Raw genomic sequence first — 45,372 nt, forward strand, 5'->3', positions numbered from 1 at the left:
GCCGGCGAGGCTGCAAATGTTCTTACCTAAATCCACGCCCAAAACAGCAATATTAGTGTTGTTCATGACAATCTCCTCATTTTGTACCCCAGCCCATAATGACAGCTTCGCTTGAGGCGGGCCATTCCATAAGCATGATCGCCTGCAGCCTACCGACCCTGACATTGTTTCTACCATGGCTGATGCTCCGGTAGATACCGCTGATGCAGCATTGGATCAAATTGAGGTAGCACGGGCAATTCAGGCGGAACTCGCCAAGCTGCCGTTGGATCAGAAACAGATGCTGCATCTCGCGTTTTTTGAAGGTCTGTCGCACAGCCAGATCGCCGACCGTACCGGTTTAGCGCTGGGAACAGTAAAAAGCCGCATTCGCGTGTCGCTCAAGAAAATGAAATCAAAATTAGAAATTTATCGTGGAGTTGACCAATGAACAGTACATCGCCAACCTTTCATTCCGTTGATGAAGAATGGCTCGCATCCTATAGTGCTGGCGGTCTGTCGCAGGCTAAACGGCTGCTTATCGACTGCCAGACGGCCTTGAGACCGGAACTTACGGATCGCTTGGCCGCGATGGACAATGTTGGCGGTGCCTTGCTGGAATCAGCACAGGGCGAAGCCATCTCGGACAATTTTTTTGATCGCATGATGAGCAAGCTAGACGAATTGCCGAAACCTGCAGCGACGCCGATACAGCCCACAGCGCAGATAGACGGCAGAGCGCAAAAATCTTGGCTACCCGCTCCGCTTGCCAATTATCTGGAACGCTCAGGCAATAATTTGCGATGGAAAAAATTGGGCTTTGGTGTTGAACGGGCCTCGATCGCAAATGAAAACGGGGAAGAACTCTATCTACTGAAAGCCAAGCCGGGCATGAAAATTCCTCAGCACACCCATGACGGCGAAGAATGGGCACTGATCCTGCAAGGTGGGTATCACGTTGGCGAGACCGGTTATGTCCGGGGAGACCTGCACCGCGAAGATGAAACCTGTTTGCACACACCGATTATCGATGATGATAAGGAAGCGTGCATTACATTGGTCGCTATTGAAGGCGGGTTGAAATTCTCTAATCCTGTAATGCGGCTTCTCAAGCCCGTCATCGGCATATAGCGCTTTGTGAAGCAATATCTTTTCAGTTTTGGGCTTACTAGGAATTGATATGAAAAACCGTCGAGCATTGTCGGGCTTGATCGCTATTTCGGCGTCTGCGCTGCTTGCTGGCTGCGCCAGTTTCAGTGCGGGACCGGTTGGGAACTCAGCAATACCTGAACCCGCCAAAAGTGTCGATCTGAACCGTTATCTTGGACGTTGGTATGAGATCGGCCGCTACGAAGCTAAATTTCAGAAAGACTGTGAGGCCGTTTCAGCCGACTATAGTTTGAACGAAAACGGGACTATCAAGGTGATCAACACATGCCGTAAAAATTCGGTCGATGGCAAGTTGAGCACGGCGACGGGCAAAGCCAAAATTGTCAAAGACAGCCAGAATGCCAAATTGAAGGTTTCATTCTTTGGACCATTTTATGGTGATTACTGGATATTGGACCGGCATGAGAATTACGATTGGGCGATCGTTGGAGAGCCAAGCGGAAGATATCTTTGGATGCTCTCCAGGACAGCGAACCCAAGCCAGGAAACCAAATCCACTATTTTACAGCGTGTTGCAGAGCTAGGTTACAACCTTGACTTAATTCGCACCACGAAACAGCCTTGATATCATTAGATGATTGATCTTAGGTTTTATGATCAAAAACGAGTGGTTCGTCGTAAATCGGACTATGAGCAAACAGCGAAACCATCTGCAGGAGATTTCCGATGAACTTGAAACTGTTTTTCGCCATTTTTATTGCGCTTTTAGTAGCAGGTCTGGTTGGCATCGGCGGCAGCCAAGGCGGCACCCTGGTTGGTTCAATGCCTGTTTTCTTGCTTTGCGGAATATTAGCCTTCGCGATAAACTGGGCGGTATTCATTCCTGCAAATATATATAAAACCGAAAAATTCTATGATCTGACGGGTTCTCTAACCTATTTAACGCTAATAACCGTAGCCTGTATTTTCTCGGCCCCTCTCGATTTAAGATCCGGTTTGATAGCCAGCATGGTTGCGATATGGGCTTTGCGTCTGGGGCCTTTTCTATTCATGCGTGTTCGCGCCGACGGAGGGGATCGCCGGTTTGATTCCATCAAAACCTCGCCATCTCGTTTTTTCCTGACTTGGACCTTACAGGGCACTTGGGTGTATTTAACCATCGCGAGCGCGTTAGTGATCATTACCAATGAAAAGAGGTTGCCTTTCGATATTTTCGCCTTTGTTGGTATTGCGCTTTGGATTGCAGGATTTTTGATCGAAGTAATTGCCGATCAGCAAAAGTTGAAATTCCGTAGGTCTATCGAGAATAAGGATCGCTTCATTTCCTCCGGCATCTGGGCCTGGTCACGGCACCCTAATTATTTTGGCGAGATCGTCCTTTGGACCGGAATTTCAATAGCCTCTCTGCCCGTGCTCACAGGCTGGCAATGGGTCACGATTATCTCGCCAGTATTTGTGGCTTTTCTGCTTATTCGAATAAGCGGAATTCCGAAGCTGGAGGCTCATGCCAAAATGAAGTGGGGCCACGAGAAAGAATATGTCGAATATTGCGCTTCTGTGCCAATATTGATCCCTAAATGGCCAAAGCAGCGCTAAATACAGGTTGGACTGGTATGTTTTGAATTTTAGTGCAGTCTGACCAGACTAAGCATGAGAGCAACTTATCACTCCCTTATCCACCAAATGGTCTCTGATAACGGAATCGAAGGCATTACATCGTGTAAATGCCGCAATTCAGTAATATAAAGAAAAAAGGTGGTGCGCGGCGCAGTCTGTAGCGAACGGGTCTCATTGACGATTTCCCTGTTATTAGAAATTTACAGGGAAATCAGATCTTTTCCATGCGCACATTCGCGAAAACATCACACAGATCTCCCAGATTCCTAAGGCTATTATAGAATTTTCCTAAGAAATTTTCAGGGAATTTTCGTCGCTGAACAGGGAAACAGGATTAAACGGATCTCATTCCCGTACATTTGGCCTTCACTGCTTCAGTTTGTCATTTTCTAGATTTAGGCTTTTAATTCAGTATATTGAAGAGGTCGAAACTTCGATAATCCTGAAATATTGAAATCAACTGAGTGAAGCACTCCCTGTTCAGCAGTTTTCAATTCCGGGATATTTTTGAATTACGTGGGATATCGCGGTCCAGACATGGGATTTGCTATGCCTAATGCGGGATATCGCCAAGCTATACTGGGATACTTGCCATCAAACTTGGAACGCTCCGCTTCATTCACGGGATTGTAGCGCCGCATTGCGGGACCATCATTGCCATTATCCGGGATAATGTTCTGCCGTAACGAAATGAGGTCTGGCTGATTAATTTTCAGAGTACACCCCTGTTTATCCACGAGTTTATCCACCAGTTTATCCCCGAAAAATTACAAACAGTGGTTATCTTCACCTAACACCTCGAAAGTTTTCATGCTAATCAAGGAACATTACATGAACATACAGCTAGGAAGAAATATGAGTTTTCTTGCAGATTGAATGCTTTGTTTAATCCGGGTGCCAGATCATTAACTTTTTAGGGAGGATTTCATATGTCAAGCCAACCAGATAGCGCTCAGCCCATATCTGCTGAGAAAATAATACAGCGCAAAATTGCAGACTTGCCCCCGCAAAAAAACAACGCTCGTACGCACAGTAAAAAGCAAATCAAACAAATCGCCCAAAGCATTGAGAAGTTCGGATTTACCAATCCAGTTCTGCTCAATGACAAGTATGAAATACTTGCAGGGCATGGCCGCGTCGAAGGAGCCAGACTCTTGAACTGGACGTCTGTGCCTACCATTACGTTGTCACATCTCACTCCAATAGAACAGCGTGCTTATATTCTGGCGGATAATAAGCTCGCGTTAAACGCTGGTTGGGATGAGCAATTGCTTGGGATGGAGCTGAAGAGTTTAAGTGATCTTGATTTTGATGTCGAGATAACAGGTTTCAGCATTTCAGAAATTGATATGGCAATCGATGGAATTGAGCTAGGAAAAGACAACGAAGAAGACAAGGATGACGAAATCCCGGAGATCGGTGATCACGCTATCACAAAATTGGGCGATCTCTGGCAATTAGGAAATCATCGTCTGATTTGCGGCGACGCCCGCAGTAATAGTTCGTATGAAAAATTGCTCAGCGGCGAGACTGTGGATCTTATCTTCACCGATCCGCCCTATAATGTTCCCATCGATGGTCATGTCAGCGGTCTTGGCAAGCATCAGCACCGTGAATTTGCCTTTGCCAGCGGGGAAATGAGCAAAGACGATTTCACGCAATTTTTGATCGAAACGCTTAGACCTGCTACAGCAAGGGCTAAAGACGGCGCTATCGCGTTTGTCTGCATGGACTGGCGGCACATGAGTGAGATGCTCGATGCCGGACTTGCAGTATTTGACGAGATGAAAAACCTTGTCGTTTGGGCCAAAAATAATGGCGGCATGGGCAGTTTTTACCGCTCGCGGCATGAACTCATATTTGTATTCAAAAAAGGGACTGCGGCGCATACTAATAGCTTTGGGCTTGGAGAAACCGGTCGTTACCGCACCAATGTCTGGGAATATGCCGGTATGACTTCCAGAAGCAAAGAACGCGATGAAGCGCTCGCTATGCATCCCACCGTCAAGCCGGTGGCACTGGTTGCAGACGCGATCAAGGACTGCTCGCGCCGCAAGGAGATTGTTCTGGACCAGTTTGGTGGCTCCGGTTCGACGCTTATAGCTGCAGAGCGCACCGGAAGACATGCAAGACTCATCGAATATGATCCGCTCTATTGCGATACCATCATCCGGCGCTGGGAGAAAATGACAGGCCAGAACGCTTTGTTAGTCACAACTGGTGAGAGTTTTTCAGAGATCGAACAGAAACCGTCAGAGACACCGGAACTGGAGGTCCAGCTATGAGCAGGAAAACTGAAGCGTCAGACTATGACGTCGGCTACGCCAAACCTCCCAGGTCAGGACAATTTCAAAAGGGGCAGTCTGGAAACCCCAAGGGTCGGCCACGCAAGAAAAAGCCATCTGAACCAGTTTATCATCCAGCGAGACATCCAACGCGTGAGATTATACGAACGGAGGCTTTGCGGCCAGTTTCCATAAGAGAGGGAGAAAAGCAGACACAAGTCCCTTTCACGCAAGCTGTTATACGCGCATTGGGTTTAGCAGCCATTAAAGGTGGTCCGATGGCCATGCGTGTCTATCTTGATTATGTTAAAACAGAAGACGAGCAATATCGCGCGGAACAACAAGACAGATTTGATTTCTGGTCGGATTACCAGAACCGTAAACGGGCTGAAATAGCGCGGGCGAAGAAAGAAGGATTGCCAGAACCTAACCCCCTTCCGCATCCGGAAGATATAATTCTGAAATACACTGATCTGGAAGTTGAATTCACAGGGCCGATGGACAAGCAGGATCAGCATTGGTTCTACAAGAAAATGCAGCTGCGTGATCTATCATACGAGATGGCATATTACACCGGCGAAATAGAGGAAATGCTCGAGCGTGGGCCTCTTGATCATATAGGGCTGTATTTTGTTATTTATCTTCATATGAACCTCACGCTTCCTAAGCGCCTGAGAAAGGAGCCTGACGACTATGATGATCATATTTTATCATACGCAGTGGGTTCGCGAAAAAGATGGGAAGCACATTTGAATGAGCGCGCGGAAGAAATCGGACTGGCATTTAGCCCCATCGCAAAAAACAAATTAAAGCCAAAGATATTCTCGTTCGATGAGCTGGGATTTGAATGGTCTGATGGTCGCATTCAACCGAAGGCATAACGTTCGGATACATTTCTGCGTGTTCAGTAACCTGTTGCGCCCGCTGTCTCTGGCTCAGCTGATTCAGCTTTATGATGCTGGCAGGTTCACTTTCTTTGGCAGACTGGCGCAACTCGACGATTGCCGCGCCTTACTGCTCCATTTCACGCTGGTCAGGAAGAAACGATGTTGGTCTATGTAAAACTGCCGCTCACCGGACCCGAGGCCGTGTTGACCTTTCTGTTGCGCTACATACGCTTGGTCGCGGTCTCGAACAGTCGGCTTATATACTTCAATCAACGCGGGGCTACCCTCCGCTTCAAGGATTAGCTCAGATCCGACGCTGACCGCCAGCAAGTGATGAGGCTTTCCGCCGACGAGTTCCTTCGCTGCTTCACTTGCTGCCCACAGGCTTCCAGGGTATCCGGCCTTATTATCAGCGGCGACGTGACCATACTTGGGTCCGACAAAAGAAACGTGCGATGCAACCACGTACTTCGAGTGTATTCGCATCACGGAGACGTAATCTTCCGCTTGGGGCACTATCGCCTGTGTCAGGATCATAAAGCGGTCCGCCAGACCATTCGTCAGATTCGCCAGTAAAATTCTTGAGTACGACTAATCCTCTAACCGCACGGCTACGTAAAGATTTATCAGGGTTTTTGACATCTGTCTGCTTTGGATTTTTGCGAAGAACCGCAGCATCTACGACCCGTCCGCAAAAGGCATTGCCGCAGCGAAATATCTCCACCACCCCGCTACGCTTTTCAGTTTTCCAGAAGCCTGTGGGATCAAGCTCGCTGCTCGCTGCTGCTGCGGGGCTTAACAGAAGAGCACAAATTGCGGCAAAAACGATGGACTTGATAGTTGAACCGAAAGATCGGGTTATTCTCCTGCTTTTAAGTAAATGTAAGTCCTGCATATTGAACTGCGTGTTGCTTGATGAGCGTAGTTCTAGTGTCATACATTTTCTCACATTGGTCATAAACATCAGTACGTCTCAAGCCCATTCCCTAGCTTTAGGGAGCCGTGGCCTTGAATTTTTAGCTTTGTAATATGATAGACGTGGTCTTTTACTGATCGGGGGGATTGGAGTTTATATTGCCCAGAAAAGGTGAGTTTTATAGCTCTGAATCTCCATAACTTGCATCACTAATGGCTATTTTATTCAATATTTATTGAAGGAATTATTCGAATTTCTCTATATTTCTGGTAGCTGCCAAAATGATCTTTTCATCAGATTGCGAAACGATTTTTGCGGCTCCGTTCAGTTCAATTGCCTTTACAAATGCCTCCACATCACCGGTCTCAAATACCCCGACAATCCGCTGACTGGGAACAATGTCATTTTCAAATACCAGTTTGCGTTTGGAATAGCTGTTCATCTCTTTTACTGCCTCCACAAGAGGTTTATCCAGAAAAGTAAGTCGCCCTGTCATCCAGCTCGTTTCGCGTGGAGCGTCAACCTTGCGGATTTTCCATTGTGGTTCATCACCGACCACCAGCTCATGACCAACAGTAAGTTCCAGTTGCCGGGGCGCATGGGTGAGTGATTTCTTTTGCTCTACGTGAACCTTGCCTTCCAGTAGAACGATGGTCACTTCATCTTCGTTCATTCGGACAGAAAAAGATGTTCCGATAGCCTCAACTGTTTTGCTTCCAGCCTGCACGATAAAAGGTCGAGATGGATCTTTCGCTACATCAAAAAATGCGCGGCCTTTAACAAGTTGGAGAGTGCGTGTTTTCTCCATATCGAGAATATGAACCTCGGAATCTGTGTCGAGCGTGACCACTGATCCTTCAGCCAATGTCATCGCTACACGCTGCCCCACCTCGCTCCGGACAATCTGCGTCTTGTGATCGGAGAAACCGATGGTGCTTTCAAAAAAACCAGAGTTATGAATTGCCCAACCCGATATAACCATAAAAATCAATATTGCAGCAATCGCCGCCAGGTGACGCCATCTGGAGGGTGCACGAAAATTTTCCCGGTCATGCTTTCGCGTTTCCAAAACCCTGGGATCTTCTGCGACACTACCCATTATCGCCCACTGGCGTTCCAATTGTTTATACGCCCTGTAATTTTCGGGTTCGCGTGCCAGCCAAGCCTCGAACATGGCTTCATCAGCAGCACTTACTTCTTCCGCTTGGTGTATGTTAAACCAATGCGCAGCAGCAGCAAGCGGCGTGTCATCGTTTGAGGCATACGTCTCCGTCACTGATCTGATTCCATTTCTTTGGCGATATGCAAAAGAGCCCGGTGCATAAGCTCTTTCACTGACTCTTTCGAAATGCCCATATGCTGGGCAATCTGTTGATAAGTCATATGTTCGAACCTGTGCAATTGAAAAGCAGCTCGGGCGCGGGGAGGTAAATTTTGAATCGCTGAAATTGCCCGTTCATATTCTTGCTTACCGATAGCGATACGTTCGGGCGAAATATGATCCGGCAACTCAACAGTTTCATCAAGCGAATCATGAAATTTGCTGAACCGGACTTTGCTTCGACGATAGTGATTGATTAATATGTTGCGAGCTGCCGTGAACATATAACGCTCTGGATCTTCAATCCGGCTTTTTTCTTTTACCTTCTGCATGCAGACAAGGACTTCTTGAACCAGATCGTCCACTTCGTTGATATCCACTCGCCGCATGAAATAGCGTTTTAAGGCAGGGCCAAGCCGCACCGTCCAGACTGAAAGATCAAACTCGTCCATCTGCTTGTGAGCGATTGAAATTAAGCTCAAGGATCTGGCCACTATTCCGGCTCCTTCCAGAGAGGCCCCCGTCAGCATTTAAGGGCTGCTCTGATTGTATAGACGTTAACGGATCAAGGTCGGGGGGATTGATAAAGAGAACCCCATGAAACCGCAGCATGCCCATGGCGAATTTTCGGAATGAATTCATCGATTCCAGTTGTGCCATTTGACCTGTGTTTAGGATGCGTAGCGACAACGCTTAACTCCCCTGCCAAGAACTATTCAGACAGTCCGACGATATTATGCAGAGCACTGTAGGGCAGAAAACAAAAAATACAAAGACTATTGAATAAATATTCGATAAGAGTATAGCTATCGAACAACGATTCGATAGTAGTGAGGAGTGAGCCAATGAATGCTATTTCCAAGTCAATGGTTTTGGAGCCCCGAAATGAACATTTCCATTTTAAGACAGCAGAACGCGACTGGCATGGCGGTGACCCGGTCAAGACGATTATCTTTAACGCGTTTTCGATCATGTTTCCTGAAGGTGAAAAGTTCTTCATCGACAGCGTCCGCAATTTTCAAAAACAGATTGATGACCCCGTTCTCAAGAAACAGATAAAAGGCTTTATCGGGCAGGAAGCCGTGCATACGCGCGAGCATATTGAGTATAATAAGCAATTGGATTTACAAGGTTACAGTGCGACAAAGCTGGACGCAGGCATCAAAAAACGAATGGATTGGGTCCGCCGAAATTTGAATAAAAACCGCCAATTAGCGACCACCTGTGCGTTAGAACATTTTACGGCAATGATGTCTGATCTTATGATGAGCGATCCCGCTTACTTGGATGGCGCCGATTCTAATTACCAGAAAGTGTGGCTATGGCATGCGATGGAAGAAGCGGAACATAAAGGCGTTGCATTTGATACGTTAAAGGCCGTGACAAAGAATAAGGATTATTTTCTCCGGTGCCGGTCCATGCTCATCAGCACGGTTTTGTTTAATTATTTTATTCTGAGCCATATTACTGTCATGCTTAAAGATCGGGGGCTGTCCCGTTCGCCAAAAGTATGGTGGCAGGTGGCCAAGTTCCTGTTTGGCAAACCTGGCCTATATCGCCGGATGGCTTTGCCTTGGCTTAGCTATTTCAAGCCCAGTTTCCATCCATGGGATCATGATAATCGTAGCAAAGTTGCAAGGACCGAACAGCATGTCCTGGGCGATGGTCAAGCCTATGCATAAGTTCCCGTCGATCGGATAATAAGGTTTTCGGGCAAGACAATACTCCTGAAAGTTCCTCCGAAGACCATTCTTTCGACACCCAACTAGGGCTGCATCACGGTGCAGCCTTTTTTGTGTCCACTTGTGGTAAGGTGCGGTATGAATCATTCAAATTCATTATATTCAAGGAAACCGCATGACTAATGCGCCAAAACGACGGCGGCGCAGCCCTCAGACAGCGCGAGACGAAATTCTCGATGCCGCAGAGAACATACTGCTGCACCAGGGCCCTGCTGATCTGAAATTTCAGGAAATTGCTACGACAGCCAAAATTGCAAAATCCACTGCACACCATCATTTTGGTAGTTTGGAAGAAATTCATAAAGCCTTGGTCAATCGGGTATTGGAACGGTTGACAAATGACTTGGCCGAAGCCTTGTCTCACAATGATACCTCCCCGGAACAAAATATCGAACAAGCGCTTCAAGCCGTTTATGCGATAATTGCCTCTGAGCGATATGCCAAAATTCTCGCCTGGATTGTCCTATCGACGCAGACAACCAAGCTCTCTTATCTTGTCGAACCTCTCGAAACCATAAGAAACCTTGTGTCAGATAAATTGACGAAATACATGCCTGAACCGTCGGCCCGAAATCTTGCCCCCCAAATTGTCTACCAAGTCGCGATTACCGCAATCGGTGAGGGTTTAATCGGGAAAATCCTCCAGCCAATTTTAACGGAGAATGATACCGCTCCGGAGGGTAAGAATGCGCTAAATGAAATGGTCTTCGATAAAATAGCCGCGAGCTGGAAAGTCGACTAGAGTTGAGCTCGGCAACGTCGCAAGCGAATGCTTCCGTATCTTCGCAAAAAGCAATTCGTCTTTTATATCTCTTTGTTGACGCAGAACAGCCAAAGCCATATCAATTTTGAACTTACTGTATGAGCAATTTATTGCGGGCCCGCCAGATGTCTTTTTGGATGTAAATAAGGTTTCGACAACCAATTTTTATGCATCCATCCCCCCTATATCAGAATGGCGGCGTCATTATAGAATGACACCCTATGATCGGGCGTCACAAACAATAGGGGCAAACCCTAAAAAATATAATGGGGGAGAGGAACCATGCGGTTTCAAGCAAATAATTTACGTAAGATATTTTTAAGCAGCGTCGCGCTGGGCAGCTTGGCATTGTCTAGTGGCACGGCAATAGCGGGCGAAAGCAGCGCAGCCTATCGGATACCTGCCCAATCGCTTGACCGTGCGTTGCGCGATTTCGGTATACAAAGCGGCATGACCATCATGAGTGACGCCGCGCTCGTTAATGGCAAACGGACGGCCGGATACGTCAATAGCTCCGATCCCGAAACCGCGCTTCGCGTACTGTTAAAGGGAACCGGACTCAGCTTTCGTCGTGACGGAAAAATCTTTGTGCTGGCCCCGGTGGGAAACGCCCCCCCTCCCGGAAAGGGAAATGAGGAAGTTGAAATTGTCGTGACAGCGCAAAAGCGCGTGGAGAGGATCGGCGATGTGCCAATTGCGATTACCGCGCTGTCCGACACCGCGCTCGATGAAAAGAAAGTGGAATCAGGGGCCGATCTGGTGCGCGCCGTCCCTAACGTCAATTTTTCCAAAAGCAATTTCAGCGGTTATGATTTCACGATCCGCGGTATCGGGACCAAAGCGATCTCGGCATCCAGCGATCCTGCCGTAGCGGTCAGTTTCAACAACACTCCGTTGATCCGCAACCGTCTGTTCGAAGCCGAATTCTTCGACCTGGAACGCATCGAAGTGCTCCGCGGGCCACAGGGTACGCTATATGGGCGCAACGCGACGGGCGGCGTCGTCAACGTCCTGCCCGCGCTGCCCACCTATGACTTCGAAGGCGAAATTAAGGGCGAGGTTGGCAGCTTTGAAACACGGCGATTGAGCGGAATGCTTAACGTCCCGCTTAGCGATAACTTTGCTGTCCGTGCGGCAGGCACGATGACCAAACGCGGTGGCTTCGATTATAACAGTTTCACGCAAAACCGGATCAATGACCGTGATCTGTGGTCGACACGAGTATCGGCCCAGTGGGAACCGCATGACGATTTCAAAGCCAATTTCATCTGGCAGCATTTCGAGGAGGATGATCAGCGGTCGCGCACCGGCAAACAATTATGCACCCGCGACCCGGGGCCAGATATGGTGGGCGATACGGCGGTTCCAGACCATTTGCGCGGGAAACTGAGTCAGGGCTGTGTGGCCGGATCGCTCTATGACGATGCCGCCTTTGGCGCACCCAATGCGTCCAGTTTTGCTTTCGTTTATACGGCAGGTTTGATCGGTGTGGGATACGTTCCCGATCCGATGCTCGGCGTCAAGCCTGTGACGATTGTCAATAATCTTAACGATCCCTATGCCAATGTGGTGCAATCGCGCAATCTGAGGGAAGTTTCCACCAGCTATGACCCGATTTTTCGGGCCAAGAATGATGTGTTCCAGCTCAATCTGGAAGCCGGGCTTGGCGACTTGAGGCTCATCTCGCAAACCGCCTATTCACGCGACCGATATTATTCATCGCAAGATTATAACCGCTTCGTTTCCGCTCCCCTGTTTGCAGATTCGAGCGATCCGGGGCTTGTCGACATTTTTGGTGAGCCGCTGAATGCACTGGGCCCAACCCCCGGTGGTGTCTATACCGATCCACAGCTCGGCCCATCGGACAGAATGCTTGCAGTCGATCTGAGCCAGTCGCGTAACAGCCAATGGACACAGGAATTGCGGCTGCAATCGGACTTTTCGGGTCCGTTCAATTTCAGCATTGGAGCCAATGCGCTGAACTTCAAATCGCAGGATGACTATTATGTCTTTAGCAATATGTTCAGTATTCTCGCCGAATATTTCTATAATCGCGTAGAGGATCCGACAACCGAGGCACTAAGTACCCGCAATTGCGATTCTGGCAATGAGTCACGCGAATGCGTTTATGTTGATCCGAACCCGATCGACCAGATCAACGGCGAGGGGCATAATTATTTCCGTAGCAAGAATGTCGTGCAGACGCGGTCGTGGGCGTTGTTCGGTGAAGCCTATTATCAAGCATCCGACGATGTGAAGATCACCGCTGGCGCGCGCTTTACCAATGACAAAAAGAAATCGACGCCGATCCCCAGTCAGTTACTGCTCGGCGCGCAAAATTTCGGGACCGATAGCGGCGCGTCTAGCGGTGGCCGTGTTAGCCGTGGCTATCCGGCGTTGCCGCCGATCAACCAAGAGTGGAATGCCTTTACCGGGCGGTTGGTTGTCGATTGGTCGCCACAACTGTCCTTCACCAACGACACGCTCGTTTATGCCTCTTACTCGCATGGCTATAAGGGCGGCGGATCGAACCCGCCACGCGTCGACATCGACCCCAAGGTGATCCAGTATCAGCCACTGGCGGAAACGTTTAAGCCGGAATATATCAACGCTTTTGAAATCGGGACGAAGAATAGTTTTGACGGCGGGCGGATGACGCTCAACGCCACGGCATTTTTCTATGACTATACCGATTATCAGGTATCACAGATCGTCGATCGGATCTCGCTTAACGAAAATTTCGATGCCCAAAGCTGGGGTTTGGAACTGGAGGCGGCATGGCGGCCATCACGCAACTTCCGCGTCGATTCAAGCCTTGGCTATCTGCGCACCCGCATTGGCAAGGGCGCGCAATCGATCGACGTGATGAACCGTACCCAGGGCAATGAGGATTGGGTAGTTGTGCGGCCCCAGCTTGGCGTGCCGTCCAATTGCATCGCACCAAAAGACAAGGTCGAAACGATCCTGTCGTCCTTTTTTGCCGGTCCCGGCGGTTTGGGAGATTTGATGCTGTCCGCGCTATGTGCTGGATCAGCACGTTATGGTAGTTTCAATCCTGAGGTAGACACCTTTCTTCGTTATGATCAATTCCTTGGATTTACATATAATCCCTTAACCGACGCTCCTAACGGCGGTCGTGGTTTCTATGCTGATTTGGAGGGGAATGAACTACCAAACTCGCCGCGCATCACCTTCAACATTGGGGCACAATATACTTTCTTCCTCGACGACTGGAACCTGACCTTCCGTGGTGATTATTACCGTCAGGGGAAAAGCTATGCGCGGGTATACAATACCGAATATGACCGGTTGCGCGCGTGGGATAATGCCAATCTGGCGGTGACGCTCGAACGGCCTGAATCGCAATTTTCGATGCAAATCTATGTCAAGAATCTGACCAACAACACGCCGATCACCAACACCTTCACCAATAGCGACGATACCGGACTTAGCGCGAATATCTTCACGCTCGACCCCCGCATCTTTGGTTTCAGCGTGACCAAGAAATTTTAAAAGGAGATCAGTAGGACTCTTCCCTGGGCGCGTCGCGGGACGCGCCCTTTTTTGTGTATGATAAAGCCGCGAAAAAAACGGATATTAATCCCCCCTCTTTGCATCGGCCCGCGTCATACATAATGAGAAGAAATTTTTCTTCTCATTACAAACCAAAATTGGAGAGGATAAGTCATGAAAAATCTTACAAAAATCTCGATCTGCGCTTTGGCGTCATTAAGCCTATTTCCGGCAACCGCTATGGCGGGAACCTATTCCCCGTCAGGCGCCGGAGGGGTGGGTCCGAGTCTGGTGGAAGTGAAGAAGGGTATCACCCTAAATTGCACGCTCACCGCGACGACCAATTCGAACGGAACCATTTCGAGTTCCGGCGCGCCCAGAGCGGCACCGAAATCAACAACATCACTCTTGCGGGCACATTGTGCAACGCGGTTGCGTTTACCGCACAGCCCTATGATGTGAGCGCGACAAGCGCGACCGGCATCCTGATCCACGATGTTCAGGTGGTTGGTATCACAGGCAATTGCCGCGGCGACCTTGCGGCGACGCTTTCCGGCGGTGTCCTGAGCTTCAGCCATTCCAACACCATTCCGTCGGACCCGCCGGGCGGTTCGCCGTGCAGCATGAAGGGCACCGTCTCGACGAGCCCATCGGCTTCCTACACCTACCCCTGATAGGGTGAACGCAAGGGGCCGCTTGTCCGCATAACTCGGACAAGCGGCCTTTTCGGCTTTGGAAACAAGCCCTTGTTTCCATACTCAATGTCCCCGCTACAATTCACTTGAATCGGGAAAGAAAAGGCTACAACATTAATGCTGGAGAATCCCTGATGGGGCGACAGATGACGTACATGTGGATACGAACCCCGTCCGGATGAACGCAGCATCCTTCCTTACCGCCATGGCGCGAGATCAAAGCTACCTTCGTTTCGGCCGCGTGTTCCTGACATTATTGATCCTTCTACTAACAACAGTGTTTTGCGCTCCCATTGCCGCCCAAAACCTCGACGATAACGATTCGCCACCTATCGAAGAAATCGTTGTCACCGCGCGTTATGGAGAAGCACGGGTCGAATCGGAAACCGAATTGGACGAAGACGATATCGACACCTACGGCGCGGGAACAATCGGCGAACTGGTGTCGCAAATCACCCCTTTGACAGGACGGCCCGAAGAGCAACCGATCGTGCTGGTCAATGGTCAACGTGTCGACGGCGCAGGGGGGGTAAACGGTTTTCCACCCGAAGCCTTGGCACGGCTGGCAATATTAAAGCCGGAGGCTGCCGAGCGCTATGGCTATAGCTCCGGGCAGCGCGTGGTAAATTTGGTGCTCAAGAAAAGTTTTTCCTCTTGGCAAGCCGAAGCGGGCGCAAAATTCGCAACCGCAGGTGGGCGCGAAAGTGGACAATTCGCACTCGGTCGCTTTGTGGTCGCCGGACGCTCGCGATGGAATGCGCGCTTCCAGCTGTCCCGCGACAACGCCCTCCTCAAAAGCGATCGGGTCGATGATCGCGGGTTCGACAGAGATGACGCACATCGCACGCTGTTGCCCGCGTCGAACAGCATTTCGCTGAATGTTGGCGTAGCGCGACCGCTCGGCGAATTTACCGGGGCGATCAATATGGACGTCAACCGGCGCAGCCAACAGCAATTGCTGGGGACTGCCTTTCCGGGAGGGGTCGATGGCGCGTTGCGCGGCGAGCAGGAGACGAACAATATCGGTCTGTCTGCGACACTAACCGGCAGCATCGCGGATTGGCAAAGCAATATCGCCCTGCGCTATTCCCGGTCCTGGTCAGACAATGACATCGAACGGTTGATCGCCAATTCCTATATTGTGACGGATCGATCGTCGTCGCGCAGTGAAAACCTGACCGGGCAAATCAATCTGAACCGTCCGATACTGACTTTACCTGCCGGGCCGGTAACTTCGAATATCTCGATCAACGCCACACGCAACTGGTCGCTGACCCAGAGCAGTGGCGTCGCAACGACACTTCCGGTCGAGACCGTGTTTCGGCGGCAACAGATTGATGCGCGGGTATCGCTGTCACTCCCTATTTCACAATCCGGCTCGGCAGGTTTTTCCGTGCTAGGCGACATGTCACTCGATGTCGCCGCAGCAGGCAGTATGGCATCGGGCGCACCGTTGCGGAATCGTTTTGAGCTAGGAGCCAACTGGTCGCCCTTTGCAGCATTGCAATTGCGTGCAACTGCTGCTTTTACGCAGTTGATCCCCACCGCCGATCAAATCGGAGGTCCTTATGTCGAGGAAATTCGGCGTATCTACGACTTCCGCCGCGAAGAAATTGCGGATGTGCTCTGGATAACCGGTGGCAATCCCGACTTGAATCGCGGCAAGCAAAACCTCTATTCGCTGAGCGCCACGATTCGTCCGCTGGCTCGTCCAATATTGACGCTGACGTCTGAGTATCAAAGACATATCTCGACAGGAGGTGTTGGCGCTTTTCCCGCTTTCACGCCCGTCGTTGAGTTCGCTTTTCCGGATCGGATACAGCGTGATGCGTCAGGACACTTGTTATCGGTTGATGCTCGCGCGATCAATATCGTCCATGACATCGACGAACAGTTAAATAACGGTCTGATCATTACACTGACACCGAAAGGGAGAGGGCGAACAGATGCAGCAGGACAGACAGCGCGCGCCGAGGCCCCTACGGCACCTTGGCGCGTAAATTTTTCTGTTAGTCATGGCTGGCTTCTGAGAAGTGATCTTCTAACCCGGCCCGGCATTCCTCCGATCGATCGGCTGAGTGGCGACACGGGGCAGTCCCGTCATCAGGTTCGTTTCCAGTTGACGGTCGGGCGCTCTGGTGTCGGGGGCGTCGTTAGTGGAAGCTGGCAAAGTGGGTTCCGGCTACGTAGCCCCGCCAATCCCGGTAGTGCGCGTGATTTTCATCACAAAGCAGTGACGACTATGAATCTACGTTTGTTCGCAGAACCAGATCGCCTGTTTTCGACTTCGCAAAAGCCTTCATGGCTTTCGGACCTGAATATTTCGTTCGACATCCGAAACCTGTTCGACTCATACCGTCAAGTTGTCCTAAGCAATGGGAGTATTCCTGCCGGATATAGGCGTTACGATATAAATCCACTCGGCCGCACGGCTCAGGTTTCGTTACGCAAGCGATTTTAATCATATATTCCACATCCGTATAATAAATATTGTAAAACCCTACCAACCAGAACTGCTATCTGGGCTGCTCATATTACTGCTGGCTTTATCAATGGCATAAAAAACCGGACTTTAAGCATTGCTGATTGTTCATAAATTATGGTCAGCTATACTCGCTTTGCTAAGATAATGGATATTCCTGATGCTTATGAGGTATCACTCGTGCAATATCTTCCAATGAAACTTCTTTATCCTTCGCGCAGTTTGAATTCAGAATCACCTACGAACGCATATACTACAAAGCCTTAGCGGCAAAAACAGAAAGATTTGTGGATAAGAGACGGTGTTCCGCTCGGATACGATGTTCTGGTGAACCAACTGGAAATAAACCAATCTGAAGAAAATGATTACCGTCGCTAGTCAAATAGCGGGTGCTGAAAAGCTCAGATCACTGTGCGATGCTGAAAAACAAGAAAAATTGTGCGCTGCGTAGTTCCAAATGAACGGGACTGAGTGACGATTTCTCTGCTATAAACTGGCTTCACCTTCGTCAACCGTTTGATATTGAAAAAATAGCTGAATGGTAGACCTCCTATCCAGCAGTTTTCAATTCCGGAATAGTTACCTCAAACTCGCAACTCTCCACATCATTTGCAGGATTGTAGCACCGCATTGCACTACATAGCCATCATCCTCTTCACCGCACGCGCGTCCACATCTTAGTTTTGCAAAAGATCGCCGCCTTGCAGCCCTTAACTTCCAGCTTGCCATCTGCCCGTAATGTCAGATAGCCTTTCGGCGCGCCCTCGCCGGTTTCGGGATCGTAGACCGGCCCGCCTTTCCATTCCTTTGGCCCTCCAGTAAAACCGTATAATACGATCAGCCCCTTGAGCCGCCGATTGCGTAATGTGCGGTCCGGATTCTTGACATCACGCTGGTCTGGATTGGTGCTTAGCGGGGCGGCATCATCGACCTTGCCGCAGATGGACGTGCCGCAACGGTAAAGCTCGACGCGTCCGCCTTGGCTGCCGGTTGACCATAGGCCCGTGATTGAACGTGTGCCGCTGCCCTCGCTCGGTTGAGCAGAGGCCCCTGCCCCCGCGGCGCAAATTAGGATAATGGCTGATGTAAGGTATTTCATGTTATTTCTCACTATTCGAAAGCTTTTAGACCAGATCAAGCGATGAAGAATTTGCAAGGCGCAGCAACCGGCGCCAATGTCTGCGGTCTCGCAGCGATAGAGACTGGTCTTTCGCTCTTTTGCGAAGTTCCTCTATCGTGTTCTCACCATATCTATTGATGATATTATTCAGTTCGCGATTGTCTTTTGCTTTGGTGTTGCGCGATACAAATAGTTCATAAAGCATTGTACACCTGTTTATAATTGCTCTGCCGGTAGTTTTGCGTGTCACGCTTGCTATTTTGATATCCCCGAAAAAACGGACCGATGACTGATTGGAGAAACAGTGCACCGGCCCGAGGTTGTGCCCCCCAGCGAAAAAAGGGGCACGGTAAAGTCTGTCCGCATGCGTTCCACTAGTATCGGATCCATTAACCGGCCGGAGGGATCCGCGGCGTTTCTATATCGATCGTGACAATCGGCGGCGTCAGCGTAGCCAGTGCCTGCCTTGCAAGGCCGCTATCGTCACGCTGCCATGGATGAAAACCGGGCCGGAAATAGCCGATCATATGCCCCAGCAATACGCGCATCGCCCCTGGCTTGCCATAAAGGTAAGCGAGTAGCCCTATCCATGTCCGCATGTTGTTTAGTCCATCCTGTCTTAACAGGTCAGCGGTGTTACGAAAAATCACGAAATGAAAACGCACACCGGCTATCAGCATCGCCAAAGACCGCAGCGACCAGCGTTTTACCCCCGGAATATCCCGCGTAGCATGCAGCCAGGTGTCATAAGCCACCGCCTTATGTTCAATCTCTTCGACTGCGTGCCAGCGCCACATTCGGTGCGCTTCCATGTCAGCACCGGCAAGATGCGCAGGATTGGACAAAACCGCATTTGCCAGAACCGCAGTAAAATGTTCCAGCGCGCAAGTTGCGGCAAGCTGCATGATAGGTGGGCGACTTTTGGTCCATGCAATAGTGCGAGCGGCGCGGTTTTCCGAAGAGGTCATATCATAACCGGCGTCACGCGCCTGACGGTTGAAAAAACATGTTCGCGCGAGTGGGTTGATTCCTGAAACGTGAAATCATCAATCTGCTTCTGCAAGGGTTCGGGCGCACCGCCGCGATAATGAAGCACCGCTGTCATAAAGAATTTTTCGCCCACCGGAAAAGTTGATGACAGCGCGTTGAAGAAAGCAGTCCTTCCCGCATCTCCGCCATGCCACCAGCGATGGGCCTGAGTATCCCGGCCGAACTTCCAATTTCGGCGCTTTATCTCCGGCTTGCCCGGGCTCTTGGTTCCAAATGTCATTTCAGCCTCCTTAGCTTATTGATCCCCCTGCTCTTTTAATTCTTTCACTAATCTCCTTACTCCCCACCCACCTTACGGTTACAAAAAAGCGGGCCGGTGCTGTTTCCCAGGAGTACGCGGGGACACCGGCCCAAAGTTAAGCCCGTTGGGTGGGCAGAGAGAGCTTTTACCTCTCTTCAAAGAAGAGAGGTTTAGGTGTCAGAACTTCTTTGCAATGCTGAACCCGATGATACGCGGGTCGAGCGTGAAGACGTTGGTCGTTAGAGCCGTATCGTCCGAATTCAGGAAGGCGTCGGTGATCGGCGACTTGTTGAAGACATTCTTCACATAAGCCTCGAACGTCAGGTCCTCGGGGCCGTCGATGCGGAGCGAGAGATTGACATTCGACCAGCCTTTCAGGCGGTCATAGGGGTCAAGGTTATAGACGCGGTGCCAGCTTTTGGCCTGCCAATAGGCATCGCCGCGAATGGTCGCGCTCCAGTCAGCATCGAGATTTATCGTATATTGCGCGCCGATGTTGGCCGTCCAGCGCGGCGAATTGGGCAGCTCATTGCCGCTCAAGTCTGCCTTGAGGCCGGCCCCGCCGTTCAATTCAGGATAGTTGGCAGGATCGTAGCGCGCGCCGCCGAAAGCCGGATCGGGAAGAACGAGACCTCCAGCCAAAAGCCCCTTCACGCCGCCGCACATGCCGAAATACTGATTTATATCGCTTTGAGTCCGCGCCCATTGCTCTGCGACATGGGTCGGAATGACGCAGTTGGACGGCAACTGCACCCACGGTTTAACCAACGTATAATCCGGATTTCCCTGTGTACGGTTCATGATGTCGATCGAGCTTTCACCCTTGCCGATCTTGGTACGGAGATAGCCAAGATTGGCATTGATCCGCAGATTGCGCGTTGGCGCGAACACCGTCTCGAATTCCAAACCCCAAACCTTGGCGTCAAAATTCTCGTTCACCGCTATCCGGTCCCGTATCTGAGAAACCTGATAATCCTTATAATCATAGTAAAAGGCCGAGGCGTTGACGGTCAGTGCCCCGTTTAACAGACTGTTCTTAGTACCGATTTCAAGGGCATTGACGAATTCTGGTTCGAAAGTCGCGCCATATTCGACTCCGGTCAGGGTCAGCCCGGGTAAAGCGTTGATCAGATCAAAAAAGGCAATGGTGCCCGGATTCACTCCATCTGCGGTTGCATTGGCAATGAACTCTTCTTTCGTTGCGAAACCCGGACCGGCCGGATTGGCACCCCCACCCTTGTAGCCTCGCGAATAAAAGGCATAGAACATGGTATCGTCAGTGAAACCCAATTCCGGCTTCCAATCTAGACCGACACGCCCGGTCCATTCTCCCCATTTCTGTTTGATCGGTGCAAGTTCCGGATAGCCGGAAGAAACCGTTCCGCCACCTATGATGGTGCGCGCCAGCAGGACTTGTGATGGAACGGGAGTGAAGGTCTTTCGATCTTCCGTGTAGCGAAAGCCAGCCGTCAGTTTCAGATTGTCCAGAATGTTATAATATGCCTCGCCGAATAGTGCCGTGGACTTGAGTTTATATGGATTCTTGGAACGGAAATAATTGTGCCCATTGCCATCGATGCTTTCCACGGGATTGAGATCCACGTAGACGCACATTGCCCGTGGGTCATTTGATGAGACAGGCCCTCCACCTGATGGCGGTGCTGTTCCACCCAAGGTATTCGAACTATCACATATGCCGGTGCCGGGTTCCCACGTGCCACCAGAAAATGGATCCAAAGGATTGAATCCGGGTCCCCAGGAAAGAGCCGTCAGTACGTTGAACATCACATAATAGTCGTTCAACGTCTTGAATCGGGTGTAGTTCGCGCCCGCACTAAAATTAAATGGTCCGTCGAACGACGATTGCAGACGAAATTCCTGATTGAACTGCTTGGATTTTGCCTGACTGATGTCCAGCCCAGCGATCGTGTTCGTGCAACCGATTTGCGGATCGCAGAAAATTCCGCCTGGTATCAAATTTCTAAAAGCACTCGGTGGAGGGTTCGCAGGCCCCGGCTGTATAAGATTCGTGGTATCTGTGAAAACGGGAAGGCTCTTAAAACGATTATAGTCCTGTAATGAGTATATATTGTCTTCATTATATGCTGTCTGGGACGAAAATGTTAGAACGGGTGTGAAATCTACATCAAGGTTGAACTGGAGAAGGTCGGATTTCGCTCGATACCGTGGATCACGGATTGAATCGACGGTGCGCAGGTCACGCGATTGCTTTAGACCGCCATAAGCATCAACAGGCTGAAGCGGCCCCAGAAGTTCGCTCCGATTATCGGGGCGCGCACCAATGCTCAGCCCAGCTATCGAACCTAAAATAAAAGCATAGGAGTAGCCATTAGGCGTATCGAAGGCACCATCGTCATACAAGCTGCCCGGCTTGCACCCTTGCGAAAATACGCCGCTCCGCAAACCTATGGAGCCGACCGCAGTCACCCCAAGAGCTAAATCCACATCGCCCACATGGGTAGGTCCACCATCGCGGTGACAAAGCTGCTTGCCGGTGCGGGAGCGGTTGTCATTCTCGTTGAAACGCTCCCAGATCAGGTTCGCGCGGAACCACGGCTCCGGCTCGAACGCTACCGTGGTGCGAAGCGACCACAGGTCACGGCCGTTGATGCGGTTGCCGGTAGTCGCGTTATAATCATAGCCGCTGCGCTGAGTCATCGACCCCGCGACGCGGACGGCCAACACGTCATCGACCAGCGGCACGTTAAGCATCGCGAGCAGGCGACGGCTGTTATAATTGCCGACCTCGCCCTTGATATTGCCCTCGAACCCGCCGAAGTCGGGCTTGGCGGTGATCAGATTGACGACACCGCCGGTCGCGTTGCGGCCATAGAGCGTCCCCTGCGGCCCGCGCAGCACCTCGACCCGCTCCATGTCGAAGAATTCCTGTTCGAAGAAGCGATTGTGGATGAGCCCGGTGTTATTGAAACTGACCGCAACGCCGGGGTCGCTGGTCGCGGAGACCGCCTTGGTGCCAACCCCTCTGATCGATAGATTATAGCCGGTGAAGTTGGATTTGCTGAACGTCAGGTTCGGCACCGCGCGCATGATGTCGGGACCACCCTCGATCTTCTGGCTGCTCAAATCCTCCATCGACAGCGCGGTGACGGCAATCGGCACATCCTGCACCGACTCCACCCTTTTTTGCGCTGTGACAACGATCTCGTTACCGCGATACGCGGAGTTTTCCGAAGATGTTCCGCTCGACGGCGAAGTGGAAGGTGCAGGCGCCAGCGTATAGGTTCGTCCGTCGCTTGATACGATCCGGAGTCCAGCATCGGTAGCCGCACGGCGAACAGCCTGATCAACAGTCATGGATCCAGTGATGGCGCGAATGGTTTTTCCCTGCACCGCGTTTTCGCTGACCAATATCTGAACATCCGCCTGCGTCGCCAGTTCCGTAATGCCGGTCGCGGCAGGCTGTGCCGGGATGTCGAAAGTTTTTGTCTGGGCCATGGCCGGTGACGCGACCGCCACCGCACAAATAGCCGCCGAAGTCGCAAGAGCGCTGCGAAGATCGCCATAACGCGTAAAGATCATAATATCCTCCCCATGTTTCTGGCCCGGTTTACGGGCTCATACGAATACGATGCGCGGGGGGATATTTTCCGTATTAGCAGGCCAATTTTATTTCAGTTTCGTGACAAAATAATCCGGTCCGCCCCGATTTCTGCACGCGCATCCGTCAGGGTGGTAACCGCTCGCGCAAAAGCATCGGGTTCGTTGGTGCGGAAGCGCCCAATCATCTTTTGCGTTCCCAGTGCCGCATCAGCTATCTCGATCTGGCGGACATTATAACGGTTGAACTCGGCCACGGCCTCGGCAATCGTGTCACCGTCCAACACGATCTGCCCGGTTCGCCAGGCGAGGGTCTTGTCAATTGTCTCCCCCGCGGCGGTGACGGGCACGATCTGTTTTTCCGGCGCAATGAAAACATGTGCTCCTGCCGAGATACGCTGAATATTGGCTTCATCACCAACCCGCCATAACTCGACAATACCGTCAGTCACTTGCACGTTAACGCCATCCGCACTCCGCCTGACAGCAAAGGCTGTTCCGACCGCCCTCACCCGCACGTCCCCCACTTCCACAACAAATGGACGTGTGCGGTCTTTTGCAACCTGAAACCAGGCTTCACCCGTTTCAAGCGAGACATGCCGGATTTCCGGCTCCATCGTGATGTTTAGCGCTGTTTGCGTGTTTACTGCGGCCAGTGAGCCATCACTCAAGGGAACCCGCCTGATTTCACCGATCGCGGTCTGTATCTGTTGATCGGGAGTAGTTGGGAAGTCCATGCCCACAACACCAAGAACCAGCGCCGCCGCAGCCGCTGCAGCGACGCCCCCGCCCCATAGAAGACGGCGACGTGAAAACCCGGGACTATTGGCGGTTTCATCGGGTTGCGTTTGGCCGGCGCCAAGGACGCTTGCGCGGTCGAGCATGTGCCAGGCCGCTTTTGCGCGGAAATACGCACCGCTGCGACGATCGTCACCGGCAAGCCATGCCTTAAGCTCCGCACGCACCGCCGGGTCACTGCCCTCACGGTCCATGCGGGCAACCCACGCGGCTGCACGATCATTGATCGTTTGTGCTGTTTCGCGCTTGTTCATTTTGTTTCGTTCTTATCCTTCTTTGCTCGGCCGCTTGCTCGTCATCGGCAATTGCCTGCAGTATCAATTTCAAACCTTTGGCGACATCATTCTCGACGATATGTTCCGTCACGCCCAGCCGCTGCGCAACCTCTCTTTGGGGCAGTCCTTCTATCTTGCGAAGTTCGAATATTTTTCGGCATCGGTCGGGCAATCCCTCAATCAATCGGCGCACCCGTTCCAGCTCACGGCGGCCTGCCGCGATCCGTTCGGGGGATGGTTCATCTCCTACGATGTTCAAGCTCTCGATTTCCGTAACGGATTCGATCCGAACGATGCGTGCCCGGCGCAGGCGCATCAGGACAATATTACGCGCAGCGGTAAAGAAATATGCACGGCCACTGCGGATATGGCTGACATCCTTCAGGCTGGCGATCTGGCAATAAGTTTCCTGGATAACGTCTTCAAGGTCTTCGGGATTTAGCGTGCGGCGAAGCCATGAGCGCACGTCTGCCTCGTGGGGAAGTATCTCACTCCCCACCCAAGCCATGATCCTTGCGCGCTTCGCTCTGTTCACATCGGTTCTTTATACTCCATCCTAGTAAGATGCACGGGGGAAGATTTTCCGTTTGGTTTTGGGGAAGAATTATTCCGCCATGCGGAAAATAGCATCAGGAAACATAGTCAGGATTAATAATCGGGGGAAGAACGATACGCGGTAAGGACTGTAATTCCCTTACAAGCGATCCGGGTTAAATACCCGTCCTACGGCCTACAGATTCACCGTGTCACGCGCATCGTCCCTTCACGTATAGCTTGGGACGGTAAATATTTCAACGCCAGCCCCACCACTTGCATGCTAGCGGAACACCATGCCGGAGCCGAGTCCAATTTCATCGCCTTTGCAACGGCGTTGCAAGGGGTTTGCAACCGGTCATGCCGCTCGCACTTTTAGCTGCCACCTTACCACTAGACTTAGTCCGTAAAAGGAGCATTGCGGTCACAGTCTTCGTATCTCCTTGGACACCGCTCCATTCATAACCCGACATTTTTGCAAGGACATGCTTCTGGAGCGTATACAGCAACGCATTAACTCGGCGACGGCCCTTCCTGACAATCGGGTACAATTTACCATCGACATTTCAGTTACAAGACGCGGTCAGACGATCGCGCCGCAAGTATATGGAAAGCACGACCATCACGACCTCAATTACTTCGCCGAACTTGTCCGTACCTCGCATCGCAAGCTGACCGAGCTGAACGCATCGTCCCTGTATCTTCATGATCATGCCAAGATGCACCCCCATCAACGAGTGGCACCGTCAGCGCATCAACGATAAGATAAACAAACCATAAAAACAGGGGCCGTAGCCCCTGCCTTATTTGGTGCAATTCAGATTGCTTGTTAACAACCAGACCTGCGATTTCTGAACGGTATTTATCCTACAGAATAATATAGTTGTCAATCAACCAATTGTACTTAATTATAGGTCTTGGGGGAAACACAGCATGACAACATCACTTGGACTCGACATCGGCACTAACTCAATTGGCTGGGCGCTTTATGACGGCAACTCAATCCGCGACATAGGCGTGCGCATCTTCTCCGACGGTCGCGATCCCAAATCTGGGGCTTCGCTCGCAGTGGACCGGCGCGATGCGCGGGCGATGCGGCGGCGGCGGGATCGGTATCTTGGACGTCGAAAAGCCTTATTGCGGGAACTGGTTAAACATGGACTTATGCCTGAGGACAAACAGGCGGCCAAGGCGCTGGAAAAAGAGGACCCTTATGATTTGCGAGCAAAGGCACTGGACCACCCCCTCACCTCATATGAATTGGGCCGTGCGCTATTTCACCTCAACCAACGGCGCGGCTTCAAATCAAACCGTAAGGCCGACCGGACATCAGGTGCAGGTGAAGATGGCAAAATAGCTAATGGTACCAAAGCCCTAGACGTAGCGATGGAAGCAACTGGAGCTCGCACGTTAGGAGAATTTCTACGCCAGCGTGATGTGAAACGCGTGCGTATGCGGCCAGAGGCAGATGGTTATGATTTTTATCCCGACCGCAAGCATTATGAGGAGGAATTTGCCGCGATTTGGGATGCTCAAGCACCGCATCATCCAGATATACTGACTACAAAAGCAAAAGATGCCTTCCACCGCATCATTTTTTTCCAACGTCCTTTAAAAGCACAAGTCGTCGGCCATTGCACATTTGCCGGATGGAATGGCATTCCCGAAGATGCTTCGCGTATCGCCAAAGCGCATCCTCTGTTTCAAAAACGCCGGCTATATGAAGAGGTGAACCAACTGCGTATCGTGGTAGCAGGTGCGACAGACCGCCCACTAAGCATAGATGAACGAGATAAGCTGATCCTGAAATTACAGGATAAAAAGAAAGTGACCTTCAAAACCCTCGCAAAGGTGATTAAACTGACAGAAGGCGAACGCTTCAACAAGGAAAGCGAAAATCGCAAAGATTTGACCGGCGATGAAGTGCGCGCCGAAATGGCAGACAAAAAACGGTTTGGGCCTCGCTGGCATCATTTTGATCTGGATGAACAATGGGCGATTATTGACCGGTTACTTAACGAGGAAGATCCGGAGGCACTTCTTGTCTGGTTAAAAACGCGCTATGATCTGGATGATGATACGGCAGAAGCTATTGCTAATGCGCGTCTACCCGAAGGCTATGGCCGCTTTGGCGAAATGGCAACACGGGCGCTGCTCACCGAATTAACAGAAGATGTCGTTACTTATGCAGAGGCCGCAAAACGCGCAGGCTTTCACCATAGCGATCATCGCACTGGAGAAATATATGAGGAATTACCTTATTACGGTGAAATATTGGCGCGTGATATTGCGCCGGGTAAAGATGATTATGGTGATGAGGATGAGCGCCGCTTTGGCAAAATAACAAACCCCACCGTTCATATTGGTATGAACCAACTACGCAAATTGATGAATGCGATCATCAAGGCTCATGGCAAACCCGATAATATTTATGTCGAGTTGGCGCGCGAATTGAAGCTGAATGAAAAGCAGAAGGCGGAACATAATAAGCGGATCAAGAAAACCACCGATGACGCGATCCGTCGCGGAGAGTTTCTTGAAAGTATGGGGCAGCATGATACCGGCGGCAACCGAATGCTAATGCGGCTTTGGGAAGATTTGTGTCCCGATAATATACTGGATCGCTGCTGCCCTTATTGTAGTGAAAAGATTACAGCAGAAATGCTGATGAACGGATCGGCCGATATCGATCACATCATTCCTTATTCGCGCTGTCTTGATGACGGAGTGGGCAATAAGGTCGTTGTGCACACGCATTGCAACCGGCAAAAAGGGAATCGTACTCCATGGGAACAATGGGGTGGAACAGATCGCTGGGAAGCTATTCAGGATCAGGTTGCCCGCCTTCATAAATCAAAACAATGGCGATTTGCCCCCGATGCGATGGAGCGAGTGGAGCGTGATGGCGGCTTTATCGCGAGGCAGCTTACCGACACACAATATCTATCCCGGATGGCGGCAAAATATCTCAGCAGCCTTTATCCAGAAGGTCGCCATGTTTATGCCGTGACCGGACGCATGACGGCGATGCTGCGACGGCTATGGGGCCTGAACGAGCTTTTACCCGATCATAATTATGTTGAAAACCCACATAGTAACGCACCCAAAAACCGGCTTGATCACCGCCATCATGCAATTGATGCTGCGGTCGTGGGCGTAACGAACCCTGCGATGATTGCAAAGATTGCTAGGGCCGCAGGGCGAGCCGAAGATCAAAATCTCGACAAGCTGTTTGACGGGTTGCCAATGCCATGGGAAGGTTTTCGGGATGAGTTACGTGAAAAACTTTTAGCCATCACCGTCAGTCATAAAGCCGACCACGGTCGTAAAAAGCGGCCGCGAAAAGATAGAGACTTAACCAGCGGCCAGTTGCACAATGACACAGCTTATGGCTTCACCGGACGCACAAATTCCAAAGGTTTACCGATTGTTGTTACTCGCAAACCGTTGCTCAGTCTTAAACCTGCAGACCTGACAAATCCTGAACGAATGACCGACCATGAATTGCAAGATATGCTATATACAGCGACACGGGGTGCTACCGGTAAGGATTTCGAAAAGGCGCTGGTTGAATTTGCCAAACGCGATACGCCCTATAAAGGCATCCGCCGTGTGCGCCTGTGCGAACCGCTGAATGTCATTCCCGTACATGACGGGGACGGCAAGGCCTATAAGGGTTATAAAGGTGACGCCAACGCCCGGTTTGATGTCTGGCGGTTGCCCGACGGCAAATGGGTGAATAAATGGAAGGATCGTGATGGTATAGAACATAGCGGTGTCATCTCTATGTTCGACGCGCATCAGCAAGACCGCGAATACCCTAAACCCCATCCAGCAGCGAAACGTGTTCTGAGCCTGCGGCAAAATGATATGATCGCGGTTGAGCGCGATGGCGGTGCGCGGGAGATTATGCGTGTTGTGAAATTTTCGGGCGGTGGACAGATCACCTTCGCTGCCGATAACGAAGCAGGTGCGCTCAAAGCGCGTGATGCAGAATCAAAAGATATAGACCCGTTCAAATATTTCTATTCTTCGGCCTCGGGCTTAAAAAAATCCAAAGCACGTCAAATCAGAATCGATGACTTGGGCCGGATATTTGACCCAGGGCCGCTTGAATAATTTGCATTAACTATGAATTATTGTCCTGCTGTTATGTTTATTTGAAAACATGAGGGCAATGTATGGACCGTATTGTTGATATTGAAACGGATAACCTCCATTTATCGGTTACGCGCGGCTTTTTAACAATTGGGCAAGACCGCAGCGAAATTGGGCGTATTCCATTGGATGATATCGCCGCATTGATCGTCCATGCTCATGGTGTTACCTGGACAACCAACCTTACGGTGCAACTTGCACAGCGCGGGGCGATGATGGTGCTATGTGCCGCAAATCATTCACCCGTTGCCATGATGCTACCGATTGAGGGACATCATGCACAAAATGCCCGCTTTCGCGCACAGTGGAATGCTCCCCGTCCCCTGATGAAACGGGCTTGGAAGGAAATTGTTGCGGCTAAAGTGCGAATGCAAGCCAGTTTGTTAAATGCACTGGGCAAAGAACAAGGTGAAGCCATCGGAATGATGGCCGACCGTATCCGTTCAGGCGATCCCAAAAATATAGAGGCGCAGGCGGCACGGCGTTATTGGCCAGCTTTATTCGGACCGGAATTTCGCCGTGATCGAACAACAGAAGGCGCAAATGCACTGCTGAATTACGGATATACCGTTATGCGTGCGATGGTGGCGCGGTCAGTCATCGCTGCGGGGCTGCATCCCAGCATTGGTCTGCACCATGCCAACCGGGTGAACGCATTTGCACTCGCCGACGATCTGATTGAACCTTTCCGCCCACTGGTGGACGCCATAGTCTGCCAGATGATCGAAGAGGGCGCCCCGGAGGTGGACAAGCGTGCGAAAGCTAGACTAGCCGCACTGACTGCCGCCGATCTTGATTTGCAAGGTACAACTTCCCCTGTGTCGATCTGCGGCCAGCGCTTGGCCCAGTCATTGGCTGCGAGTTTCGAAAACGGCAAACTGTCCCTGACACTATTCAGTCCACCCGATCCATTGGGTTGGTCTGCTATCGCACGTCATATTCCTGACGGGGAGATATAATGAGACATGAGAAACAATCCCATTATAGCGGATATCAACTGATGTGGATCTTTGTCATGTTTGATCTACCCGTTGGCACACGAGAGCAATCTCGCGCAGCAACCAAATTTCGTGAATTTCTGCTGGACGAAGGCTTTGAAATGAGCCAGTTTTCAATTTATGCTCGTTTCTGTAGCGGCAAGGAACAATATGAAACTTTCGTACGCCATATCGGAGCAAATCTACCAGACAAAGGTGACGTCCACATATTGGGCTTTACTGACCGGCAATATGAAAACATCATCCGCTTTTCCGGCCAGGCACGAAAAAGACAGAGAAAAAACCCGAGTCAACTTGCACTTTTTTGAGAATTTTATGACATTTCCTGCCAACAGATACACCAATAAATTATTATATATCAATAAATTACTAGTGTATCTGTTATAGCAGTTCAGAAATCGCGGTCCAGCTGCAACAGATTTGATTTTGTCATGATGTTTTCCTGTGTTATAGCAGTTCAGAAATCGCGGTCCAGCTGCAACTAAACGGGAATCCTATTGCGCGGGTGTCGCGTTATAGCAGTTCAGAAATCGCGGTCCAGCTGCAACCGTCCATCACGGCGCTAACCAATTATCTGGGTTATAGCAGTTCAGAAATCGCGGTCCAGCTGCAACCAGCGCAGCCCGCAATAAAGCTGAACATTTGTTATAGCAGTTCAGAAATCGCGGTCCAGCTGCAACTACCGGTGCGGACACGTAATGAAATTGTCGGTTATAGCAGTTCAGAAATCGCGGTCCAGCTGCAACGCATGGCCTTACGGTTAATGCAATAACCGAGTTATAGCAGTTCAGAAATCGCGGTCCAGCTGCAACTTCTTCGATATGAATGAAGCGTGGAGGCAAGTTATAGCAGTTCAGAAATCGCGGTCCAGCTGCAACTTGGGATGGTGACGGCCCCGCATTGGCGCTGTTATAGCAGTTCAGAAATCGCGGTCCAGCTGCAACCCAGACCAGCGCCTGCGCCTGATGAATATTGTTATAGCAGTTCAGAAATCGCGGTCCAGCTGCAACCTTTTGTCTGCGTAGATTGTGACAATATCGGTTATAGCAGTTCAGAAATCGCGGTCCAGCTGCAACGCGCACTGGATGCAGCGATTGACTATTGGAGTTATAGCAGTTCAGAAATCGCGGTCCAGCTGCAACATCATTTACGACCTCTCACGTTCGGGTTATGTTATAGCAGTTCAGAAATCGCGGTCCAGCTGCAACTACGCGCAGCTAAAAGAAGGAGGCGGCGGAGTTATAGCAGTTCAGAAATCGCGGTCCAGCTGCAACAATGGCACTCATATTCCGCTAATCCCTATTGTTATAGCAGTTCAGAAATCGCGGTCCAGCTGCAACAGTCGCCATAGCCTTCAAGATCGGCGGCAAGTTATAGCAGTTCAGAAATCGCGGTCCAGCTGCAACACTGTGAGCAGCGAGGTCTTCGGGGCGGTGGTTATAGCAGTTCAGAAATCGCGGTCCAGCTGCAACGCGGTAGCGACGAACGCGAAAAGTGGGCTGGTTATAGCAGTTCAGAAATCGCGGTCCAGCTGCAACCTTTACCAGTCTCGCGTGATGCCAGTGCTGGTTATAGCAGTTCAGAAATCGCGGTCCAGCTGCAACAAGCCGCCCACTGCGCCGATGCCGGTCGCTGTTATAGCAGTTCAGAAATCGCGGTCCAGCTGCAACTGCAAGCCCAAAGCGCCTGCCAGATTGTCAGTTATAGCAGTTCAGAAATCGCGGTCCAGCTGCAACGTGACCGGCTTTGACCCGAAGCCATAAGGCGTTATAGCAGTTCAGAAATCGCGGTCCAGCTGCAACCCAATCCAGTAAATAGGTTTGCCTTTTTTGGTTATAGCAGTTCAGAAATCGCGGTCCAGCTGCAACGGCATTGATGAAGCGCCAAGCCCAGATGAAGTTATAGCAGTTCAGAAATCGCGGTCCAGCTGCAACAACGCGATCTCGTAAATCAATCGAATAGGACCTCAGCTATACTGGCCTCCAAACCCAGCCAATAGCTTGATGATGTGGACGCCCCCGCACTAACCGACTCGGCATGGTATGAGCCGGTCAGCAAAGCAGAAAGAGGAGCGTTCAAGATGACGATTACAACTATTGGATTAGATTTGGCGCAGAGTGTGTTTCAAACGCACGGCGTTGATGGGGCCGGTGCAACGGTTCTGGTCAAGAAGTTGCACCGAAAGCAGATGCTGTCCTTCTTCTCGAAGCTGTCACCTTGCCTGATCGGGGTGGAGGCGTGCGAAACAGCGCATTATTGAGCTCGAACGCTCGCCGCGATGGGGCACGAGGTTCGCCTCATTCCCCCCTCCTACGTCAAGGCCTATGTGAAACGCGGCAAGAGCGAATGCCCTCGATGCCGAAGCGATTTGCGATGCCGTGCAGCGACCAACGATGCGGTTTGTGCCGGTCAAGACGGTCGAGCAACAGGCCATCCTCATGATCCATCGCGCCCGTTCCTTGCTTGTGCGCCAGCGCACCATGCTCGCCAATGCTCTGCGCGCATCTGGCGGAGTTGGGCTTCGTCGCAAACCTCGGCATTGCCAGCCTTGCAAAGCAAGCAGAGAAGGTGCTGGCCGACAAGAACGCCCTGCCAGCCTATGCGCGCACCGCCTTGGAGATGCTGATCCGCCATATTATGACGACCAGCGGCGAGATTAAGGTGCTCGACCGGCAACTCACCGTCTGGCATGCCGAGAGTGAGGCTAGTCGCAGGCTCGCCGCGATTCCCGGCCTCGACGTGATCACGGCAACGGCCCTTGCCACCACGGTCACCGATCCGGATCAGTTCCGCTCAGGCAGGCAGTTCGCCGCATGGCTCGGACTGACACCCCGGCAGCATTCGACCGGGGGCAAGGCTTGGCGGCATCTCGAAGCAGGGCGACCGATACTTGCGTCGATTGCTCGTTGTTGGAGCGACAGCCGTTATGCGGCACACCAAGGACAAGCCCACGCCGATGCAGACTGGATCAGAAAGCTTCTGGAGAAGAAGCCCTTCAGGATCGTCTCCGTTGCATTGGCCAACAAGCTCGCCCGGATCGCATGGGTCGCTGACCCGAAAGGAGGCTTATCGTCCATACAAGCTGGGTGCCTGACAAGGCACAAATCACCCGAATTGGTAATGGCAGTCGACGATGAGTAACGATCGAACCAATGGTGAGACCAACCCGTCTGATTCAATGCGCCTCAAATGCGCTCTAGCTTGATTAGGGACCTCACCGGCGGATTTCCATCAGGGCCAGCGGCAGCATTCTCGCCGCACAAACAGGCCGGACATATGAAAGCAGCCGATCAAAATCATCCCGACAAAAAGCCCTTGCCAAAGGGGCGTCCACATATGAATCACAAAATCAACCTCATGGAAACCCCTGTCGATTCAATCAAGTCGATTTCGACTCTAAGACATTCGACTGGACTTCGGTGTTTGTTCGAGCATTGCTGTTGGTGTCGCAACCAGTAAATGCGACAGGCCGCCCCGCCAATAAGCGATCTGCGGCTTGGGTCAGTGGAAGCGCTGGAACCTCCAGCGCCAAGCTGGTGACCCAATATGCAAACCACAAAACCCAAAAAGCAAACCAAATCCGCCATTGTCATCGCGCTGCTAAGCCGTGGCAAAGGCGCGAGCATTGATGAGATATGTAATGCCACCAAATGGCAAACGCACAGCGCTCGAGCCTTCCTGACTGGCCTGCGCAAAAAGGGCTCTATCCTCAAGCGCGAACAACGCGGCAATGATGGCACAGCCTACCGGTTTACCAAGACACCTGATCAGAAAACGCAACAGGTAGAATCATGACCGGGCTTGAGCAACAGTTGGTCGAACTCCTGACCATGCCCCCTGCCCAGCTGCGTTCGCTGTGGCGCGATACATATCGATCACCAGCACCGGACATTGGTCCGGACCTGCTCCGTCGCGGTATCGCCAATCGCCTGCAGGAACGCCTGTACGGCAAACTGCCCAACGCCACAAAACGAGAAATCGAACGGCTGCGCAAACGCGTGGAGCGCACTGGCAAGGCCGGTCACATGCATGCCATCTCGCTGAAGACCGGAACAAGGCTTGTCCGATCATGGAACGGCAAAAACTATCATGTTCTGGTTTGCGATGATGGATTTGAGTTTGAAGGGCGCCATTATGATAGCCTCAGCCATATTGCTCGGGAGATAACCGGAGCCCACTGGTCAGGCCCGCGGTTCTTCGGATTGAAGAAACGCAGCGGATATACACCGAAGGCAGCGACCAATGGCTGATAAACCCAAAAAACTGCGCTGCGCGATCTATACTCGCAAATCGACCGAGGATGGTCTGGAACAGGATTTTAATAGTCTGGACGCTCAGCGCGAGGCGTGCGCAGCCTATATCCTCAGCCAAACCAGCGAAGGCTGGGACGCGGTCCCCGAACTATATGACGATGGCGGCTGGTCTGGCGGCAATATGAAGCGCCCTGCTATCACCCAGCTACTTGATGACGTGAAATCAGGGAAAGTCGATGTCATCGTTGTCTACAAAGTTGACCGGCTCACACGGTCCCTCGCAGATTTTGCGAAAATCGTTGAAATACTGGATGAGAACGAAGCCAGCTTTGTGAGTGTGACCCAGTCCTTCAACACCACAACCAGCATGGGACGGCTGACCTTAAATGTTCTGCTGTCGTTTGCACAGTTCGAGCGCGAGGTCACCGGCGAGCGAATCCGCGACAAAGTAGCAGCCTCCAAAAAGAAGGGTATGTGGATGGGCGGCGGCGTGCCGTTCGGATATGATGTTGCCGAACGTCAACTGGCGATCAACCAACCTGACGCGGAAATAGTGCGCCAGATGTTTCAGCGATACTCAGAAATAAAATCGGTGCCTCAGCTGGTCGAGGAGCTGGCTGCAAAGGGCATCAAAACCAGAAAGCGTGTCTGGAAAACGGGAAAGGTTGCAGGCGGAATATATTTCAAGACCGGCACCTTAACCCATCTGCTTCAAAACCCAGCCTATGTGGGCAAGGTGAAACATAAGGATGCGGTCTATAACGGAGTCCACCAATCCATCATCTCTCAAGACCTGTTTGATATTGTGCAATCCATCTTTCAGACCAATCGACGCACCAATGCCTTGGGTAAGAAAAGCCGCAACCCCAGTCTGCTCACAGGCATGATCACGGATCCCGATGGCAAACCGATGACACCCACCCATGCAACCAAGGGGTCAAAACGCTATCGCTATTATGTCACCCGAACGCAACCAAAAGACCAACTAGAAAAATGGCGTATGCCAGCCGGAGAAATCGAGCGGCTGGTGGTTGGTGCCATTACAAAGCAACTAGGTAATATCGATTCCAACGGGGATGAGTCTGCTGCGCAGCTTTCCGATCAACTGAACAAACGTCAGGAGATTGCGAGCGCCTTGCCCGGCATGTCCATCGGGGAGCAGCGCGAAATATTGCTCAGCAGGCAAACCCGCGTAAAGGTACACGAAGCCGCTATAACGATATGTTCAAAATCATCTGATCAAGATGATCCTTCGTCGGTATCTATTAAGGCGAAGCTGGTATACAAGGGATCAGACCTGAAACTTGCCATCGCGCCTGACCAAGGACCACCCAAACGTGATCCGGACCCGGTACTTCTCCGATTGATCGCTCATGCATTTGCAGCACAAGACCTGCTGATCTCCGGAAAACCATCGCCGATGATCGCAGAATATAGTCCGCGCCATCTCCAGCAACTTACCCGACTTAGCTATCTTGCCCCGGACATTATTACCGCGATTATTGATGGTACGCAACCAGTTGATCTAACGGGCCGCAAGATCCTACGGATCGGAAGTGTTCCGCTCTGCTGGAGAGCACAGCGCAAGCTACTCGGCTTCAACTGAAGTCCAAAACCACCCAAATCCAATAGTGCATCTGGTGCCAGCGTTTTGGGCCATCGAGATAAATGCGCATTGTGACCCACTATCGCCGCTGCCAAATGGTCTCTGGTCACCGGAACTCCCATATGATGTGAGCTAACCCCCTAAGAACCGGGCACTAAATGAGCACACTGCAGGGATGGCGCGAAACATTGAAAACTAAGAAAAAAGGTGGTGCCCGAAGGCGGATTCGAACCACCGACACAGCGATTTTCAGTCGCTTGCTCTACCAACTGAGCTATTCGGGCATCGGGCGGGATGAATGTTCCCACCGAATTAGAAGCGCCGCTATAGGCGGGGCTTATATGGCTTGTCCAGCCTAAAAATGGTCGTTTTTACAAGCAGCTTCAAGACTCCCCGTCGCGCCCGGATTCTTCGGCGAAATGATCGGCTACCTGGTCGGGTGAAACGGGCGGTCCGGGTACCTTATATCCTCCGTCCAGCCATTGCAGCAAATCGCGGTCCTTGCACCCTGCTGAACAGAAAGGCGCGAACTCCTTTGACTTTGCTTTGCCGCAGACCGGGCATTTCGTCGCTTTAGATTATTTTGGCATAAGGCTTCTACTCAAGCAGACCGGGAAACAGGCCGGTGAGCAATATAATAGCGATAACAGCCGGACATATCCAGCGAACAAGAAACAACCAAGTGCGATGCATGCCGCCGCTTAGTCCATTTTCGCTGTCAATCAGGCGCCGGTCGGCCACCCACCCGACAAATATTGCAACCAATAATGCCGAAACCGGCAACAGGATTTTGGCTGTCAGCTCGTCAATAATGCCAAAAACCGGCTGGTCAGCGAATATGATGAAATCAAGCGGTTTGAAATCGGCCTGACTATTGAAAGAAAAACTGGCCCAGCCGCCAATAAGAAAAGCCGTACCGCCGAGGATTATTGTCACCAGCCAGCGCGGCTGATTAAATCGTCTTGTGGCCCAGCTGACCGATGCTTCCAACAGTGCCACCGAGCTGGTCAGGGCCGCAAAAAATACCATTATAAAAAACAGTAATCCGATTATTGATCCGCCGGGCATGGCCTGGAAAGCAACGGGCAAGCTGACGAACAACAAACCAAGACCGCCCTGCACTTGTTCTGTTCCATCAAGTATGGCCTGCAAGCTAAGGGGTGCCAATGTGGCAAATATGATCGGGAATATTGCCAGCCCGGCAATAATGGCAACCGACGTATCCGCCGTTGCAATTTGCACAGATGTTTTCGCAAGGTTTATATCTCTTGCAGCATAGGCCCCATAGGTAATCATCAGTGCTGAACCCAAGGATAAGGAGAAAAGTGCCTGACCAAGGGCAGAAAGCTGCACCGAGGGGTCAAGCAATCGCGAAGGATGAAATTCAAACAAAAATGCCAGGGCAGCGCCAAATGCCCCGTTAAACGCACCATAAATTGTTATAACGATTATCAGCAGGAAAAAGATCGGCATCAGCCAGACCGCGACTTTTTCAATACCGCCCGTTACTCCGCGGGCAACCGCATAGACAGTGATCGCCATGAAAATAGCGTGCATCAATAACATCTGGGTGCTGTTGGCGTGCAGTGCGGGTAAAAGCGCTTGGACATCCTCAACCGACCGGTCCGCAAGCGCGCCATTGGTGAGGGTATTGGCACCGATCGCGTTGATCGTATCGCCGATAAAAATACCGATGAAATGGACGATCCATCCCGCGAGCACACTATAATATGTCAGGATCAAAAAGGCACCGACCATCCCGACACCGGCCGCGATCGACCACCAGCCGGATGCACCCGATTCCTTGGCAACTTTTTTAAAGCTTCCGATGGCTGAGGATTGACCATGCCGCCCGACCAGCGTTTCGGATAAAAGAATAGGCAGACCGATCAGGCAGACACAAAATATATAGAAAATGACAAAAGCCCCGCCGCCATTGGCACCTGCCTCCGCAGGAAACCGTACGAGGTTGCCCAACCCAACGGCAGACCCCACTGCTGCCAAAACAAATGCCGTCCGCGAGGACCAGCCTTCGCCCGTAGATGCTGCTGCTCCCGCCATATTCCGTATATCCCCGATTAAAATATGTTATTTTTGCGTATTATTTGCTTCTTGGTTGCTTTGGTTACTAACCCCTCACCAGCATAGGGCCAAGCGGTTTTCCGGAAAAAATGTGGACATGAAGATGCGGCACTTCCTGATGCGAATCATGGCCGACATTGGCAAGTAGCCGGTAGCCCGGCTCCACCATGCCCGCTTCCCGTGCGACATGTCCGACAGCACGCACAAATCCGCCAATTTCGGCATCGCTGGCCTTTGCCGAGAAATCATCCCAGCTTACATATTTCCCCTTTGGAATCACCAATATATGTTGCGGTGCCTGCGGATTGATGTCGTGGAAAGCAAGGGCATGCTCATCCTCGTAAACTGTTTTATTGGGGATTTCCCCGCGAAGGATTTTCGCAAAAATATTGTCGTCATCATAAGGCAGGGTAGCGTCAATCGCCATGGTTCAGTCCTTTCTTGAAGCTTTTTCCGCTATGCCTGACAGCCCCTCGCGGCGGGCGAGTTCGGCCAGCACATCGTCAATCGACAGGTCCATATCGGCGAGCAAAACCATCAGGTGAAACACTGTATCTGCCGCCTCCCCTATCATTCCCGGCCTATCATCCTGCACCGCCGCGATCACCGCTTCCACCGCTTCCTCGCCCAATTTTTCGGCCATTTTGGCGCGGCCTTTTGAGCGCAGGCTGGCGACATAGCTATTTGTCGGATCGGCGCTGCGCCGTTCACGAATGGTATTTTCCAGTTTTTGCAGAATGTCAGTCATAACCGCCCGTTTGCGCGAGCAACGGGACAATCGTCAAGCCCTAGCAGCGTGCCGGGGTGATTATACGACAGAATCCAAAAGAAAGGGCCGCCTTATCCCCCGATAGACGACCCTTTCATGGTGCAGCGGGATCAATGGGATCCGCGCACCAATACTGACGAACTGTTACGCCTTTTTCGAGCGTTTTTTCGGCAGAGCAAAACGCCCTGCAACCAAACCCGTCACGCCAAGCCCCAATAGCAACAGGCTCGAAGGTTCCGGAACAGGTGTACCACCACTGGATGACGACCCGCCCGTTGACGAGCTGGAACCATTTGATGAGCCACCATGCGACGAACCGCCGTACGAAGAACCGCCATGACTGGATGATCCCCAACCGGAAGAACCGTGGCTGGATGAACCCCAGCCTGAGGAACCCCAACCTGATGATCCGTAGCCTGATGATCCGTGGCTGGAAGAGCTCCAACCACCTGAAGAGTAGTTACCAGCCTGTGCCGGAGATACAGCAAGGCCTAGTGCGGCTGTGCAGGTTATGCAAGTTACAACTGCAAGTTTCGTAAATTTCATCTCTTACCTCTCGGTTATCAAGTCAAAAACAGTTAATGCTCTGACCAAAAATGGTAAGCAAATTTCTTGCCAAGATTCCGAGGAGCCCCTTTTCCAATACTTATACTGGTTAACGCATTTTCCCTTCTGACAAAAGTGTAAGTTAATCCGACGCCAAGGAACAGGGCAGTTTGTCCCAAATTGGGACTATTGGAAAATCACTTTTCAATAATCTTTTTACGCGTCCCTAACTGTCCTTCCGCGCGGGCAATCCTGCGGCGCGAAGAGCGGCATGTGCTTCGGCGATGCTGTGCTGGCCGAAGTGGAAGATGGACGCGGCAAGCACTGCATTCGCGCCGCCCTTTATCACACCGTCAACCAGATGTTCGAGATTACCGACACCGCCGCTGGCCACAACCGGGATGGGCACGGCATCGGCGATCATGCGGGTCAGCGCCAGATCATAGCCATCGCGTGTGCCGTCGCGGTCCATGGAGGTGACCAGAAGTTCCCCCGCCCCCAGTTCCGCCATCCGCAAAGCATGGTCCAGTGCATCAATGCCCGTCGGCGTCCGTCCGCCATGGGTGAATATTTCCCAGCGCGGCGCTTCGTCGGGTCCGCTGACCCGCCGTGCGTCGATAGAGGCGACCATGCACTGGCTGCCAAAGCGGCTGGCTATATCGCTGACCACTTCGGGTCGGACAACCGCTGCGCTGTTCACTGCAACCTTGTCGGCCCCCGCCATTAACAAGGCGCGGGCATCGTCCGCCGTTCGCACACCGCCGCCGACAGTGACCGGCATGAAACATACTTCCGCCGTCCGCCGCACCACGTCAATGATCGTTTCGCGCTGTTCATGGCTGGCCCCTATATCAAGGAAGCAAAGCTCATCCGCCCCCGCCGCGTCATAGGCGCGAGCCTGTTCCACCGGATCACCGGCGTCTTTCAGGTCGACAAAATTAACGCCCTTGACCACACGGCCATCGGCTACATCAAGACAGGGTATAACGCGGATACGGACAGTCATGTCTCTCGTTTCACCCTCTCGCCAACGCAATGGCGGTCGCCAGATCAAGCCGCCCGTCATACAGTGCACGGCCGGTAATCACGCCTTCTATACCATCATCAGCAAACTGGTTGAGCATGTGAATATCATCAATGCCCTTCACCCCGCCACTGGCAATAACCGGAATATCCACCGCACGGGCCAGATCAACCGTCGCCTCTATATTGCATCCGGTCAGCATCCCGTCGCGGCCCACATCGGTGAACAATAAAGAGGCCACGCCCGCATCCTCAAAACGCCGCGCCATATCAATCACGCTGACCTGCGACACATCGGCCCAGCCTTCGGTCGCGACCATGCCGTCACGCGCATCAACCGCGACGACAATGCCGCCTTCATATTCTTTTGCCATGTCGCGTACAAATTCCGGGTCTTTCAACGCCGCCGTGCCGATGACCAGCCTTGCCACGCCCAGATCAAACCAGCGCTCTACCGTCTCCCGGTTCCTGATCCCGCCGCCAAGCTGGATATAGCCGGGGAAGCTGGCGACAATTGCCTCGACCGCTTCGGCATTGCGCGGAGAACCGGCAAATGCACCGTCAAGGTCAACCACATGGATATGCTCTGCGCCGGCGGCGGCAAACAGCGCCGCCTGTTCCGCCGGATTGTCACCATATACGGTCGCGCGGCCCATATCCCCCTCGGCAAGGCGCACGACTTCCCCTGATTTCAGGTCGATGGCAGGAAATACGATCATGGCTTCCACTCCAAAAAGCGTTTCAGGAATGCCAGCCCATAGGCTTGGCTTTTCTCCGGATGAAATTGCACGCCGACAATATTGTCACGGCCCACGGCGGAAACCAGCGGCACGCCATGATGGGTCGTCGCCAATATGTCATCGCTGTTCACCACATCAAAATGATAGCTGTGGAGATAGTAAGCCTCCCCTTCCTCCAGCAAGCCATGCGGCCTGGTCGGGATAACATCGTTCCAGCCCATATGCGGAACCTTGATGTCCGGAGATGGTGCCTCGATGGCCCGGACCGTTCCGTTAATCCAGCCCAGCCCCTGATGCTCGCCAAACTCGATCCCTTTGTCGGCCAGCAACTGCATGCCGACACAGATGCCCAGAAACGGTGCGCCCTGTCCGCGTACGCGCAGCTCCAGCGCCGCGATCATCCCGTCAATCGCGGCCAGTGCATTGCGGCAAGCCCCAAATGCGCCCACTCCCGGCAGAACAATACGGTCGGCGCTGGCCACCACATCCGGATCGGCAGTCACCGTAACATCCTTGGCGCCAGCGGCGATCAGGGCATTATGCACGCTGCGTAAATTACCGGCACCGAAATCGATCAACGCTATATTATTGGAGCTGTCAGCCACCAAGCTGCCCTTTGGTAGAGGGAATCGCATCGCCTTTGCGCGGGTCACGCTCAACCGCCAGACGCATCGCACGGGCAAAGCCTTTGAAAATGCTCTCGGCAATATGGTGGTTATTCTCTCCATAGAGCAATTCGATATGCAACGTGATCCCTGCCGCTTCGGCAACGCTATGGAACCAGTGCTTGATCAACTCCGTATCCATCTCGCCCAGACGTTCCTGCGTAAATCCGGCATTCCACACCAGCCAAGACCGCCCTGAAATGTCGAGCGCAATACGGCTCAGCGTTTCGTCCATAGGGGAATAGGTGCTGCCATAGCGCACGATACCCGCTTTGTCGGCCAGCGCCTGGCTAATCGCCTGACCCAGCGCGATCGCGCTGTCTTCGGTTGTGTGATGCTGGTCCACATGCAAATCGCCCTTGATCTTCATCGTCAGATCAATCAGCGAATGACGCGAAAACTGTTCGATCATATGGTCCAGAAAACCAATACCGGTCGATATGTCATATTGGCCGGTTCCGTCGAGATTCAGCTCGACAAAAATCTCGGTTTCCTTGGTGTTGCGTTCGATTTTCGCTGTGCGTGCTTCTATGGTCATGGCTGTGCCTATAATGGCTGGATTTTTACAGGCAAGATGTTCGCTGAAAAACAGAAATATCACATTTGGCCAACAATTGTTCAAATAGTCTTGACCATGCCCCCGTATCGCGCCACCTAGAGTTAATGAATGATAGCACACCAGACAGCCTGATTCCGTATGACGAAATAGTGCAGGAAGCGCTGCGCGCCGTTGTTGGCCGCGTTCTGGGTGAGGTAGAGGCCAACGGGCTTCCGGGCGAACATCATTTCTATATTACCTTCAAAACCCGCGCGCCGGGTGTGGATATTCCCGATCACCTGATCGCAAAATTCCCCGATGAAATGACGATCGTGCTGCAAAACCGCTATTGGGATTTGTCAGTCGGGAAAGACCGGTTCGAGGTGGGGCTCAGCTTTAACCAGATCAACTCCATGCTCCACATTCCGTTCGCTGCGATTACATCCTTCGTCGATCCGGCGGTGGATTTTGCCCTGCAATTTCAGGTCGATGAAGTCGAAGGCGACCTTGACGCCCATGAACCCGCGCAAAATGACGGTGATCAGAGCCCCGATGAAAAAGTCGATGATGGCTCCAACGTCGTGACAGTGGATTTCGGCAAGAAGAAATAGTTTTTCTTTTCTTATTCTGCCCCATTAGCGCGAATCATATGCCGTTAGTGGTAAGCCTGTCGAGCAACGTCTGTAGGCTTGGTGTCCCGCTTGAACCGGAACGTCCTTCGACAAGTTCAGGACTAACGGAAACCTAAGCACATAACCGCCGCCCCATTTCATAATGACGCTCAGCCACGTTAATGATACACCGTGCTCATGACCCACACCCGCACAGAAACCGACAGCATCGGCCCCATAGAAGTCCCTCAGGACGCCTATTGGGGCGCGCAGACGCAGCGCAGTGTCGAAAATTTCCCCTTCCCTCGCCATGAACGCCTGCCGATCCGGCTGGTTCACGCACTTGCCACGGTCAAACAGGCCGCGGCACGCGTGAACGGGCTACACGGGCTGGACCCCGAAATTGCCGGAGCGATTATCAAGGCTGCGGAGCAAGTGCGCTCTGGCGAGTTTGATACGCAATTTCCGCTAACCATCTGGCAAACCGGATCGGGCACGCAGTCCAATATGAACGTCAACGAGGTGATCGCCGGGATCGCCAACGAAAGCCTGACCGGCGAGCGTGGCGGTAAAGCACCTGTCCATCCCAATGACCATGTTAATCGCGGGCAATCGTCCAATGACAGCTTCCCGACCGCCATGCACATCGCTGCCGCGCTGGCGCTGGAGGTGGAGCTGTTTCCCGCGCTGGAACAACTGCACGATGCACTGGCGAAAAAGGCCCAGGAGTGGAAAGCGATCATCAAAATCGGTCGCACCCATTTGCAGGACGCAACGCCCCTGACGCTGGGTCAGGAATTTTCCGGCTATGCCGCACAATTGCAAGCCGCCCGAGAGCGGATAGAGGCCGTTTTGCCGCGCCTGTATCAACTCGCGCAGGGTGGAACCGCCGTTGGCACAGGCCTGAACGCTCCGGAAAATTTCGGCGAGCATATCGCCCGCGAAATTGCCAAGATTACCGGACTGAACTTTACCTCCGCTCCCAATAAATTTGCCGAGCTGGCCGCGCATGACACGATGGTTGAACTGTCCGGCGCACTGAACACGCTTGCCGTTTCGTTGACCAAGATTGCCAATGATATCCGCCTGCTGGGTTCCGGCCCGCGTTCAGGGCTGGGTGAGCTTAACCTGCCTGCGAATGAACCGGGCAGCTCTATCATGCCGGGGAAGGTTAATCCGACCCAGTGCGAAATGATGACCATGGTCGCCGCGCAAATGATCGGCAATCATCAGGCGGTGACCGTTGGCGGGATGCAGGGGCATCTGGAGCTGAACGTGTTCAAGCCGATGATCGCCGCCAATGTCCTGCGCTCCATTGAAATCGCATCCATAGCCATGTCGGGCTTTGCCGCCCGCTGCATCGAAGGACTGGAAGCCAATGAAGCACGCATAGCCGAGCTGGTGGACAATTCACTGATGCTCGTCACCGCGCTGGCTCCGGTTATCGGCTATGACAATGCATCAAAAATTGCCAAACATGCCCATGAAACCGGCACGACACTTCGCGCTGCTGCGCTGGAACTGGGGCTGGTGGATGCGGAAACCTATGACGCCCATGTCCGGCCACAGGATATGACGGGATCTTGACAGTTCGTTGGCAACCATATTGCCGCATGGACGTTTATAATATGACTTGTAAAACAGAGCCCGTATTAAAGCCGTGCGCTGGAAAGGAACAAAAACATGCCATTCATTCGCAATCTTACGACCGCTTTAGTCAGTAACGAGGCACGCAAGCGGGGTAAGGGCAACGGGCTGATGGGCTTTGGTCTGGGCCTGATCGCCGCGCGGATCGCCACCCGCTCCATCCCCGGTGCATTGTTGGTCGGCGGTGTGATTGTTGCAAAGGCGCTCTATAGCCGTTCAAAGGAGCGAGATCAGGAGGGTCCCGCATCGAAACAAGTCATTGATATAGAAGAAAAACCTGTTCAGCTAGACAGCGTTGCTGAGAAGCAACCTTCCATCCACTAGGCGTCTCCATCCATTCCACTTATCCCGTACCGGCTGCCCCCTGCCACTCCTTCACAGCCTCGATCGGATAGGTCAGCATCAACACATTCAGCGTCAGGTTGTCGCGGATAGTGTAGAGCGTCAACAGCTCGAAAATCACCGCAATAGCCACCGTCCATTTCACCGGTAACCTCCACGCCGCGAAAAAGCCCAAGGTCATCCAGCCAATATCCGCCATCGAGTTGATGATACTGTCCCCTGCATAACCAAAAGCAAAAGTCGCTTCTCGATAGCGCTCGATAATCATCGGCGAGTTCTCAACAATCTCCCACGCGCCCTCGAGAAATATCGCCAGACATAAAGACAGCCCGATCCGCCGCGCCTTACGCCCTTTTCTGAACAAGATATGGCCCAGACCGTAAAACAGAAAACCGTGAATGATATGGCTGAACGTATACCAGTCCGAAAGATGCTGACTATTCCCCGCCGATTGCACCTCCCCGTGCCACAGCTCCACCGTCCCGCA

40 protein-coding genes, 1 tRNA gene, 2 pseudogenes and 1 CRISPR repeat array are annotated in these 45,372 nt (G+C 52.0%); of the genes and pseudogenes, 22 read left to right on the forward strand and 21 right to left on the reverse strand.

The features are described 5' to 3' along the window. Positions 1-175 precede the first annotated feature (175 nt). From VIN76_RS03455 to VIN76_RS16245, 7 genes are all read left to right on the forward strand, one after another. Positions 176-430 (forward strand): sigma factor-like helix-turn-helix DNA-binding protein, encoded by a 255-nt coding sequence (locus VIN76_RS03455; protein ID WP_332040426.1) that lies wholly within the window; start codon positions 176-178, stop codon positions 428-430. Further along, positions 427-1,110: a ChrR family anti-sigma-E factor gene (locus VIN76_RS03460; protein WP_332040427.1), complete on the forward strand. Its 684-nt coding sequence runs from the start codon at positions 427-429 to the stop codon at positions 1,108-1,110. The genes VIN76_RS03455 and VIN76_RS03460 overlap by 4 nt, the downstream gene beginning before the upstream one ends. A gap of 49 nt (positions 1,111-1,159) precedes the next feature. Beyond that, on the forward strand, positions 1,160-1,714 hold the full coding sequence (locus VIN76_RS03465) for a lipocalin family protein (RefSeq protein WP_332040428.1): 555 nt from the start codon (positions 1,160-1,162) through the stop codon (positions 1,712-1,714). A 101-nt stretch (positions 1,715-1,815) separates the two neighbouring features. Next, the gene (locus VIN76_RS03470) at positions 1,816-2,685 is read left to right on the forward strand and encodes a DUF1295 domain-containing protein (RefSeq protein WP_332040429.1); all 870 of its coding nucleotides are present in this window, start codon (positions 1,816-1,818) and stop codon (positions 2,683-2,685) included. Positions 2,686-3,635: 950 nt separating this feature from the next. Then, entirely contained in the window at positions 3,636-4,991 is a 1,356-nt protein-coding gene (locus VIN76_RS03475) for a DNA methyltransferase (protein ID WP_332040430.1), read from the forward strand. Then, the gene (locus tag VIN76_RS03480) at positions 4,988-5,872 is read left to right on the forward strand and encodes a DUF5681 domain-containing protein (protein ID WP_332040431.1); all 885 of its coding nucleotides are present in this window, start codon (positions 4,988-4,990) and stop codon (positions 5,870-5,872) included. Before VIN76_RS03475 ends, VIN76_RS03480 begins: the two co-directional genes overlap by 4 nt. Before the next feature lie 165 nt (positions 5,873-6,037). Then, positions 6,038-6,181, forward strand: coding sequence for a transposase (locus VIN76_RS16245; protein ID WP_414696270.1), 144 nt, complete (start codon positions 6,038-6,040; stop codon positions 6,179-6,181). 106 nt (positions 6,182-6,287) lie between these two features. Here VIN76_RS16245 and VIN76_RS03485 read toward each other — a convergent pair whose 3' ends face one another. The 3 genes from VIN76_RS03485 to VIN76_RS03495 all read right to left on the reverse strand — a co-directional run bounded on the left by VIN76_RS03485 (position 6,288) and on the right by VIN76_RS03495 (position 8,609). Beyond that, a complete protein-coding gene (locus VIN76_RS03485) occupies positions 6,288-6,842 on the reverse strand; it encodes a DUF2147 domain-containing protein (RefSeq protein WP_332040432.1) in 555 nt (184 codons plus the stop codon). Positions 6,843-7,038: 196 nt separating this feature from the next. Next, on the reverse strand, positions 7,039-8,070 hold the full coding sequence (locus tag VIN76_RS03490) for a FecR family protein (protein WP_332040433.1): 1,032 nt from the start codon (positions 8,068-8,070) through the stop codon (positions 7,039-7,041). After that, entirely contained in the window at positions 8,067-8,609 is a 543-nt protein-coding gene (locus VIN76_RS03495; RefSeq protein ID WP_332040434.1) for an RNA polymerase sigma factor, read from the reverse strand. The genes VIN76_RS03490 and VIN76_RS03495 overlap by 4 nt, the downstream gene beginning before the upstream one ends. Positions 8,610-8,960: 351 nt before the next feature. Between VIN76_RS03495 and VIN76_RS03500 the strand changes: the two genes are divergently transcribed. The 5 genes from VIN76_RS03500 to VIN76_RS03520 all read left to right on the forward strand — a co-directional run bounded on the left by VIN76_RS03500 (position 8,961) and on the right by VIN76_RS03520 (position 17,289). Beyond that, positions 8,961-9,797: a metal-dependent hydrolase gene (locus VIN76_RS03500; protein ID WP_332040435.1), complete on the forward strand. Its 837-nt coding sequence runs from the start codon at positions 8,961-8,963 to the stop codon at positions 9,795-9,797. Between the two features lie 175 nt (positions 9,798-9,972). After that, a complete protein-coding gene (locus VIN76_RS03505; protein WP_332040436.1) occupies positions 9,973-10,599 on the forward strand; it encodes a TetR/AcrR family transcriptional regulator in 627 nt (208 codons plus the stop codon). Positions 10,600-10,902: 303 nt separating this feature from the next. Beyond that, complete coding sequence (locus tag VIN76_RS03510; RefSeq protein ID WP_332040437.1) at positions 10,903-14,133, forward strand: TonB-dependent receptor domain-containing protein; 3,231 nt, start codon at positions 10,903-10,905, stop codon at positions 14,131-14,133. 320 nt (positions 14,134-14,453) lie between these two features. Continuing rightward, positions 14,454-14,807 carry a hypothetical protein gene (locus tag VIN76_RS03515; protein ID WP_332040438.1) on the forward strand — a complete coding sequence of 118 codons (354 nt, stop codon included), beginning with the start codon at positions 14,454-14,456 and terminating at the stop codon, positions 14,805-14,807. A gap of 199 nt (positions 14,808-15,006) precedes the next feature. After that, a complete protein-coding gene (locus VIN76_RS03520; RefSeq protein ID WP_332040439.1) occupies positions 15,007-17,289 on the forward strand; it encodes a hypothetical protein in 2,283 nt (760 codons plus the stop codon). Between the two features lie 676 nt (positions 17,290-17,965). Here the strand turns inward: VIN76_RS03520 and VIN76_RS03525 are convergent. The 7 genes from VIN76_RS03525 to VIN76_RS03555 all read right to left on the reverse strand — a co-directional run bounded on the left by VIN76_RS03525 (position 17,966) and on the right by VIN76_RS03555 (position 24,908). Then, positions 17,966-18,409 (reverse strand): DUF2147 domain-containing protein, encoded by a 444-nt coding sequence (locus VIN76_RS03525; protein ID WP_332040440.1) that lies wholly within the window; start codon positions 18,407-18,409, stop codon positions 17,966-17,968. A 25-nt stretch (positions 18,410-18,434) separates the two neighbouring features. Further along, positions 18,435-18,635, reverse strand: a complete 201-nt coding sequence (locus VIN76_RS03530; RefSeq protein WP_332040441.1) for a hypothetical protein — start codon at positions 18,633-18,635, stop codon at positions 18,435-18,437. Positions 18,636-18,819: 184 nt separating this feature from the next. Further along, a complete protein-coding gene (locus VIN76_RS03535) occupies positions 18,820-19,398 on the reverse strand; it encodes a metal-dependent hydrolase (RefSeq protein ID WP_332040442.1) in 579 nt (192 codons plus the stop codon). Beyond that, entirely contained in the window at positions 19,395-19,700 is a 306-nt protein-coding gene (locus VIN76_RS03540) for a metal-dependent hydrolase (protein WP_332040443.1), read from the reverse strand. Before VIN76_RS03540 ends, VIN76_RS03535 begins: the two co-directional genes overlap by 4 nt. A gap of 198 nt (positions 19,701-19,898) precedes the next feature. Then, entirely contained in the window at positions 19,899-23,111 is a 3,213-nt protein-coding gene (locus VIN76_RS03545; protein WP_332040444.1) for a TonB-dependent receptor domain-containing protein, read from the reverse strand. Positions 23,112-23,374: 263 nt separating this feature from the next. Further along, positions 23,375-24,352 carry a FecR family protein gene (locus VIN76_RS03550; protein ID WP_332040445.1) on the reverse strand — a complete coding sequence of 326 codons (978 nt, stop codon included), beginning with the start codon at positions 24,350-24,352 and terminating at the stop codon, positions 23,375-23,377. Then, complete coding sequence (locus tag VIN76_RS03555; protein WP_332040446.1) at positions 24,318-24,908, reverse strand: sigma-70 family RNA polymerase sigma factor; 591 nt, start codon at positions 24,906-24,908, stop codon at positions 24,318-24,320. Before VIN76_RS03555 ends, VIN76_RS03550 begins: the two co-directional genes overlap by 35 nt. Positions 24,909-25,840: 932 nt before the next feature. Here VIN76_RS03555 and cas9 point away from each other — a divergent pair. The 7 genes and pseudogenes from cas9 (at position 25,841) to VIN76_RS03590 (ending at position 35,922) form a co-directional block, all read left to right on the forward strand. Then, positions 25,841-29,026 carry a type II CRISPR RNA-guided endonuclease Cas9 gene (gene cas9, locus VIN76_RS03560; protein ID WP_332040447.1) on the forward strand — a complete coding sequence of 1,062 codons (3,186 nt, stop codon included), beginning with the start codon at positions 25,841-25,843 and terminating at the stop codon, positions 29,024-29,026. A 62-nt stretch (positions 29,027-29,088) separates the two neighbouring features. After that, complete coding sequence (gene cas1, locus VIN76_RS03565) at positions 29,089-30,024, forward strand: type II CRISPR-associated endonuclease Cas1 (protein ID WP_332040448.1); 936 nt, start codon at positions 29,089-29,091, stop codon at positions 30,022-30,024. Between the two features lie 41 nt (positions 30,025-30,065). Beyond that, the gene (gene cas2, locus VIN76_RS03570) at positions 30,066-30,371 is read left to right on the forward strand and encodes a CRISPR-associated endonuclease Cas2 (RefSeq protein WP_332040464.1); all 306 of its coding nucleotides are present in this window, start codon (positions 30,066-30,068) and stop codon (positions 30,369-30,371) included. A 72-nt stretch (positions 30,372-30,443) separates the two neighbouring features. Further along, a CRISPR array of direct repeats spans positions 30,444-31,997; the repeat unit is 36 nt; unit sequence GTTATAGCAGTTCAGAAATCGCGGTCCAGCTGCAAC. Between the two features lie 146 nt (positions 31,998-32,143). Further along, positions 32,144-33,204: pseudogene (locus VIN76_RS03575) on the forward strand (IS110 family transposase). 405 nt (positions 33,205-33,609) lie between these two features. After that, entirely contained in the window at positions 33,610-33,858 is a 249-nt protein-coding gene (locus VIN76_RS03580) for a DUF3489 domain-containing protein (RefSeq protein ID WP_332040449.1), read from the forward strand. Then, the gene (locus VIN76_RS03585) at positions 33,855-34,313 is read left to right on the forward strand and encodes a DUF2924 domain-containing protein (RefSeq protein ID WP_332040450.1); all 459 of its coding nucleotides are present in this window, start codon (positions 33,855-33,857) and stop codon (positions 34,311-34,313) included. Before VIN76_RS03580 ends, VIN76_RS03585 begins: the two co-directional genes overlap by 4 nt. Further along, positions 34,306-35,922 (forward strand): recombinase family protein, encoded by a 1,617-nt coding sequence (locus VIN76_RS03590; RefSeq protein WP_332040451.1) that lies wholly within the window; start codon positions 34,306-34,308, stop codon positions 35,920-35,922. Before VIN76_RS03585 ends, VIN76_RS03590 begins: the two co-directional genes overlap by 8 nt. A gap of 208 nt (positions 35,923-36,130) precedes the next feature. Here VIN76_RS03590 and VIN76_RS03595 read toward each other — a convergent pair. From VIN76_RS03595 to hisB, 10 genes and pseudogenes are all read right to left on the reverse strand, one after another. Then, positions 36,131-36,206 (reverse strand) — tRNA-Phe (locus tag VIN76_RS03595). Between the two features lie 99 nt (positions 36,207-36,305). Next, positions 36,306-36,476: pseudogene (yacG, locus tag VIN76_RS03600) on the reverse strand (DNA gyrase inhibitor YacG); the annotation flags it as partial. 43 nt (positions 36,477-36,519) lie between these two features. Beyond that, on the reverse strand, positions 36,520-37,983 hold the full coding sequence (locus tag VIN76_RS03605; RefSeq protein WP_332040452.1) for a sodium-dependent transporter: 1,464 nt from the start codon (positions 37,981-37,983) through the stop codon (positions 36,520-36,522). A 67-nt stretch (positions 37,984-38,050) separates the two neighbouring features. After that, positions 38,051-38,431 (reverse strand): histidine triad nucleotide-binding protein, encoded by a 381-nt coding sequence (locus VIN76_RS03610; RefSeq protein ID WP_332040453.1) that lies wholly within the window; start codon positions 38,429-38,431, stop codon positions 38,051-38,053. A 3-nt stretch (positions 38,432-38,434) separates the two neighbouring features. Next, positions 38,435-38,752, reverse strand: a complete 318-nt coding sequence (locus tag VIN76_RS03615; protein ID WP_332040454.1) for a phosphoribosyl-ATP diphosphatase — start codon at positions 38,750-38,752, stop codon at positions 38,435-38,437. 165 nt (positions 38,753-38,917) lie between these two features. Beyond that, on the reverse strand, positions 38,918-39,319 hold the full coding sequence (locus VIN76_RS03620) for a PEP-CTERM sorting domain-containing protein (protein WP_332040455.1): 402 nt from the start codon (positions 39,317-39,319) through the stop codon (positions 38,918-38,920). A gap of 226 nt (positions 39,320-39,545) precedes the next feature. Next, positions 39,546-40,325, reverse strand: a complete 780-nt coding sequence (hisF, locus tag VIN76_RS03625) for an imidazole glycerol phosphate synthase subunit HisF (protein ID WP_332040456.1) — start codon at positions 40,323-40,325, stop codon at positions 39,546-39,548. Between the two features lie 10 nt (positions 40,326-40,335). Then, a complete protein-coding gene (hisA, locus tag VIN76_RS03630) occupies positions 40,336-41,061 on the reverse strand; it encodes a 1-(5-phosphoribosyl)-5-[(5-phosphoribosylamino)methylideneamino]imidazole-4-carboxamide isomerase (RefSeq protein ID WP_332040457.1) in 726 nt (241 codons plus the stop codon). Continuing rightward, complete coding sequence (hisH, locus tag VIN76_RS03635) at positions 41,058-41,717, reverse strand: imidazole glycerol phosphate synthase subunit HisH (RefSeq protein ID WP_332040458.1); 660 nt, start codon at positions 41,715-41,717, stop codon at positions 41,058-41,060. The genes hisA and hisH overlap by 4 nt, the downstream gene beginning before the upstream one ends. After that, a complete protein-coding gene (gene hisB / locus VIN76_RS03640) occupies positions 41,680-42,285 on the reverse strand; it encodes an imidazoleglycerol-phosphate dehydratase HisB (protein WP_332040459.1) in 606 nt (201 codons plus the stop codon). The genes hisH and hisB overlap by 38 nt, the downstream gene beginning before the upstream one ends. Before the next feature lie 125 nt (positions 42,286-42,410). Between hisB and VIN76_RS03645 the strand changes: the two genes are divergently transcribed. The 3 genes from VIN76_RS03645 to VIN76_RS03655 all read left to right on the forward strand — a co-directional run bounded on the left by VIN76_RS03645 (position 42,411) and on the right by VIN76_RS03655 (position 44,867). Further along, complete coding sequence (locus VIN76_RS03645) at positions 42,411-42,896, forward strand: SspB family protein (RefSeq protein ID WP_332040460.1); 486 nt, start codon at positions 42,411-42,413, stop codon at positions 42,894-42,896. Between the two features lie 198 nt (positions 42,897-43,094). Continuing rightward, positions 43,095-44,483 carry a class II fumarate hydratase gene (gene fumC, locus VIN76_RS03650; RefSeq protein WP_332040461.1) on the forward strand — a complete coding sequence of 463 codons (1,389 nt, stop codon included), beginning with the start codon at positions 43,095-43,097 and terminating at the stop codon, positions 44,481-44,483. A 96-nt stretch (positions 44,484-44,579) separates the two neighbouring features. After that, positions 44,580-44,867, forward strand: a complete 288-nt coding sequence (locus VIN76_RS03655) for a hypothetical protein (protein WP_332040462.1) — start codon at positions 44,580-44,582, stop codon at positions 44,865-44,867. Between the two features lie 19 nt (positions 44,868-44,886). Here VIN76_RS03655 and VIN76_RS03660 read toward each other — a convergent pair. Beyond that, the coding region (locus VIN76_RS03660; RefSeq protein ID WP_332040463.1) for a DUF2585 domain-containing protein at positions 44,887-45,372 on the reverse strand (486 nt) is incomplete at its 5' end.

Origin of the sequence: Parasphingorhabdus sp. (genome assembly GCF_036568145.1) — a bacterium.
In the GTDB taxonomy this organism is placed as follows: Bacteria; Pseudomonadota; Alphaproteobacteria; order Sphingomonadales; family Sphingomonadaceae; genus Parasphingorhabdus.

Coding starts and splice junctions, on each gene's coding strand:
- VIN76_RS03610 (WP_332040453.1), bottom strand. CDS start 38,431: ATGGCGATTGACGCTACCCTGCCTTATGATGACGACAATATTTTTGCG.
- VIN76_RS03475 (WP_332040430.1), top strand. CDS start 3,636: ATGTCAAGCCAACCAGATAGCGCTCAGCCCATATCTGCTGAGAAAATA.
- VIN76_RS16245 (WP_414696270.1), top strand. CDS start 6,038: ATGTTGGTCTATGTAAAACTGCCGCTCACCGGACCCGAGGCCGTGTTG.
- cas9 (WP_332040447.1), top strand. CDS start 25,841: ATGACAACATCACTTGGACTCGACATCGGCACTAACTCAATTGGCTGG.
- hisF (WP_332040456.1), bottom strand. CDS start 40,325: ATGACTGTCCGTATCCGCGTTATACCCTGTCTTGATGTAGCCGATGGC.
- VIN76_RS03645 (WP_332040460.1), top strand. CDS start 42,411: ATGAATGATAGCACACCAGACAGCCTGATTCCGTATGACGAAATAGTG.
- VIN76_RS03485 (WP_332040432.1), bottom strand. CDS start 6,842: ATGTTTATGACCAATGTGAGAAAATGTATGACACTAGAACTACGCTCA.
- VIN76_RS03465 (WP_332040428.1), top strand. CDS start 1,160: ATGAAAAACCGTCGAGCATTGTCGGGCTTGATCGCTATTTCGGCGTCT.
- VIN76_RS03520 (WP_332040439.1), top strand. CDS start 15,007: ATGAACGCAGCATCCTTCCTTACCGCCATGGCGCGAGATCAAAGCTAC.
- VIN76_RS03585 (WP_332040450.1), top strand. CDS start 33,855: ATGACCGGGCTTGAGCAACAGTTGGTCGAACTCCTGACCATGCCCCCT.
- VIN76_RS03615 (WP_332040454.1), bottom strand. CDS start 38,752: ATGACTGACATTCTGCAAAAACTGGAAAATACCATTCGTGAACGGCGC.
- hisB (WP_332040459.1), bottom strand. CDS start 42,285: ATGACCATAGAAGCACGCACAGCGAAAATCGAACGCAACACCAAGGAA.
- VIN76_RS03550 (WP_332040445.1), bottom strand. CDS start 24,352: ATGAACAAGCGCGAAACAGCACAAACGATCAATGATCGTGCAGCCGCG.
- fumC (WP_332040461.1), top strand. CDS start 43,095: ATGACCCACACCCGCACAGAAACCGACAGCATCGGCCCCATAGAAGTC.
- VIN76_RS03470 (WP_332040429.1), top strand. CDS start 1,816: ATGAACTTGAAACTGTTTTTCGCCATTTTTATTGCGCTTTTAGTAGCA.
- VIN76_RS03580 (WP_332040449.1), top strand. CDS start 33,610: ATGCAAACCACAAAACCCAAAAAGCAAACCAAATCCGCCATTGTCATC.
- VIN76_RS03505 (WP_332040436.1), top strand. CDS start 9,973: ATGACTAATGCGCCAAAACGACGGCGGCGCAGCCCTCAGACAGCGCGA.
- VIN76_RS03605 (WP_332040452.1), bottom strand. CDS start 37,983: ATGGCGGGAGCAGCAGCATCTACGGGCGAAGGCTGGTCCTCGCGGACG.
- VIN76_RS03620 (WP_332040455.1), bottom strand. CDS start 39,319: ATGAAATTTACGAAACTTGCAGTTGTAACTTGCATAACCTGCACAGCC.
- VIN76_RS03510 (WP_332040437.1), top strand. CDS start 10,903: ATGCGGTTTCAAGCAAATAATTTACGTAAGATATTTTTAAGCAGCGTC.
- VIN76_RS03455 (WP_332040426.1), top strand. CDS start 176: ATGGCTGATGCTCCGGTAGATACCGCTGATGCAGCATTGGATCAAATT.
- VIN76_RS03535 (WP_332040442.1), bottom strand. CDS start 19,398: ATGACCTCTTCGGAAAACCGCGCCGCTCGCACTATTGCATGGACCAAA.
- VIN76_RS03590 (WP_332040451.1), top strand. CDS start 34,306: ATGGCTGATAAACCCAAAAAACTGCGCTGCGCGATCTATACTCGCAAA.
- VIN76_RS03480 (WP_332040431.1), top strand. CDS start 4,988: ATGAGCAGGAAAACTGAAGCGTCAGACTATGACGTCGGCTACGCCAAA.
- VIN76_RS03530 (WP_332040441.1), bottom strand. CDS start 18,635: ATGCTTTATGAACTATTTGTATCGCGCAACACCAAAGCAAAAGACAAT.
- hisH (WP_332040458.1), bottom strand. CDS start 41,717: ATGCGATTCCCTCTACCAAAGGGCAGCTTGGTGGCTGACAGCTCCAAT.
- VIN76_RS03500 (WP_332040435.1), top strand. CDS start 8,961: ATGAATGCTATTTCCAAGTCAATGGTTTTGGAGCCCCGAAATGAACAT.
- VIN76_RS03655 (WP_332040462.1), top strand. CDS start 44,580: ATGCCATTCATTCGCAATCTTACGACCGCTTTAGTCAGTAACGAGGCA.
- cas2 (WP_332040464.1), top strand. CDS start 30,066: ATGTGGATCTTTGTCATGTTTGATCTACCCGTTGGCACACGAGAGCAA.
- VIN76_RS03540 (WP_332040443.1), bottom strand. CDS start 19,700: ATGACATTTGGAACCAAGAGCCCGGGCAAGCCGGAGATAAAGCGCCGA.
- VIN76_RS03525 (WP_332040440.1), bottom strand. CDS start 18,409: ATGAAATACCTTACATCAGCCATTATCCTAATTTGCGCCGCGGGGGCA.
- cas1 (WP_332040448.1), top strand. CDS start 29,089: ATGGACCGTATTGTTGATATTGAAACGGATAACCTCCATTTATCGGTT.
- hisA (WP_332040457.1), bottom strand. CDS start 41,061: ATGATCGTATTTCCTGCCATCGACCTGAAATCAGGGGAAGTCGTGCGC.
- VIN76_RS03460 (WP_332040427.1), top strand. CDS start 427: ATGAACAGTACATCGCCAACCTTTCATTCCGTTGATGAAGAATGGCTC.